Origin of the sequence: Wolbachia endosymbiont (group A) of Cydia splendana, assembly GCF_947179475.1 — a bacterium.
Taxonomy (GTDB): Bacteria; Pseudomonadota; Alphaproteobacteria; order Rickettsiales; family Anaplasmataceae; genus Wolbachia; species Wolbachia pipientis.
In genome coordinates, this window is record NZ_CAMXBP010000002.1 from 230,687 (window position 1) to 288,357 (window position 57,671).

Annotated in this window: 57 protein-coding genes, 4 tRNA genes and 1 pseudogene (2 of these 62 running past the window's edge); 26 read left to right on the plus strand and 36 right to left on the minus strand. The window is 34.8% G+C overall.

All coding sequences use genetic code 11. The features are described from left to right. Positions 1–207, plus strand: partial view of a hypothetical protein gene (locus OM961_RS06890; RefSeq protein ID WP_264339697.1) — the final stretch only. It extends 1,086 nt beyond the left edge of the window; only the last 207 of its 1,293 coding nucleotides appear in the window; its start codon lies off the left edge, out of view; it ends in the stop codon at positions 205–207. On the opposite strand, the gene OM961_RS06895 is transcribed toward OM961_RS06890, so the two are convergent. The 5 genes from OM961_RS06895 to ispH all read right to left on the minus strand — a co-directional run bounded on the left by OM961_RS06895 (position 194) and on the right by ispH (position 5,645). After that, positions 194–1,519: an IS4 family transposase gene (locus OM961_RS06895; RefSeq protein ID WP_264339118.1), complete on the minus strand. Its 1,326-nt coding sequence runs from the start codon at positions 1,517–1,519 to the stop codon at positions 194–196. The two genes, OM961_RS06890 and OM961_RS06895, sit on opposite strands and share 14 nt — an antisense overlap. Before the next feature lie 201 nt (positions 1,520–1,720). Next, positions 1,721–2,620 (minus strand): DMT family transporter, encoded by a 900-nt coding sequence (locus tag OM961_RS06900; protein WP_141457073.1) that lies wholly within the window; start codon positions 2,618–2,620, stop codon positions 1,721–1,723. A gap of 304 nt (positions 2,621–2,924) precedes the next feature. Next, positions 2,925–3,122 carry a hypothetical protein gene (locus OM961_RS06905; protein WP_155968442.1) on the minus strand — a complete coding sequence of 66 codons (198 nt, stop codon included), beginning with the start codon at positions 3,120–3,122 and terminating at the stop codon, positions 2,925–2,927. A 699-nt stretch (positions 3,123–3,821) separates the two neighbouring features. Beyond that, positions 3,822–4,079, minus strand: a complete 258-nt coding sequence (locus OM961_RS07465; protein ID WP_065095159.1) for a hypothetical protein — start codon at positions 4,077–4,079, stop codon at positions 3,822–3,824. 636 nt (positions 4,080–4,715) lie between these two features. Next, entirely contained in the window at positions 4,716–5,645 is a 930-nt protein-coding gene (gene ispH, locus OM961_RS06915; protein ID WP_264339733.1) for a 4-hydroxy-3-methylbut-2-enyl diphosphate reductase, read from the minus strand. A 20-nt stretch (positions 5,646–5,665) separates the two neighbouring features. Here ispH and OM961_RS06920 point away from each other — a divergent pair, with 20 nt between their 5' ends. Then, a complete protein-coding gene (locus OM961_RS06920) occupies positions 5,666–7,213 on the plus strand; it encodes a peptidoglycan D,D-transpeptidase FtsI family protein (RefSeq protein ID WP_264339698.1) in 1,548 nt (515 codons plus the stop codon). 2 nt (positions 7,214–7,215) lie between these two features. On the opposite strand, the gene OM961_RS06925 is transcribed toward OM961_RS06920, so the two are convergent. Both OM961_RS06925 and elbB read right to left on the minus strand, forming a co-directional pair. Beyond that, positions 7,216–7,524 (minus strand): hypothetical protein, encoded by a 309-nt coding sequence (locus OM961_RS06925; protein WP_010081942.1) that lies wholly within the window; start codon positions 7,522–7,524, stop codon positions 7,216–7,218. A gap of 174 nt (positions 7,525–7,698) precedes the next feature. Next, the gene (gene elbB / locus OM961_RS06930) at positions 7,699–8,406 is read right to left on the minus strand and encodes an isoprenoid biosynthesis glyoxalase ElbB (RefSeq protein ID WP_039963711.1); all 708 of its coding nucleotides are present in this window, start codon (positions 8,404–8,406) and stop codon (positions 7,699–7,701) included. A 136-nt stretch (positions 8,407–8,542) separates the two neighbouring features. Here elbB and OM961_RS06935 point away from each other — a divergent pair, with 136 nt between their 5' ends. Further along, on the plus strand, positions 8,543–9,577 hold the full coding sequence (locus OM961_RS06935; protein ID WP_264339699.1) for a hypothetical protein: 1,035 nt from the start codon (positions 8,543–8,545) through the stop codon (positions 9,575–9,577). Between the two features lie 36 nt (positions 9,578–9,613). Here OM961_RS06935 and OM961_RS06940 read toward each other — a convergent pair whose 3' ends face one another. From OM961_RS06940 to OM961_RS06970, 7 genes are all read right to left on the minus strand, one after another. Further along, a complete protein-coding gene (locus OM961_RS06940) occupies positions 9,614–10,165 on the minus strand; it encodes a 5-formyltetrahydrofolate cyclo-ligase (protein WP_264339700.1) in 552 nt (183 codons plus the stop codon). Then, a complete protein-coding gene (locus OM961_RS06945) occupies positions 10,149–10,769 on the minus strand; it encodes a ferredoxin reductase domain-containing protein (RefSeq protein WP_182309699.1) in 621 nt (206 codons plus the stop codon). Before OM961_RS06945 ends, OM961_RS06940 begins: the two co-directional genes overlap by 17 nt. Positions 10,770–10,866: 97 nt before the next feature. After that, positions 10,867–12,012, minus strand: a complete 1,146-nt coding sequence (locus OM961_RS06950) for a SurA N-terminal domain-containing protein (RefSeq protein ID WP_264339701.1) — start codon at positions 12,010–12,012, stop codon at positions 10,867–10,869. A 184-nt stretch (positions 12,013–12,196) separates the two neighbouring features. After that, positions 12,197–12,287 (minus strand) — tRNA-Ser (locus tag OM961_RS06955). Positions 12,288–12,686: 399 nt separating this feature from the next. Next, the gene (ppa, locus tag OM961_RS06960; protein ID WP_151807542.1) at positions 12,687–13,193 is read right to left on the minus strand and encodes an inorganic diphosphatase; all 507 of its coding nucleotides are present in this window, start codon (positions 13,191–13,193) and stop codon (positions 12,687–12,689) included. 69 nt (positions 13,194–13,262) lie between these two features. After that, on the minus strand, positions 13,263–14,477 hold the full coding sequence (locus OM961_RS06965) for a WD1261 family protein (protein ID WP_264339702.1): 1,215 nt from the start codon (positions 14,475–14,477) through the stop codon (positions 13,263–13,265). Positions 14,478–14,930: 453 nt separating this feature from the next. After that, entirely contained in the window at positions 14,931–16,397 is a 1,467-nt protein-coding gene (locus OM961_RS06970) for an IS4 family transposase (protein ID WP_264339584.1), read from the minus strand. Positions 16,398–16,595: 198 nt separating this feature from the next. Between OM961_RS06970 and OM961_RS06975 the strand changes: the two are divergent. After that, positions 16,596–17,609 (plus strand): annotated as a pseudogene (locus OM961_RS06975) (phage terminase large subunit); the annotation flags it as partial. Positions 17,610–17,621: 12 nt separating this feature from the next. Here OM961_RS06975 and OM961_RS06980 read toward each other — a convergent pair. Further along, positions 17,622–18,947: an IS4 family transposase gene (locus OM961_RS06980; RefSeq protein ID WP_264339118.1), complete on the minus strand. Its 1,326-nt coding sequence runs from the start codon at positions 18,945–18,947 to the stop codon at positions 17,622–17,624. 87 nt (positions 18,948–19,034) lie between these two features. Between OM961_RS06980 and OM961_RS06985 the strand changes: the two genes are divergently transcribed. The 4 genes from OM961_RS06985 (at position 19,035) to OM961_RS07000 (ending at position 20,977) form a co-directional block, all read left to right on the plus strand. Next, on the plus strand, positions 19,035–19,709 hold the full coding sequence (locus OM961_RS06985) for a hypothetical protein (protein WP_264339704.1): 675 nt from the start codon (positions 19,035–19,037) through the stop codon (positions 19,707–19,709). Positions 19,710–19,759: 50 nt separating this feature from the next. After that, on the plus strand, positions 19,760–20,122 hold the full coding sequence (locus OM961_RS06990; protein WP_264339705.1) for a hypothetical protein: 363 nt from the start codon (positions 19,760–19,762) through the stop codon (positions 20,120–20,122). 68 nt (positions 20,123–20,190) lie between these two features. Then, positions 20,191–20,262: transfer RNA gene (locus OM961_RS06995), tRNA-Glu, on the plus strand. Between the two features lie 28 nt (positions 20,263–20,290). Next, complete coding sequence (locus OM961_RS07000) at positions 20,291–20,977, plus strand: 16S rRNA (uracil(1498)-N(3))-methyltransferase (protein WP_264339706.1); 687 nt, start codon at positions 20,291–20,293, stop codon at positions 20,975–20,977. 90 nt (positions 20,978–21,067) lie between these two features. On the opposite strand, the gene OM961_RS07005 is transcribed toward OM961_RS07000, so the two are convergent. After that, a complete protein-coding gene (locus OM961_RS07005; RefSeq protein WP_264339146.1) occupies positions 21,068–22,393 on the minus strand; it encodes an IS4 family transposase in 1,326 nt (441 codons plus the stop codon). Between the two features lie 233 nt (positions 22,394–22,626). Between OM961_RS07005 and OM961_RS07010 the strand changes: the two genes are divergently transcribed. From OM961_RS07010 to sucD, 4 genes are all read left to right on the plus strand, one after another. After that, positions 22,627–22,700 (plus strand) — tRNA-Pro (locus OM961_RS07010). A gap of 199 nt (positions 22,701–22,899) precedes the next feature. Next, the gene (rpsU, locus tag OM961_RS07015) at positions 22,900–23,100 is read left to right on the plus strand and encodes a 30S ribosomal protein S21 (protein WP_006279819.1); all 201 of its coding nucleotides are present in this window, start codon (positions 22,900–22,902) and stop codon (positions 23,098–23,100) included. A 37-nt stretch (positions 23,101–23,137) separates the two neighbouring features. Next, positions 23,138–24,289, plus strand: a complete 1,152-nt coding sequence (gene sucC, locus OM961_RS07020; RefSeq protein ID WP_264339707.1) for an ADP-forming succinate--CoA ligase subunit beta — start codon at positions 23,138–23,140, stop codon at positions 24,287–24,289. A 3-nt stretch (positions 24,290–24,292) separates the two neighbouring features. Next, positions 24,293–25,168 (plus strand): succinate--CoA ligase subunit alpha, encoded by an 876-nt coding sequence (gene sucD / locus OM961_RS07025; RefSeq protein WP_264339708.1) that lies wholly within the window; start codon positions 24,293–24,295, stop codon positions 25,166–25,168. Between the two features lie 8 nt (positions 25,169–25,176). Here the strand turns inward: sucD and dapF are convergent, their stop codons facing one another. After that, positions 25,177–25,965, minus strand: coding sequence for a diaminopimelate epimerase (gene dapF, locus OM961_RS07030; protein ID WP_264339734.1), 789 nt, complete (start codon positions 25,963–25,965; stop codon positions 25,177–25,179). After that, positions 25,946–26,533, minus strand: a complete 588-nt coding sequence (locus OM961_RS07035) for a nitroreductase family protein (RefSeq protein WP_151807513.1) — start codon at positions 26,531–26,533, stop codon at positions 25,946–25,948. Before OM961_RS07035 ends, dapF begins: the two co-directional genes overlap by 20 nt. A gap of 85 nt (positions 26,534–26,618) precedes the next feature. Here OM961_RS07035 and OM961_RS07040 point away from each other — a divergent pair, with 85 nt between their 5' ends. The 6 genes from OM961_RS07040 (at position 26,619) to petA (ending at position 32,169) form a co-directional block, all read left to right on the plus strand. Continuing rightward, positions 26,619–27,146 carry a biotin transporter BioY gene (locus tag OM961_RS07040; protein ID WP_264339709.1) on the plus strand — a complete coding sequence of 176 codons (528 nt, stop codon included), beginning with the start codon at positions 26,619–26,621 and terminating at the stop codon, positions 27,144–27,146. Then, positions 27,143–27,532, plus strand: coding sequence for a DUF1284 domain-containing protein (locus tag OM961_RS07045; protein ID WP_319606716.1), 390 nt, complete (start codon positions 27,143–27,145; stop codon positions 27,530–27,532). Before OM961_RS07040 ends, OM961_RS07045 begins: the two co-directional genes overlap by 4 nt. 160 nt (positions 27,533–27,692) lie before the next feature. Continuing rightward, positions 27,693–28,568, plus strand: coding sequence for a tetratricopeptide repeat protein (locus OM961_RS07050; RefSeq protein ID WP_264339711.1), 876 nt, complete (start codon positions 27,693–27,695; stop codon positions 28,566–28,568). Between the two features lie 81 nt (positions 28,569–28,649). Next, positions 28,650–28,722: transfer RNA gene (locus OM961_RS07055), tRNA-Val, on the plus strand. A gap of 52 nt (positions 28,723–28,774) precedes the next feature. Continuing rightward, positions 28,775–31,483 (plus strand): DNA topoisomerase (ATP-hydrolyzing) subunit A, encoded by a 2,709-nt coding sequence (gyrA, locus tag OM961_RS07060; RefSeq protein ID WP_264339712.1) that lies wholly within the window; start codon positions 28,775–28,777, stop codon positions 31,481–31,483. Between the two features lie 86 nt (positions 31,484–31,569). Continuing rightward, positions 31,570–32,169 carry a ubiquinol-cytochrome c reductase iron-sulfur subunit gene (petA, locus tag OM961_RS07065; RefSeq protein ID WP_182309809.1) on the plus strand — a complete coding sequence of 200 codons (600 nt, stop codon included), beginning with the start codon at positions 31,570–31,572 and terminating at the stop codon, positions 32,167–32,169. 9 nt (positions 32,170–32,178) lie between these two features. On the opposite strand, the gene priA is transcribed toward petA, so the two are convergent. Beyond that, positions 32,179–34,521: a replication restart helicase PriA gene (gene priA, locus OM961_RS07070; RefSeq protein ID WP_264339713.1), complete on the minus strand. Its 2,343-nt coding sequence runs from the start codon at positions 34,519–34,521 to the stop codon at positions 32,179–32,181. A 144-nt stretch (positions 34,522–34,665) separates the two neighbouring features. On the opposite strand from priA, the gene OM961_RS07075 reads away from it, so the two are divergent. Beyond that, entirely contained in the window at positions 34,666–36,450 is a 1,785-nt protein-coding gene (locus OM961_RS07075; protein ID WP_264339714.1) for a hypothetical protein, read from the plus strand. Between the two features lie 72 nt (positions 36,451–36,522). Here the strand turns inward: OM961_RS07075 and thyX are convergent, their stop codons facing one another. From thyX to acpP, 6 genes are all read right to left on the minus strand, one after another. Beyond that, the gene (gene thyX, locus OM961_RS07080) at positions 36,523–37,377 is read right to left on the minus strand and encodes an FAD-dependent thymidylate synthase (RefSeq protein ID WP_264339715.1); all 855 of its coding nucleotides are present in this window, start codon (positions 37,375–37,377) and stop codon (positions 36,523–36,525) included. Positions 37,378–37,386: 9 nt separating this feature from the next. Continuing rightward, positions 37,387–38,664: a UDP-N-acetylglucosamine 1-carboxyvinyltransferase gene (murA, locus tag OM961_RS07085; protein ID WP_006279833.1), complete on the minus strand. Its 1,278-nt coding sequence runs from the start codon at positions 38,662–38,664 to the stop codon at positions 37,387–37,389. A 155-nt stretch (positions 38,665–38,819) separates the two neighbouring features. Continuing rightward, positions 38,820–39,644 carry a CPBP family intramembrane glutamic endopeptidase gene (locus tag OM961_RS07090; RefSeq protein ID WP_338481834.1) on the minus strand — a complete coding sequence of 275 codons (825 nt, stop codon included), beginning with the start codon at positions 39,642–39,644 and terminating at the stop codon, positions 38,820–38,822. 122 nt (positions 39,645–39,766) lie between these two features. After that, complete coding sequence (locus OM961_RS07095; protein ID WP_255322260.1) at positions 39,767–39,892, minus strand: hypothetical protein; 126 nt, start codon at positions 39,890–39,892, stop codon at positions 39,767–39,769. A 3-nt stretch (positions 39,893–39,895) separates the two neighbouring features. After that, a complete protein-coding gene (fabF, locus tag OM961_RS07100) occupies positions 39,896–41,167 on the minus strand; it encodes a beta-ketoacyl-ACP synthase II (RefSeq protein ID WP_010082030.1) in 1,272 nt (423 codons plus the stop codon). Between the two features lie 13 nt (positions 41,168–41,180). Continuing rightward, positions 41,181–41,441, minus strand: coding sequence for an acyl carrier protein (gene acpP, locus OM961_RS07105; protein WP_006279836.1), 261 nt, complete (start codon positions 41,439–41,441; stop codon positions 41,181–41,183). Positions 41,442–41,586: 145 nt separating this feature from the next. Here acpP and OM961_RS07470 point away from each other — a divergent pair, with 145 nt between their 5' ends. Together OM961_RS07470 and OM961_RS07115 are read left to right on the plus strand one after the other, a co-directional pair. Continuing rightward, complete coding sequence (locus tag OM961_RS07470) at positions 41,587–42,594, plus strand: polyprenyl synthetase family protein (RefSeq protein ID WP_264339716.1); 1,008 nt, start codon at positions 41,587–41,589, stop codon at positions 42,592–42,594. Continuing rightward, complete coding sequence (locus tag OM961_RS07115) at positions 42,587–43,528, plus strand: FKBP-type peptidyl-prolyl cis-trans isomerase (protein ID WP_010963087.1); 942 nt, start codon at positions 42,587–42,589, stop codon at positions 43,526–43,528. The genes OM961_RS07470 and OM961_RS07115 overlap by 8 nt, the downstream gene beginning before the upstream one ends. 68 nt (positions 43,529–43,596) lie before the next feature. Here OM961_RS07115 and hslU read toward each other — a convergent pair whose 3' ends face one another. Together hslU and hslV are read right to left on the minus strand one after the other, a co-directional pair. Further along, positions 43,597–45,087: an ATP-dependent protease ATPase subunit HslU gene (hslU, locus tag OM961_RS07120; RefSeq protein WP_264339718.1), complete on the minus strand. Its 1,491-nt coding sequence runs from the start codon at positions 45,085–45,087 to the stop codon at positions 43,597–43,599. Between the two features lies 1 nt (position 45,088). Beyond that, complete coding sequence (hslV, locus tag OM961_RS07125) at positions 45,089–45,643, minus strand: ATP-dependent protease subunit HslV (RefSeq protein ID WP_182309841.1); 555 nt, start codon at positions 45,641–45,643, stop codon at positions 45,089–45,091. A gap of 115 nt (positions 45,644–45,758) precedes the next feature. Between hslV and gshA the strand changes: the two genes are divergently transcribed. Continuing rightward, positions 45,759–46,919 carry a glutamate--cysteine ligase gene (gene gshA / locus OM961_RS07130; protein WP_264339719.1) on the plus strand — a complete coding sequence of 387 codons (1,161 nt, stop codon included), beginning with the start codon at positions 45,759–45,761 and terminating at the stop codon, positions 46,917–46,919. A 3-nt stretch (positions 46,920–46,922) separates the two neighbouring features. On the opposite strand, the gene OM961_RS07135 is transcribed toward gshA, so the two are convergent. The 3 genes from OM961_RS07135 to OM961_RS07145 form a co-directional block, all read right to left on the minus strand. Further along, positions 46,923–47,720, minus strand: a complete 798-nt coding sequence (locus OM961_RS07135) for a hypothetical protein (RefSeq protein WP_264339720.1) — start codon at positions 47,718–47,720, stop codon at positions 46,923–46,925. Positions 47,721–47,790: 70 nt separating this feature from the next. Continuing rightward, on the minus strand, positions 47,791–48,738 hold the full coding sequence (hemH, locus tag OM961_RS07140; RefSeq protein ID WP_007548918.1) for a ferrochelatase: 948 nt from the start codon (positions 48,736–48,738) through the stop codon (positions 47,791–47,793). Next, complete coding sequence (locus tag OM961_RS07145) at positions 48,739–49,536, minus strand: hypothetical protein (RefSeq protein ID WP_264339722.1); 798 nt, start codon at positions 49,534–49,536, stop codon at positions 48,739–48,741. 113 nt (positions 49,537–49,649) lie between these two features. On the opposite strand from OM961_RS07145, the gene ndk reads away from it, so the two are divergent. Next, complete coding sequence (gene ndk / locus OM961_RS07150; RefSeq protein ID WP_182309846.1) at positions 49,650–50,069, plus strand: nucleoside-diphosphate kinase; 420 nt, start codon at positions 49,650–49,652, stop codon at positions 50,067–50,069. Positions 50,070–50,668: 599 nt separating this feature from the next. Here ndk and OM961_RS07155 read toward each other — a convergent pair. Then, positions 50,669–50,779, minus strand: coding sequence for a WPE palindromic element domain-containing protein (locus tag OM961_RS07155; RefSeq protein WP_080717651.1), 111 nt, complete (start codon positions 50,777–50,779; stop codon positions 50,669–50,671). 391 nt (positions 50,780–51,170) lie between these two features. Between OM961_RS07155 and recR the strand changes: the two genes are divergently transcribed. Together recR and OM961_RS07165 are read left to right on the plus strand one after the other, a co-directional pair. Next, positions 51,171–51,770 (plus strand): recombination mediator RecR, encoded by a 600-nt coding sequence (gene recR / locus OM961_RS07160; protein WP_425383625.1) that lies wholly within the window; start codon positions 51,171–51,173, stop codon positions 51,768–51,770. A gap of 3 nt (positions 51,771–51,773) precedes the next feature. Continuing rightward, positions 51,774–52,994, plus strand: coding sequence for a KAP family P-loop NTPase fold protein (locus OM961_RS07165; RefSeq protein WP_155969219.1), 1,221 nt, complete (start codon positions 51,774–51,776; stop codon positions 52,992–52,994). Positions 52,995–53,039: 45 nt separating this feature from the next. Here OM961_RS07165 and OM961_RS07170 read toward each other — a convergent pair whose 3' ends face one another. From OM961_RS07170 to OM961_RS07180, 3 genes are all read right to left on the minus strand, one after another. Further along, entirely contained in the window at positions 53,040–53,633 is a 594-nt protein-coding gene (locus OM961_RS07170; protein WP_264339725.1) for a hypothetical protein, read from the minus strand. Next, positions 53,525–53,863 carry a hypothetical protein gene (locus OM961_RS07175; RefSeq protein WP_264339726.1) on the minus strand — a complete coding sequence of 113 codons (339 nt, stop codon included), beginning with the start codon at positions 53,861–53,863 and terminating at the stop codon, positions 53,525–53,527. The genes OM961_RS07170 and OM961_RS07175 overlap by 109 nt, the downstream gene beginning before the upstream one ends. Before the next feature lie 69 nt (positions 53,864–53,932). Beyond that, on the minus strand, positions 53,933–55,297 hold the full coding sequence (locus OM961_RS07180; RefSeq protein WP_264339735.1) for a pyruvate dehydrogenase complex dihydrolipoamide acetyltransferase: 1,365 nt from the start codon (positions 55,295–55,297) through the stop codon (positions 53,933–53,935). Between the two features lie 73 nt (positions 55,298–55,370). Between OM961_RS07180 and OM961_RS07185 the strand changes: the two genes are divergently transcribed. Further along, on the plus strand, positions 55,371–55,859 hold the full coding sequence (locus OM961_RS07185; protein WP_006280060.1) for an SH3 domain-containing protein: 489 nt from the start codon (positions 55,371–55,373) through the stop codon (positions 55,857–55,859). On the opposite strand, the gene OM961_RS07190 is transcribed toward OM961_RS07185, so the two are convergent. Together OM961_RS07190 and OM961_RS07195 are read right to left on the minus strand one after the other, a co-directional pair. Next, positions 55,856–56,341: a WBM0748 family T4SS-associated protein gene (locus OM961_RS07190; protein WP_264339727.1), complete on the minus strand. Its 486-nt coding sequence runs from the start codon at positions 56,339–56,341 to the stop codon at positions 55,856–55,858. The genes OM961_RS07185 and OM961_RS07190 overlap by 4 nt on opposite strands. 120 nt (positions 56,342–56,461) lie before the next feature. Next, positions 56,462–57,671: the 3' portion of a hypothetical protein gene (locus OM961_RS07195; protein ID WP_264339728.1), read on the minus strand. 1,607 nt of this gene lie beyond the right edge of the window; only the last 1,210 of its 2,817 coding nucleotides appear in the window; its start codon lies beyond the right edge, outside the window — the gene reads right to left on this strand; its stop codon occupies positions 56,462–56,464.

Below are 57,671 nucleotides of genomic sequence, written 5' to 3' on the forward strand. Positions count from 1 at the left end.
GTTAGCAATTATCCTCAATTTGGAGAGTTGTATAGCGATTATCAACAAATTAGGGATATTCATTCTTTAGAGAAAATAAGTGATTATATAAAGTTGGCATTATCAGCTAATCCTAAAGAAAGGGAAGGACAGTTAATTATTACAAGGGTTTTACAGGTTATTGGTGAATATTTAAAAAACCATACGCGTCAAGTTAAGAGATTGTGAGCAAATTTAGAGAGGTTAAAGTGGATACTCTAGCCCTTCTACGTTTGTCTTTTAATGAAAATCGCGACCAAGTTATAGTGAGTTTTTTAAGAAATGCTTTTAAACTATTAATTTTGGTTAATACTAAAAATAACTCTCTAACCCGCCTTTTTAGCTCAATAAATGCCTTTGTTAAGCTAAGTTCTGTATTCTTTTTCACTTCTGTGCAACCAACTATGCCGTGAAATATAAGAATTGCGCACAATTTAGCATATAGTTCACATAATACTCTGCATGGCTTTCCTTTTAGCTTATCAAGCCTGATATGGCTTTTATACAATTTAAATAATAACTCAATTTGCCACCTTACTCTGTAAATCGTTAATACTTGCTCAGCACTAATTTTATTTTCTGGAACATTAGTTATAAATATTGACCAGTTCAACAATTTTTGATTTCTTTTAGAGGATGTATATCCCTGCGATCTTGCTAATCTATTAGCTTTCCTTCTTCTGGCCATAGACTGTTCTTCAGTTAGTTTCTGACATATAATTCTTACTCTAATTTTTGCTTCTTTTCCTAACAATACCTCGTTTTCTAAAAATAACTTATCCTCTAAACATTCTAATAACTCCATTTTTTGATTTGTTTCTACATCATATATGTTGGTATCGGATTTATAACGACTTATGAAATAAGCTCCTATTTCATTGATTTGTTTAAAAGAACTTGGCACAAAATAACCGAGATCAGATATTAGCAAATCATTGCTTAATATATTACTTAAATGTTTCCTATATCCCTGGTCTGATCTTACCCCCTCCGTTAAATTAAGTTGGTCTATTATCTGATTCATGTAGTCGAAAACTAATTGTAACTTTATTCCAGACTTAGTATTGCTTTCATAGCCACTGTAGCTAGTACCATAACCTTTATACATCTCTTCCATACTGTTAGGTAGAGTAATATAGCTACTGTCCAATAATTTAACACTATTAAATTGCTGTAAGATTTTGCAATCAACTTGCAAGATATTTTTAAAGAGAATCACAGATTCATTATACATCCTTTTCATAAATTCCACTGCTTCTTCAGTAAATCTAAAATCCAAACCTTGTTTTGTTATATCTATCGAGTCCTCGTTTAGTAATTGACACATTGTTTCTACGCTACAATTATCAACTCCTATATTACCCAAGACCATGGCTTTTACGAATGATGAACCTTTTAGCTTTCTCTTTCTTTTTATAAACCTTGTTGTAATTGAGATTTTCTCTGCTTTTTCATTAAAAAATTCTTTGAGCTTTTTTGATAAGCAAGTTATTTTATTCATTGGTTCTCTCACTAAAAGTATATCTGGGAGAACTTATACCTTATTATTCTATCTCTTTCATACCTTTATTTCCTTAACTTGACGCGTATGGCTCAGATAACATTGTACCAGATACTAATCCTACATACCCTACTCCTATAATAGTTATGTGCATTTTATTATCACCTTAAAAATATAGCTTAGCATCTAAAATAAATACCATTAACAATTATAAACTTTTGTTGTTACATTATTTTTCTTAATTGCCTTACCTTCCGAATAAGCTATAAATAAGGTTGATGGTATTAATATCAAAGTACCATATAAAGCACTTTTATCAGGTAATTCATTAAATATAACGTATGTTACTATTGCAGAAATTATTAGCTCTATGTATCTATACGGTGCAAGTGCAGTAGCATCAGTAAGAGCAAAAGCTTTTAACATGAAGAACAGAATTAGGTTTGAACTTATTCCTAAAATCAGCAGTAATACTAACTCCAACAAGGAAGGCATATGCCAATAAAATAACAAAGGTGGAGTAGAAAAAATAGTTGTCGTTAGAGCTGAATAAAATAACATACTTATTACTGACTCTTTTATTACAAGTTTCTTATTAAGTATATCCAATATAGCAAAGATCAATGCAGATACAATAAAAATAAGAATTTTAGGATTAAAATCCTCACTATAAGCTTTAGTAGTAATAGCAATACCAATAAAACCAATGACAGCTACTACCCATCTTTGCCAAATTATATTTTCTTCCAGAAAAGGAATTGCAAGAAGTATAACAAATAATGGTATAGAAAAACTTATAATCGTTGCAGTTACTATGGGGAAAACAGTCAACCCGTAAGTCCATAAGGTCATTCCACAAAACAACAACCCACCCCTGGTTATTTGAGTAGATATTTGACTTGTTTTAAAAGTTTCTATTCCATAGTAAAACATAAAAGGTACAAGGGTAATAGTGGTAAACAGAAAGCGGAAAAAAATTATTTCAAAACTCTGAAGATGTAAACTTAGATATTTTGATATAGTATCATTAGCTACACTACTAAGTAAGCTAAGTATAAACCAGATAACCCCAAACAAATAAGCTCTCAATCTGTAATCCATAAAGCTTCTGATTTAATAGATACGATGTACTCATATAATTTTACTACAAAACTAATAATATAAAAGTTTTCTGATGTACGTCCCCAGAATGTGATCGTAAGGGTCCATTATAAATAATTCGGGAAATTTCGTCTCTGTAGACATATTAAGAGCTATGTAACGAACGTTTGTATTTGTGAGTAATAGTAAGGCTCAAGGTAAGGAAAATGCTAGTGAGGTAAAGTAGAATAACGTTGATTTGATAATTTAAGCTCATTCCCTCTTGCTACATCTCTCTTTAAATATCTCCTCTTTTGCAGCAGGTCTATAGAATTATACAGAGTATTTTATCTTCCAATACAGGCAATCTTGACGTTCTTCCATGGCATTTCTTCTGTTCTTGAACTTTTTCCCACTCTGGGCGCACTTTTTCTACAACCTTTTCGAATTCTTCTATTTTCAAACCTGTTACATCTCGAAAATTTCTCGGATGTTCTTTTAGATTATGGTAGTTTAAGCTCATCTTCCCTCTCTATTCTCTTGCTATACCTCCCTATTTTATAACCATTCCTACTCTTTTGCAGCAGGTTTAAAGAAATACTAAAGGCAAAAGATACGCTTGCGTAGTTCGAAAGCTTTCTATAGGATAAGTCTCACCTGATTTACAAATAGAATTGTTATGTTAGATGTTTGCTATTTATTCTTAAGCTCATTTTAACAGCATTTTGCTTTTTTTAGTATGTAGGGGTTTTCTAGGAATTATCCTATTGAATTCTATGATATTATTTTTTGTAACATTGTTATACATATCATGAAACTGAAGCTATTTATTTATCTTCGCAATCTCTGCAGTGGATTAATGACAAAAAAACTTAATGTATTTGGCGTAAATCATGCTTAATTTTTTGCACTATGTGCACCTCATGTCTTTATCAAATTTCTAGCTACACAAGCTGAAATACGCTATTTAAAACATCAAAAAACGCCAACTTAAAAAATGGATAGTGAATAATTAGCTACCCTAGGGTTTCTTTGCCTTTTTTTCTGTTTAGTAAATTTCTTAACGTTTATAATTTAGATTAGTTGCGGCTTAAAAGCGGCTGAGTCACGGTTATTAAGCGTTTAGAATAAAAAAACGCCATACTTGAAAGTATAATGTAAGTAACTAGCCAACCATCGGGCTTTTTTTGCCTTTTTTTTCGCTTGGTAAATTTTTTAATACTTAGATTAGTTGCAATTTAAGAGACCAGAAATGGTCAGTGCTTGGCACTGGAATAACGTCCTCCTTTGTTATCCCAGTGCCCAGACACTGGGATCCAGGAAACTTAATTGCAAGTAATGCATTGGATTTGGTGAGTATGGGTTTTATGTTATAGAATGAAACACTTTTGGTGAATTTGTAAAGAAAACTGGATCCCAGTGTTTGGGCACTGGGATGACACCATTCTTTTTCCTGGATTCCAGACTGGAATGACACCATTTGTTGTGTTTAACAAAGTTCGTACTTGGCTTCATATTAGCCGTAAATATTTAAGAAATTTACCAAACGAAAAAAAAGGCAAAAGAAGCCCTGGGGTTATTATCCGCTTTAAAATATTGGCGTTTTTTATGTTTTAAACGCTTGACAAGCGAGATTCAGCCGCTTTTAATTGCAACTAACCTACGCTGCAAATGTTTAAGAAATTTACTAAGCAGAAAAAAAGACAAAGAATCCCCGAGTTAGCTAGTCTTTTACTATCTCTGTCGAGTATTGGCATTTTTTGATGTCTTGTAACGCTTTATAAGCGCGTTCAGCTTATTTAGATAAAAATCTAGATGTAGATGAAGTTTTGTAAAGACATACAGTATCTATATACTGCAAAAAATTGAACATAAGACGCCGATACATTAAGTAATCCTTACCTTTTAATCTGCAGATTGGCGAAAGCAAATACAATAGCTTCAGTTTCATGATAAGAGGGCTGGCGGAGTTTGTCAAGCAAGTTTTTTCGTTTCTATTCCCAATAAAAGTTTGTTATATTGTTATGCAAGAAGTCTAATGAATCGCGGTATGACGTCTTAGCTATAGATGCTGGTTTGTGTGATTTCAAGAGAAGTTTAGTAGATAAGTTGTGTTTTAAACCAGATTCGGTATTTTAAACTGAACATTTTCAGTAATACCACCTGGCATAACTGAAATTTTTACACTCAGGTTTACTTTTAGGTAGTCTATTAATTCATCAACTAATATGTCAGGAGCGGAAGCACCTGCAGTGATCCCTATCTTTTCTACGCCCTGAAACCAGCTTTTATTCACACAGCTGTAATTATCAATCAAGTAGGCTCTTTTTCCTCTAGCAGTGCACAGATCTAATAAGCGGTTTGAATTTGAGCTATTTTTACTTCCTACAACTAATACCATGTCTACAATTTCAGCTAGCTTTTTAACAGCATTTTGTCTATTTTGCGTTGCATAGCATATGTCCTTTAAATCTGGACCTGTTATGCCTGGAAACCTTAATTTCAAGGCAGCAATAATGTCACGGGTATCGTCGATGCTTAACGTAGTTTGTGTAACATAAGACAAATTATCTGGATCTTTAACCTTTAAATCATATACATCCTGCAAAGTTTGCACTAAAGTGATAGGATTGTTTACTCTTCCCCTAATTCCCTTAACTTCTGGGTGGTTTTCATGCCCAATGAGAATTAATTCTTTACCACTGTTTTCATACCTTTTTGCTTCTTTATGCACTTTGCTAACTAAAGGACATGTTGCATCAATCACTTGAATACCCTTTCTTTTTGCCTCATCTTCTATATTTTTTGATACTCCGTGCGCGCTGAAGATCAGTATTCCTTCATTATCTTCAATTTCCTCGATACTGCTTACAAAAACCACTCCTTGTTTCTTAAAGTCCTCTACTATATATTTATTGTGAACAATTTCGTGTAGCACATAAACTTGGCGCTCGTTTTTGTATTTTTCTAAAGTAATAGCTAATATGTCCACAGCTCTTTTTACCCCGGCACAAAAACCTCGTGGTTCAGCTAAGATGATTTCCATTTTTGTCAAATCAAGTAAATATGCAAGCATTACTTAAAAATAAGCTCCGCTCACTGTGTTTTATAGTACCATTATTTATATTTTATATAATAATTATTTTTCGCATATTCTCTTTAACATTTGATCAACCTACTACTTCAGAAAATTTTAGAAAAGATAATATAGTACATAAACAACCTGATATTTTAGATAGAAATGGAGTGGTAATAGCAACAAATGTGCCCACAACATCACTATATATAGATGCAACCAAAGTAAAGAATCCGGAAAGTATAGCAGCACAACTGTGTTCTACTTTGCATGACCTCGAATACAAGAACTTATATAGAGTACTTACTTCAGAAAAGAAATTTGCTTGGATAAAGCGGCACTTGACTCCAAAAGAATTACTAGCGATCAAAAACGCTGGTGTACCAGGAGTAAATTTTTATGACGACATAAAGCGTATATATCCTCACAGTAATTTATTTTCACACGTGCTTGGTTACACTGACATAGATGGCAATGGTATTGCAGGAGTTGAGGCGTATATAAGTAAAAACAATGAGCAAGAAAAGCCCATAATACTATCCTTAGATACACGAGTGCAAAGCATAGTGCATGAAGAGCTAACTAAAGCTGTAAGCAGATATCAGGCACTTGGCGGAGTAGGAATTGTTTTAAATGTGAGAAATAGTGAAGTCATCTCGATGGTCAGCCTACCTGATTTTAATCCCAACTTACAGAATAAGGCAGAAGACATACAAAAGTTTAATCGTGCCAGTCTTGGGGTATATGAGATGGGGTCGGTATTAAAATACTTTACAATAGCCGCAGCGCTTGATGCGAACGCTACAAAAACTAGCGATTTATATGACGTATCAACACCAATCACCATTGGAAAGTATAAAATTCATGATTTTCATAAATCTAAAATTCCAAAAATTACTGTGCAAGATATATTTGTAAAATCATCCAACATTGGTGCAGCAAAAATTGCAGTCAAACTAGGTATTGAAAAACAGGTAGAATACTTTAAAGCTATGAAGCTATTTTCTCCTTTGAAAATAGAAATACCAGAAAAATCCACACCGATAATCCCGGATAAATGGAGTGAAAACACTTTAATAACAGCATCTTATGGTTATGGCATAGCTGTAACTCCTATACATCTTGCACAAACTGCAGCAGCATTAATCAATAATGGGATATTTCATAACGCAACCTTGATGTTGAATAAAAGAAGTATAGGAGAGCAAATTATCTCAAGAAGAACTTCCAGGGAAATGAGAAAATTATTACGTGCAGCAGTAACAGATGGCACTGGCAGAAAAGCAAAAATAAAGGCATATTCAATAGGAGGAAAAACTGGATCGGCGGAAAAAGTTGTAGATGGTAAATATAGCAAAGATGCAAACATAGCATCATTTATAGGAGTGCTAACTATGCTTGACCCAAGGTACATAGTGCTAATTGCTATTGATGAGCCTCAAGGGATGCACCATACCGGGGGAATAATTGCTGCGCCTATAGTAAAGAACATTATAAATAGAATAGCGCCTATACTAAATGTTACACCTGAGATGTAAAATTATGATTGCTTTACTACAACTTCAAATTTATCATCACCAAAATCCTTATTAATATACCAAGAACCATCATCTTTAGTTACAAATTCAAGACCTTTAAGGTCTTTTTTTATTGTCTTTCCATTTTGACCATCAATAGCGATATTAATATCGAATGTAATAATGTCTAGATTTATCATAGCTTCTTTCCCGCTGCACGAATTTAGACTGAACTTGCCTAACATGACATCATTAAAACTCACTTCCCCTGTATAGACATCACACTGACCGTCCACACAACACGTAGTTTCAATATAGAAAAGATCTGACATACAAAATACCTTAAAAAAAAGAACTAAACATATATGGCCACTACACCACACCGCTAACAAGTAGTAAAGCGTCGATAAACCTAAGTTACTTTAGCTACGTAGCCATAATACAGCTAGAAATGTAAAATTCAACAGTTAATGTGTGATTAATAGAGAAGTCTTATTTAGTACACCTTATAGGAATGGCTGTTTAGTTTTTTTGTTAATCTTTTTTACCATGCTGTCAATCATATGCTTTATCCCTTGATATACAGAGTATGTACTTTCGTCGCTACGCATATAAGCAGAACAGGAAAATACATTATGTTCTTCGTCTTCTATTGATAACTCTGTATCGCATTTTATGTGCTCGCCGCCAAGCCTTTCTATCAACTGTTCTCTGTCATCTCCTATAGTTACCTTAACCTTACTTTCTTCTTTACCTATCTTGCTACTTAAAATTGAAACAATGATGGCTGGAGATATGCATATCGCTCCTATTGGCTTTTTTGTAACAAAAAATTCTGAAACTAATCTTTCAAATTCAGGCATTACTGTCACCATGTCTTTACTTTCAGCTAAGTCAGATAAATTTTTCGCAACCCCGTATCCACCAGGTACAACTAGCATGTCAAAATTTTCAGCTTTGGCTTCTTTTAAGTCATATATTTCGCCTCTTGCGATTCTTGCTGCTTCCACAAGTACATTCCTTTTTTCTTTTGTTGCCTCTTTTGTTCTATGATTCATAACTTGTGTGATATTGATATCAGGTGCAAAGCATTTAACATCCACTTCCTGCTGATCAAGCACAAGCAAACTTAAAACCGCTTCTCTTACCTCTACACCGTCAAGGTGACCACACCCTGATAAGACCACAGCAGCTTTTAATTTTTTTTCACCCATAAAGTACCTTGATTTCATATAATCTAGATATTTTAATACAAATTCTATATTTGGAAAGGGGTATGTTATATCAATTATAATATAATTAATGATTAGTATGTATAATTAGGCATATTTATAATCAACGAAGCTGAATATGGAATCTAGCAATAGTATGTTTTTTGACACTGACTATCCAGAACTAAGAAAAGCTATTTCAGATATAATAGAAAGTATTGCACAATCCTCACAAGAGGGGAAAAAAGAGTTATTTACAACCCTATCAGAACAAGTTAAAGGGATGAACCTCAAAGATTTAGGTTTAGCAATTAATGACCAAGGCTTGCAAAAGGAGGTAAATAAAGAATTATTTATAAAACTCATTGAAGAAGCACTTAAAGATTTAACTTCTGAAAATGTTGACTCAAAAATAATAGAAGAGGCGTTAAAATCTGTTAACCAACAAGCAATAAGTAATGTTATAAATAATAATAAAGGTCCACTGGACAATCTAGTCAATTATTTTAAATCAGCATCTGCAAATAAAAAAATTGGAATAGCTTCTGCCGTAATGGTATTAGGAGCAGCATTTTCTCCACTTATTGTGCTTGCTACATTAATAGCGCTTGTGGCTATTGGAGCACGTTATGTAGGAATAGGTAGAGTAAAGGCAGGGGAAAAAATAAAAGAAGGTGCGATTGATGCAGGAAAAGCAGTGAAAAGTTTATCTAAAAATTTAGGGGATAAATTGCCTGAGGTTGGGCCAAAAAAAGATAACTTTAGTAAATTATACAACAGTTTGGCTCAAGAGATTATAGGCTATAATATGTCCGAAGAAGGTGAAAAAATAAAAAACGCCCAGAGTAAAGCAAAGGTCATAGGCATGCTTCAAAATGAAGGGCAGCGATCTGCTATACAAGAGTTAGTAAAGAATGGAACTATTCAAAATTTTTCAGAAGATGACATGAAAAAGCTTAGAGAAAAAGGTACTAGTACTTATGAAAGTGATAAGGAAGCACTTGAGGAACTTATGGAGAAATTTCAATCTAAAATTATGGCCATTGGTGAGGGTAAAATAGAGGAGGTAGAAAAAATGGTTAATGATAAAGTTAACCAAATGAAGTCACCAGTTCCTCAATTAGATAGTCCAAGTTCTGAACAAGCGAGTACAGGAGAAACCAAAACCCTCTGATGGCTTGGAGAGGGAGGGAATGGGAAAGGTAGAGATCTATTCTTTTTTATCCACTTTTTTGAGCAACCCACTTCCACATCTAACACACATCTCAGTGATTATAATATCCAATTTTTGATCATGTTGTTCTACAGGTAGATTTTTACAATATTGTTTCTCATAGGCTACACCTATAAATATTTTTCCAAGCGGCCGTAATTTTTTCATCATTGTGTCATACCAACCACCGCCAAAACCTAATCTATTAAAATGATCATCAAAAGCAATAACAGGAGTAATGATTACGTCAGGAATTACGTCTTCATTTGTTTTGTTCCATTCCTCAAATTTTAGTAACTTATTTTTATTAGGAATTGCTACTTTATAATCTAAATCGAGTAAACTATGCATCAAAGGCACAACATCTATTTCCCCGTCCATTGGAATGTAAGCCGCAATTGTTTTGCCTTTAACGTAGCTTAAGTTCTGATTAAAGGGATTAATAAGGGAATTTGCTGCATAACTGGAATAACTTTCATCAATATCTTTTCTTATAGCTTTATATTGCTCTCTTATTTCCTTTTTGTGCTGTTTAATATCTTTGAACATGATCTATCCATTTCGCAGTAAGTTTTTCTTGTAAACTATTTTGCTTCAAACGCTCACTTAAAAAGTCAAAGTCAATAAACTCCATATCCTGGTCTTGATTACTGCAACTATAAACAAAACTTCTTTCTCCTGTTTTCGCATTTATATGTTGCTGCACACACTGAGCGCAGATTTCTTTCATCATACACTGCATAGGAGAATTAACTGATGATATTGCTATGTGGCCTGATTTTAGATATGGCTTTAAAATTGTTTTTCTAGCTTCATTCACAGCTTTCATCATTTTGTCAGAACCAATAGTGATAATTTTATCTATAACGTTCAAATTAATACCTAATCTTCCTTGTTGATAAGAGACTATTGCATCAACTATATTACCATGAAAGGATTTATCTTGATCTCTGCTTGTTTCTATCAATCCTTCTTCACATGCCCAAACTACTGCATTTGATGCACGCTCTATCAGTGCTCGTTTAAATACATCACTTAACTTCTTATAGCCAGCAAAGTACAAAACCTTGTTATTATTTTCAAGACATGCCTTCCCTATCGAAAATAACACTGCATTTCCAACTCCACCACCAATTAGCATTATATTCTTCATGTACTATTTTAACTGCATTTGTTCAAATTTTTTGAAATTTTATAGAACAAAGTAATTTATATAGTTCTATACACAAAGACAAGGACACTCTCTGACTTCAACTATAACGATAACTGATAGCTGCATTTTTACGCATATCATCTAATAACAAGTTGCTTTGTATCATAATCTTTTGTTGGTACATTTTCTGTTTGATTGCTTCTATACCCGCTACATTACTCTTGATATCACACAACATCATCAACTTTGCAGTGCCATTTTCTCTCAATTCTACTATTTCATTCACACTTGTTTTACTAAATAAAATCTGTAAATCAGGATTTAAATCTCGCATTTTTATTTCAAATTCTTTTGCGTTTGGCAGCTTAAAATTATCTGCCAATTTATCAAAATTTAAACAACTGACCTTTTGCTCCTTGAGATTATCTAATAAACTTTCTGAACCTTCAACCACAATCTGTTTTAATTTTAAAGTGCTTTCCAGCAGTGCATGATTAAGTTGTACTTTATCTATTACTTTTATAACGGAGTAACCTTCACTGAAACTGAATGGACCTGCTATTTCGCTGGTTTCTAATCCTTCTAAAACGCTCTTGAGTTTTCCTTTTAGCTGACTTAAATTAACTGTTGCTTTACGCATCTTTATTGGAGATTCTGGGTTATTACTGTTGCGTAATTTTTTTACTAAATCTTCAGCTATACCATAAACGTCCTTGTCTTTTTGATCAGGAATTATAAACTCTTGGAACGTGATAAGATAATCCGGCTTTTCTGTTTGCCTTTTTACATCATCTACTTCTTTATCGCTTATATTAATAAATGGCACAATTCTTACTTCAATAATTTTGCTCCACAGTAACTGACATTTTATTTGTTTTCTTAAAATACCAAGATCTATATTATGCTTCTCTATGTATTGATCAACTTCATTAGCCTTAAGTTTAAAACTTTGGGTTAAAAATAACATAATAGCATTATCTAACTCCTCGTTGCTCAATTTTATATTCAGCCTCTGTGCTTCATTGATAATGATAATTTCGTCTATTAGCTCCCTAAGCACTTGAGGCTTTGCTTCTTTTTGATTAACACTTTGAGTGCCAAACAATGAATTTATAAAGTTGATGCGTTTTTCGATATCTAAATTTGAAATTGGTTCACCATTTACATCTGCAACAATTTCAATCTCGGTTGCAAGCAACCTAAGTGGCAACACTATCAACAGTAAAATTAGTATTTTATACATACAAGTAAAGTTGTTTAGTTAATAACCAATTCTATAATAAATACTGAGTCAATGCTAGCCAACTTTTTAATAGTGATCTCAGTGACAATGGAAATAAAAACCATTGCAACAAAATCAGGTACGCTGGTAAATAGGCTAAAAACATGCTAATATAGCGAATTTAAACCGTGCTAAAAACAGTATACGGAAGGAGAGGGATTCGAACCCTCGATACGACTTTTGGGTCGTATAACGGTTTAGCAAACCGCCGCCTTCAGCCGCTCGGCCACCCTTCCAAATTTAGAACCTAAAGATTATATAATACCAAGACCTCTACCACCTGTCTAATGCTTTTAATTGCAATATTTGTATCTGTTCAGATGCATGGCTAATGCTGAAACAAAAATTCCAGTGCTCCCTTTCTTGTCATCCCAGTGCCCAGACACTGGGATCCAGGATTTTGATTAGCACTAAGTTGGTGAGCATATAAGTGTTATGTTAAAATATAACGTTTTTACGGAAAGTCTGGATCCCAGTGTCACGCACTGGAATGACATCGTTTACTATGTGCCATATTGCAATGTTCGTACAGTTGTGCGCGGTATAGATTCCGCTAACAAGTAGCGGAATGACGAATTTGTTGTTTTTCAAATTGTGGGCAAACCTAAGCCACTTTAGCTATAAATCAATAAAAACTAATTTCTGCTTTTTTCAATGATTTTCTTTGCTTCTTCCACACCAACCCATTCTCCAACTGCTACCGTTTTTCCCTTTTCTAGATCTTTATAATGAGAAAAGAAATGAGTAATTTTATCTAGTAGGCTTTTAGATAAGTCAGAATAGTCCTTTATATTGTCATAATAGCTATCAACACTGGAAACAGGCACAGCTAATATTTTCTCATCTTCTCCTTTTTCATCTTTAGTGAGTAATGCGCCTATTGGACGCACCGATATTAAAACACTAGATGCTAAGGGAAATTGAGTTAGCACCAAAACATCCACAGGATCACCATCACCTGCACAGGTATTTGGTATAAACCCATAATTGCAAGGATAAGTCATTGAGGTAGACAAAAATCTGTCAACTTGTAACAACCCAAGCTCTTTATTAAATTCATACTTTACAGGCTCAGCATTTGCACTTATTTCAATTACCACATTCACCGCATTTGGTCCCGCTGTTATTTTACTTAAATCCATAAATCACCTCTTAACTTAAGAATAAGCATTATACAATATGTGCTTTTAAGTTGCCACATTTATGTAGTTCTAAGCTTGTTTTGCATGGAGCGGTCCTAAATTTTCATTCGTCATCTTATTGACTGTTGAAAGTGGTGATTCCTGTGATAATTGAAATAAAGCATATACTATTACGATAGTAAGCACTGCAGCAATTACTAGATTAGCAAAATTATCCTGTGGTAGGACACCTTTTATTGGATTAAATAATTTTTGCTCCATAAAGAAATAATCAGCAACATATAACCCAACAGATAATACAAACATACCTAAAATAAGTTTACAGACTGTGTTTTTATGGTCTTTTTCTTTTTTCTTGCTGGTGATAGGATTTGGCCTACATTCATTCTCTTCTTGCAGCACTGAGTAGTATATATTATCAGGGCTCGTTATTAATTGTTCAAATTCATCACTATTTTGGTTTTTTAACAGTTGCTCTAGGGTGTTTTTTGTATTTATAGGATATATTAATCCATCCATTTTCAATGCTTTCTCTTGCCGATCCACATTCTCATGGTCGATTGTATATTTATCTCTACTTGATAATCCGATCATGTGTAGTTTGCCAGCTAAGAACATTATATAGCTCTCTATTAACTGATTCTCACATATCTCTAATACTTCTCTTTTTACTGTTTTGTTAGATGACGAAAGTTCTTTATAGTGACCACCCAAAGAAAAGAACAATGCTATATCTTTATCTGCTTTTATGTCATGAATGGAATAATAGCTGCTGATAACGCACTTATTTAATGCAAATTCTCTGTCATATTTGTTTAATGTATTTCCTTCACTTAGTAACTTTCTAAGACCAATGAGTACTTTATTTTCAAAATCTTCTTCTGTTTTAAATATTGGTTCTCTCTTTGGATTTGCTAAGATGTTAAGTAAATCTAATTTTCTTCCATCTACTACTTCATTTATATATTCATTTAACTCAGATCCTTTAATAACTTCATATATTTTATCTATGACATCTTTAGTATTCAGGTTATTGTTTTCACTTAGAATTCGATAAGCTAGAGCATAAATTAAAAACAGCCCTTGTAGACTAAATTTTAAGTTAAAATAGTAATCTAATTGTTCATCTTGCTTCTGTATGAATGCAGACAGACCTATGTGATTCCTGTGATCCATAAAACGATCTAAGTCAGCATGTTGAAAGCTACCTAAAAAAATAAATAACGTCTCTAATAAATTACCCTTACCAACAATTTTTATTAGTTCTTCAATTTCTTTTATCATTGCTGAAACCTATAATGTTCTACTTTATAGTATAAGGGATACATGGCAAAATAGCAATAAATGTTATTAGACTTCTTGCATAACCCAAACTAAGTAGAAAAAGGTATAGCTATACCGCCGCGGCACTAACAAGAGATCCCGCTAACACGCAGCGGGATACTATCTACACCGTCATACCGCGATTCATTCGCGGTATCTCTCAACATAGATCCCGCTAACACCTTACTATTACCCACAAATATAAATGTTTGTTGCATAGCTCTTAATGGCATAACTTTTGCTTGAAATAACTGTTTATATGGTGCAATTTACAGCTTTTAGTTGCTAAAATTATAACTCTTAGTTTAATAATTTTAATCTAATAAGCTTTCAGGTTAATAAAATTAAATTATTTGAGTAAATACAATATTATGTTTTTATTTGTGGGTAATAGTAAGCTTCAAAACCTTACTATTACCCACAAGTATAAAATTCATGAGCAAGTTTCCATCCTTCTGCTAAATCAAAGAGACGTTTCCATCCCTTCCACAAAGCTATAGGGCCTGGTTCTAAGTCATTTTTGCGAGCTAAAAACCCTCCTAACTTGGCCACCCACCTCACAATTTCTCTTATAGGTGGTGGTGTCTCAGGATAGTTTTTTGTCTTAAGCATTTTGGTATATAAAACCTTCCATTCGTCGTCAGTCAGTATGAAAGTGCAAGAAAGATTTGGATTTGTTCTAGCTACTAGTGTGATAAAAAATATTCTCCATGCAATTATACTCATTATTGTAAGAAAGCGGATTAATCTATCTGCTGCTTGGAGCCTACATTCTTCAACTTTAAGACCAGATTTCAAAATTTTATGAAAAACCTCTATTCTCCATCTTAAGCAATACCATTGTATTTTTTCTACTGCTTCTTCAAAATTATTAATATTTATATTTGTCAACAAAATCCAGTTCACAGGCTCTTCGCCAAATGGGGGGTATTTTTCTATAGCATAGACAGCATTTAAACTTAAATTAGGAAGTTTTTGGGTTTTACGTCTAGCGTTATTTTTTGATGCATTCATCACAAAGTTGCTAAACTTTACTTCTAAAACTGTTGTTCTTTGAGGTTTATCATTGCGAGCAGGAATATTCACTTGTATTTCTCCTTGACAAGACATGCGATTCATCAGATCCCACAACCTTTCACCACCTTTTTCAGAATAAGTCGACTTCTTATTTATTGTTCTGTTTTGATTTCCTCTTACTACAAAAAGAGATTGATTAGTGGAAGCAACTTCAAATAAATCATACATATCTGCTTCTCTGTCACAGACGGTAACTACCTTGATATCCTTTAATCCAGGATGATTAGTAGAATATTTAAGTGATTCTATCCACCGTATGCTTTCTTTCTCTTCTATGGGAACAGCAGTATTATGGCTTCTTCTTTTCAACTCTTTTAGGTCTTCAGCTAAGGAGGGTCTAGTACTAATTTTTTGATCCAATAATCCTATAGGCAGTCCTTCTGTTGTAACTGCAAACGTTGTATGCATCACTAATCCATGTGTTTTAAAATTAGTTGTTTTAGATGTTAATCTTGCTGCTATAATCCCTAATCCTTCGGTCTTTTTATGATTTTTATATGAGATATAACTCGTGTCTTGGATAGCTAAGATAGTTGAGTATTCTTTAGCTCTTTCAACAGTTTTAATTATATGACTTTCTAATATCTTTCTCTCAGAAATGGCATCGTTTTGGAAAAATCTATAAGCTGCTTTACTTTGATGCCAATCTTCACAAGCTTGATTTATTGAACGCTCAGGCGATTCAGCAAAACTATTAACTATTTTTAGAAGCCTTTTACTTAATCTTATATCACCAAAATTAACAATTCCAAATTCACTTTCTGCCCATTCGCCAGTTGAAGTATTTATAGTTCTTTTCATCATATATTCCATTTTTAGACCATAGATCCATTTATAATAGAAAGTTGAATTAGTAAAATATCAGCTTTTTTACTATTTATATACTTATGGGTAATAGTAAGTTGTTAGCGGGATCTAGAGATACCGCAACGTCTCACCTATAGCCTTCAGTGCTCCTTTTTTTGTCATCCCAGCGTCACGCGTTGGTTTCAACATTATATCATGAACTTTCTAAAATTCATTGAACTGTGTTTTCAAACGGTAGTGCCGGGGTGTGAGTATAATGATTATCAGTATATAAAAGTCATAGCAGACAGACTTGAAGCGGCAAATGTTGGCAAAATGAGGCGAATAATATTCAATATGCCTCCGCGTTCAATGAAGTCCCTGTGCGCTAGTGTTGCGTGGCCCGCATGGATACTGGGAAATCAGCCAACTGCAAGAATAATAGTTGCAAGCTACTCTCGGCTGCTTAGCGAAAAGCACTCGCTCGATACAAGATGCATAATGCAGTCTAGTTGGTATAGAGAGCTGTTTCCAGAGGTAGGACTATCCAAAGATCAGAATACCAAATACAAATTTCAAACAGTGCAGAGAGGATACAGAATTGCAACGTCCGTTGGAGGGACGTTAACAGGTGAAGGTGGTGATTTCATCATCGTGGATGATCCACTGAGTCCCGCCCAAGCTTTGAGTGAAACGTTTAGAAAGCGTGCTACAAATTGGTTTGACCAGACTTTAGTAGCCAGGCTCAACAATAGAAAAAAAGGAGTAATTGTTCTTGTGATGCATAGGCTACATCAAGAAGATTTAACCGGGCACCTTCTCTCCAAACCGAAAAACATATGGAACCATACTTGTTTACCGATGATATCTGAAAATAAGGAGATTATCTATTCAATCAAAAAGCCAGCGCCTCCTTTTCTTGTTCCTGTCACCCGAGTAACTACAAATGAGTACAAAAGCTGGATTACAGCATCAAGTGCTAGAATGACACCACCCGTAATATTATACTCAAGAGAAGAAGGTCAGTTGCTATATCCCCTCGATGGAGGAAAAGAAGAAGTTGAGATGATAAAGGTTGAACTTGGAAGTTACGCTTTTGCTGCACAATATCAACAAAACCCTCTGCCACTTTCAAGTGGTATAATTAAACGAGAGTGGCTGAAGCGCTATAGAAATTTTTCTGATAGTCTCTCATATGTCACTCAGAGCTGGGACACTGCAGTTTCAACCATACGCGTCAAGTTAAGAGATTGTGAGCAAATTTAGAGAGGTTAAAGTGGATACTCTAGCCCTTCTACGTTTGTCTTTTAATGAAAATCGCGACCAAGTTATAGTGAGTTTTTTAAGAAATGCTTTTAAACTATTAATTTTGGTTAATACTAAAAATAACTCTCTAACCCGCCTTTTTAGCTCAATAAATGCCTTTGTTAAGCTAAGTTCTGTATTCTTTTTCACTTCTGTGCAACCAACTATGCCGTGAAATATAAGAATTGCGCACAATTTAGCATATAGTTCACATAATACTCTGCATGGCTTTCCTTTTAGCTTATCAAGCCTGATATGGCTTTTATACAATTTAAATAATAACTCAATTTGCCACCTTACTCTGTAAATCGTTAATACTTGCTCAGCACTAATTTTATTTTCTGGAACATTAGTTATAAATATTGACCAGTTCAACAATTTTTGATTTCTTTTAGAGGATGTATATCCCTGCGATCTTGCTAATCTATTAGCTTTCCTTCTTCTGGCCATAGACTGTTCTTCAGTTAGTTTCTGACATATAATTCTTACTCTAATTTTTGCTTCTTTTCCTAACAATACCTCGTTTTCTAAAAATAACTTATCCTCTAAACATTCTAATAACTCCATTTTTTGATTTGTTTCTACATCATATATGTTGGTATCGGATTTATAACGACTTATGAAATAAGCTCCTATTTCATTGATTTGTTTAAAAGAACTTGGCACAAAATAACCGAGATCAGATATTAGCAAATCATTGCTTAATATATTACTTAAATGTTTCCTATATCCCTGGTCTGATCTTACCCCCTCCGTTAAATTAAGTTGGTCTATTATCTGATTCATGTAGTCGAAAACTAATTGTAACTTTATTCCAGACTTAGTATTGCTTTCATAGCCACTGTAGCTAGTACCATAACCTTTATACATCTCTTCCATACTGTTAGGTAGAGTAATATAGCTACTGTCCAATAATTTAACACTATTAAATTGCTGTAAGATTTTGCAATCAACTTGCAAGATATTTTTAAAGAGAATCACAGATTCATTATACATCCTTTTCATAAATTCCACTGCTTCTTCAGTAAATCTAAAATCCAAACCTTGTTTTGTTATATCTATCGAGTCCTCGTTTAGTAATTGACACATTGTTTCTACGCTACAATTATCAACTCCTATATTACCCAAGACCATGGCTTTTACGAATGATGAACCTTTTAGCTTTCTCTTTCTTTTTATAAACCTTGTTGTAATTGAGATTTTCTCTGCTTTTTCATTAAAAAATTCTTTGAGCTTTTTTGATAAGCAAGTTATTTTATTCATTGGTTCTCTCACTAAAAGTATATCTGGGAGAACTTATACCTTATTATTCTATCTCTTTCATACCTTTATTTCCTTAACTTGACGCGTATGCTCAAGAATACAGGATCATTTGATATAAATAATAATCAAGCTTTAAATCAGGCTTTAGGACATGCTACAGATCACAAAATAATGGAATTGCTGATTAATCGTGGAGCTGATATCCACTCAATAGATGAGAATGGAAAGAATGTTATAATTCGTGTTATTGAGAGTTTAGCAGAATCAAAAAATCTAAAATTGGATAGTGAGAAAAACTTACCAGCAGAGATAATTCTTCACCCCACAGTTTCCTTTTTACTAGGAAAAGGCGCAGAGTATTATTCTACAGATGATTTGAATGTTGAAGCTATACAACAAAAACCTCCTAGAACCTCTGAATATGAGCCAATAACTATGTACGCTGAGGTGAACAACAATGTAATACCACCTCAAAAACCTTCTAGAACTTTTGAGTATAAGCCAAAGAGCACTAATTATGATGCTTTGCCTTCAAAAGAGCCAATTTACGCTGAGGTGTATGATGCTAAGGTTAGTAACTCATTAGGGGAGAATGGTTATTTGAGTGTATCAGAAGAATCTATTTATGCTGAAATATATGATTCACATAAAAAATCCACTGAAAATTTATCATTGGAAGATAGTGGTTATTTGAGTATATCAGAAGAACCTATTTATTGCACTATAGATGATCTTTCAGAACAAAAAAGCCTACTAGCCTAAAACAGAAAGAGCCAGAACAGTCGTCAGAACCTATTTATGCTAGGGTAGATTTGTCCAAGAAAAGAGCAGAAAGAAAAGCAAAAGACATAAAAGCTAATTCTGGAACTTGCCATGGGTTAGTGCAAGATAAAGTGAATGATTGGCAAGTGAAGCTAAATGAGCTAAGTGCTAATAAGTCGATAAGTCAGCAACAGACTAATGATCAAAAAATTAAGACCAAGGCTAGCTTTAGTGTAGAAGAAATAAGGCAGAAATATGAGCGTAGAGATTCTGGCTACGATTCTGGCTATGATTCCGATACAAAAGTTGAACAACAATTAGAATTAGCTCCTAAATCTGAGATAGGTTCAGTGAGTATTGAGCATGGAGTAATAGGAGGCTGTCGATATAAGATTACTGATATATCCCTCTAACTATGTGATTCAAAATAATTGAATTGACTTTATATATGTAATCGATATAACCTAGTTAGATTCAAGTTGACTCTTTCGTCTAGTGGTTAGGACACCACCCTTTCACGGTGGTAACACGGGTTCAAATCCCGTAAGAGTCACTCAAGTAGAATATAATTAAAGTTTTGAATGGGAAAAATTAGGCTCTATGTTGAAGAAGCTTTATCACAAGGCGTGAGTTTAGCACTTAATCCACAACAAAGTCACTATATTTGCAATGTAATGCGGCTTAAGAAGTATGATAATCTCTCTCTTTTTAATGGAAAAGATGGAGAATGGTTAGGAGAAGTAGTTAATATATCGCGTAAATTGACAGAAGTTACACCCAAAGAATGCACTAAACAACAGCAATATGAGGAAAATTTATACCTGTATTGTGCCATGGTAAAAAGTGCTGCTTTGAACAACATAGTAAGACAGGCAACTGAAATGGGAGTAATCTGCATTCAATTTATTTCAACGGAACGTACAGTGGTAAAAAATATTAACCTAAGTAGAGCAAAATTACAAGCAATCGAAGCAGCGGAACAATCCGGTAGGATAAGTATACCAGAGATTTTGCCTCCTATTAACTTTTGCGAATTACCTGATTCCAAGAGTAAAAATTTTGTTTTATGTGATGAAACAGGTAAAGCTGATAAAGTGCTGAAAGGTAAGAAAAATGTTGCTATTATTGTTGGCCCTGAAGGTGGTTTTTCATCTTATGAACTTGATCTTGCCGATAAGTTTTGTCAAAAATTGAGTCTAGGAAAAAGAATTTTAAGAGTCGATACCGCTGTGGTTGCTGCACTAACTTTCACCAATTGGTGTAGCTAGATTTTTAAATATGGCTAAGATAAAGAAATCTGGTTCAGTGTTGCGCGCACAAAAACTCTGTAGACTCTCTACGAAGCCATACGCGTCAAGTTAAGAGATTGTGAGCAAATTTAGAGAGGTTAAAGTGGATACTCTAGCCCTTCTACGTTTGTCTTTTAATGAAAATCGCGACCAAGTTATAGTGAGTTTTTTAAGAAATGCTTTTAAACTATTAATTTTGGTTAATACTAAAAATAACTCTCTAACCCGCCTTTTTAGCTCAATAAATGCCTTTGTTAAGCTAAGTTCTGTATTCTTTTTCACTTCTGTGCAACCAACTATGCCGTGAAATATAAGAATTGCGCACAATTTAGCATATAGTTCACATAATACTCTGCATGGCTTTCCTTTTAGCTTATCAAGCCTGATATGGCTTTTATACAATTTAAATAATAACTCAATTTGCCACCTTACTCTGTAAATCGTTAATACTTGCTCAGCACTAATTTTATTTTCTGAAACATTAGTTATAAATATTGACCAGTTCAACAATTTTTGATTTCTTTTAGAGGATGTATATCCCTGCGATCTTGCTAATCTATTAGCTTTCCTTCTTCTGGCCATAGACTGTTCTTCAGTTAGTTTCTGACATATAATTCTTACTCTAATTTTTGCTTCTTTTCCTAACAATACCTCGTTTTCTAAAAATAACTTATCCTCTAAACATTCTAATAACTCCATTTTTTGATTTGTTTCTACATCATATATGTTGGTATCGGATTTATAACGACTTATGAAATAAGCTCCTATTTCATTGATTTGTTTAAAAGAACTTGGCACAAAATAACCGAGATCAGATATTAGCAAATCATTGCTTAATATATTACTTAAATGTTTCCTATATCCCTGGTCTGATCTTACCCCCTCCGTTAAATTAAGTTGGTCTATTATCTGATTCATGTAGTCGAAAACTAATTGTAACTTTATTCCAGACTTAGTATTGCTTTCATAGCCACTGTAGCTAGTACCATAACCTTTATACATCTCTTCCATACTGTTAGGTAGAGTAATATAGCTACTGTCCAATAATTTAACACTATTAAATTGCTGTAAGATTTTGCAATCAACTTGCAAGATATTTTTAAAGAGAATCACAGATTCATTATACATCCTTTTCATAAATTCCACTGCTTCTTCAGTAAATCTAAAATCCAAACCTTGTTTTGTTATATCTATCGAGTCCTCGTTTAGTAATTGACACATTGTTTCTACGCTACAATTATCAACTCCTATATTACCCAAGACCATGGCTTTTACGAATGATGAACCTTTTAGCTTTCTCTTTCTTTTTATAAACCTTGTTGTAATTGAGATTTTCTCTGCTTTTTCATTAAAAAATTCTTTGAGCTTTTTTGATAAGCAAGTTATTTTATTCATTGGTTCTCTCACTAAAAGTATATCTGGGAGAACTTATACCTTATTATTCTATCTCTTTCATACCTTTATTTCCTTAACTTGACGCGTATGCTCTACGAAGCAGTCTGTTGTTAAAGAGTAGCTAATAAAAAACATATTCTAAGATAATATTAAATCTCGTATTATATTTTTTCTAAAGTAAACAAATGAATCTTGCATTTTGCCTGAGTTATTGATACTCTGAGTAAAGAAGTCGGGGCGTAGCGCAGCCTGGTAGCGCATTTGGTTTGGGACCAAAGGGTCGGGAGTTCAAATCTCTCCGCCCCGATGTTAGTATAATTGTAAGAACGCTGTAACATAAGAGCAATCTCCATCAGTAAGCAAGTAGCGGACACTGGAATGACATCATTTGTCATGTAAATTACGGCATATTACATTTTAACGCTCAAGTTTATAAAATAATTGACAATGTTAATTTTCTAATTTATAAATAGATTTTGAAATGATTACCGAAGGAGGTATAGAGTTTGATAGAAGTATCAGTCCATTATGGTGATGTAGACAGAGCTCTTCCAGTATTGAAAAAAACAATTCAAAAGGAAGGAAGAGGGTTGAAAATGAAAAAACAATATCATGAAAAAAAATCAGAAAAAAGAGCTAAAAAGAAAGCTGAAGCTAAAAAAAAGAGGTACCAACAAGAGTGCAGAAGGCAGCGTTATGGTTGGTAGTTTATACTCAAGTTAATAGTTTATCATTGGTTATTTTATGAATATTCACGAATATCAAGCGAAAGAAGTTTTACATAAATTTAATGTCCCAGTGCCAAAAGGTTTTGTTGCTACATCTGCGGAAGAAGTAAAGACTCAAGTAAGTCAATTAAAATCTGACGTGTTTGTAGTTAAAGCTCAAATTCATGCAGGTGGTAGGGGTAAAGCCGGTGGCGTAAAGCTAGCAAAGTCAGCTGAAGAAGCTCAACAGTTTGTAAAGGACATGATTGGTATGACTTTAGTTACTCATCAAACAGGGCCAAGCGGGCAGCAAGTAAGAAAAGTATACGTTGAAGAAGGCTCAAGCATTAAGAAAGAGTATTATTTAAGCCTGGTAATCGACCCGAAGCTCAGTAGGCCAATATTCATATTTTCCTCAGAAGGTGGAATGGACATTGAAGAAGTGGCGAAAAATTCTCCCGCAAAAATTGTGAAATTTGATATTGATTCTGCTACAAGCTTTGATAGCAGCAAGTTGAGCAGCAGTTTTAATTTGAGTTCAGAACAAATAGAAAAAATAACAAATGTTGCAAAAAATATATATGATGCGTTTATTGCAACTGATGCGAGCCAAATTGAAATTAATCCACTGGTTGAAACAAATTCTGGAGATTTTATTGCGCTCGATGCGAAAATTAATTTCGATGATAATGCTTTATATCGTCAACCAGAAATTATGGAACTTCGTGATTATGATGAAGAAGTGAAAGAAGAGATAGAGGCTTCAAAGTATGGGCTCAGTTACATCAAAATGGATGGCAGTATTGGTTGCATGGTAAATGGTGCAGGTCTTGCTATGGCAACAATGGATATAATAAAATACTACGGAGCAGAGCCTGCTAACTTTTTGGATGTTGGTGGTGGAGCGAGTAAAGAAACTGTAACTGAAGCATTTAAAATTATATTGTCTGATAGCAACGTAAAAGGAATTCTGGTTAACATATTTGGTGGTATAATGCGTTGCGATATTATTGCAAGTGGAATTGTTGCTGCTGCAAAAGAAATGAGCATTAAAGTTCCTCTAGTGGTTAGATTATCAGGTACTAATTTTGAAGAAGGAAAAAAAATTTTAGAAGAGTCGGGATTAAATATTATTGCTGCAGATGAACTGGGTGATGCTGCACAAAAGATAGTAAAAGAGGTAAAATAAAGCATGTCCGTTTTAGTAAATAAAGATACAAGATTAATATGCCAGGGTTTTACTGGTGCACAAGGTACGTTTCATTCAGAGCAAGCTATTGACTACGGGACGAAAATGGTTGGCGGTGTAACTCCTGGAAAGGGTGGGAGCACTCACCTTAATTTACCGGTTTTTAATACTGTAGCAGAAGCCAAAGAAAAAACCGGTGCAAATGCTACAGTTATATATGTACCTGCTAAATTTGCTGCTGCTGCAATACTTGAAGCAATAGATGCAAAAATAGAATTGATAATTTGTATTACAGAGGGCATTCCTATACTTGATATGGTGAAAGTTAAGCGTGCGCTTATCGGCTCAAAAAGTCGATTGATTGGTCCTAACTGCCCGGGAATTATTACACCTGAAGAATGCAAAATAGGAATTATGCCTGGTCATATCCATAAGCGTGGACACATAGGAATTATGTCTCGCTCTGGAACTTTAACTTACGAAGCAGTAGCACAAACAACCGCTGTTGGTCTTGGTCAATCCACATGTATCGGAATTGGGGGAGATCCAGTTCATGGTATGACATTTGTCGACTGTATGGAGCTCTTTTTAAAAGATAACGATACTCATGGTATTGTAGTTATTGGTGAAATAGGTGGAAACGAAGAAGAAGATGTATCACATTTTGTGAAAACAGAAAAAACTAAAAAGCCAATCGTTGGTTTTGTAGCAGGCCAAACGGCACCTCCAGGAAGACGTATGGGACACGCTGGAGCAATCATCTCTTCCAGCGGTGGAAGTGCTGGTGCAAAACTAGAAGTTATGCGAAGTGCTGGAATTGCAATTGCAGAGACTCCTGCGGTGATTGGTAAAAAAGTTTTGGAAGTAATGCATCACTAGAATTAGGGTTACAAAAATCCTATATCACCGGTCATGAATACGTTATTTGCCCATTCGATTAATAACTTACCTCCTGGTAAATCTACTGAAGTCTGTTGGGCAGTCAGATATCCACGTAGTGTGGATGCAACAAGTGCCGCACAGGCTGCACTACCGCATGATGCAGTAATGCCTGTACCTCTTTCCCAAACTCTTAAAGTTATTTCTCCAGACTTTTCAACTTGTGCAATACTAATATTAATTTTCTGAGGAAATAATACGTAATTTTCCAGCTTTGGTCCTAAACTTTGCAATGGTATTTCATTTACGTTATCAACAAAAAAAACTATGTGAGGATTACCAATATTTACTGCAACGGGCTCTTTTAGCATTTCAAGCTCTATAGGTAAGTAAAGAGTGTCACACTCAGTAGATAAGGGAATTTCATGCCATTTTAGCAAAGGTTTACCCATGTTAACCTTTATGGATTTATCACCCACTTTAAAACACTCTAAAATGCGTTTGTTTACCAGCTCAATAGTGATATACTCAGTACCTTTTTCTGACATTAGCAAATATCCAACGCAACGTGCTGCATTTCCGCACATTTCAGCTTTGCTACCATCAGCATTATAGATATGCATAAAGCAATCGGCTAAACTGGAGTTTGTTATCACTATGACTTGATCGCAACCGTTTTGGTTAGCAATTTTTTTATAGTTCCAATTTAAATCATTTGCTGAACGTGAGTCTATGATAACGAAGTTGTTACCAGTTCCGTGCATTTTGATAAAATTTTCAGGACCTTGGCCACTCATCATAAAAAAACATTTCTTCTATTGGTCTCCTTTTTTTCTTACTTGTTTCAGCGCCCTCTTCTTCGTAACCAACCGCTATCACTGACATTACGTTAAAGTCATTGGGTATATTGAACTCTTTCACTATTTTATCTCTATCAAATCCACCCATTTGATGGGCCATTAAGTTCATAACTGCAGCTTGTAACATAAGTCCATAATTTGCTGCACCAGTATCATGATTAGCCCAAAGATTTTCTCCTTTACCTTGTTTACGGAAGTTTTTAGCACTTAAAGATATGATTAACACTTGTGCATCTTTTGCCCATTTTTGATTAGATTCATCAAGGCAATTTAGCAGCTTTTCCCATGCGCTTTGATTGTTCTGTTTGTTGCATATTACGTATCTCCAGGGTTCATCACCAAAACATGAGGGAGTCAGCCTTACAGCTTCCATTAAAATATCCATGTCTTCCTGAGATATTGCTCTTGTAGGATCGTATGAACGTCCGCTGTGTCTTGCTTTCATCAACGATAATAGATCTTGTTTACTCATCATTTTTAATTTAATAGTGCATAAATAATTCATTGTAGCACAATATAAGCAAAATTTAAATTGCAAAACCTCTCATACACATATATTACATTTAATAAGTTATTTTTATTGGGAAGGTATGTTTATAACACAATCTAGCAGCAGATCAACACTGGCTGAAATATTGTCTTGCATTTTACTTTTATTCTTGATGGCTCAAATAAGCATACCATTGCAGACTGTGCCTATCACATTGCAAACTTTAGGAGTAATGCTTATTGGGCTTAAATTTAACCGCAGAACAGCATTTTATTCTGTGCTTACATATCTATCACTTGGTGCAGCAGGATTGCCTGTTCTTGCGAATTTTTCTGGTGGTTATCACATTTTTCTCGGACCAACAGGTGGATATTTAATTGGCTGTTTAGCTGCCGTTATGGTAATGAGCAAAGTAAATGAATTACTGAACTCTAAGTATAAATCATTTGTGTGTAATTCTTTAAGTTGTCTGGCTGGTACAGTTATAATCTTTATTTGTGGTGTTAGTTGGCTTGCTGTTTACTTGGGTCTGAGACAAGCAATAATGGTGGGTGTTTTGCCATTTATCCTTCCTGGTTTTATAAAAATTTTTCTACTTGTAGCAGCTTTGCAATATTTGAAAAAATGATAAAATTCCGCCCTCATCATTTCATGTGCACCCTCGCGTTTCGGGGATATGGGTATTCTCAGGGTTTTGTAGAAAATTATAAAAAGATAGCAAGCAAAGTAATTAGTACTCAAATCGAAGTAGTTGGTAACCTTGATAGTATCTGTAGTGCTTGTCCAAATCAGACTAAACAAGGTAAATGCACCACACAAGCTAAAGTTTTAGAGCTAGATAGAAGGCATATGGAAATTTTAGGAGTAAAAATTGGCGAGACTTTAACTTGGAATGAGGCAGTAAAAAAGATTAGAGAGAAAATGTCTTTAGAGAAATTCGAGTACGCATGTGAGGGGTGCAATTGGCAGCCATATGGAATATGTAAAAATGCCCTTTTAAATCTACAAAGGTAGTTGACAAAATGTTAAGATAAATCGAAGCATTTTTGTGGAAATGAAGCGAAATATAGAAGACAAAAGATAAGTGCGTTCTACACAGCATATTCGTCCCGCTAATTAATAATATCTTTATTATTGTATGAGATAGGTAATTTAGCATTTATGAATTTGTAATGTGTTGCGCATAGCTAAAAGAAATAAGGTTTACTGGTTACACGCTGCAGCCAATGCCACAACACTAGGACCTATGTTTATCTGCATGTTAATTTGCGTTGTGATTTTATGGAGGTCTTCTGTTACCTATGCTAGTGAAAATTTGGAGATACAGAAGGCCTTTGATAGTGTTGTCAAGCATATAAAAGCTGATAAAAAATATAAAGATCTTGATGTTATTGAGAGAAAAAGTGACAAATTTAATATCAAAATTTCGCAGAATTCTGGCAAGAGTTTTGACATATACTCTACTTTAAAAAAAGCAAAAGATTCCTTTGAGTTAGGAGATAATGAAACAGCTATTTCTCTCCTTAATCAGATTACCGCAAAGTTTCCTTATCATAAAAATGCTTTGATTGGACTAGGGAATATTTATTACGCTAATAAAGAATACAAAAAAGCTGTAGAGATTTACACAAGACTGTTAAAAGAACACCCTAGTAACCCTTACATATTAAAAAATTTTCTGACGATAATCTCACAATATGATCCTGATCTGGCGTTGAGTGAAATGTTAAAATTGTATGATATACATAAAAATTATGCTCCTTTATTAGCAAATTTAGGTCTGATCTATATGAAAAAGGAGGATTATGTAAAAGGTAAAGAGTATATGATAACTGCTATTTCCCTCGATGAAAACAATATTTTTTATACTTATAATTTAGCTGTTATTCTAGATAAACTTTCAGATTTTCAAAATGCTACAATATTCTACTTAAAGTTGTTAAACATGGCTACAACTTCGAAAGATGTGAGTGAAAAAATACCTTTATACAAAGTGACAGCAAGACTAAAATTTATAAAACTTCACAGCACGCACCCAAAGATTTCATAAAAGCTTATAGCTTACCTAAAGCTAATTTATCGCTATTTTTGTTTACAATAATAATATTGAGCTATAGAATTAGATCTAAAGGGGCAATTAGCTCAGCTGGTAGAGCATCTCGTTTACACCGAGGAGGTCGGCAGTTCAAGTCTGTCATTGCCCATTTGCTTAACTGAATGTTAGTATTATTAATTACTTCAATTAAAGTATAGAAAATGCAGGATAATATAGTACCAATCTCAATAGTAAAAGAGCTGGAAGATTCTTATCTTTCCTACGCAATGAGCGTTATCATAAGCAGGGCTATACCTGACGTGCGGGATGGATTTAAACCTGTTCATAGGCGTATATTATATGCAATGTCGAGAGCTGGATTCGATGCCGGTAAGCCATATAAAAAAGCGGCTCGTATAGTTGGGGACGTAATGGGGAAATATCACCCACATGGTGATGCAGCTATTTACGATTCCTTGGTTAGGATGGCTCAAGATTTCTCTCTTCTTTTACCGCTTATTGATGGGCAAGGTAACTTTGGTTCGATAGATGGAGATCCACCAGCTTCAATGCGATACACAGAAGCAAGACTTCAAAAAGTGTCACACTTTTTACTGAATGATATTGATGAAGATACAGTTAATTTTAGGCCAAACTACGATGGAAATGAAACAGAACCAGTTGTGCTGCCTGCAGAGTTTCCGAATCTATTGGTAAACGGTGCAAGTGGTGTTGCAGTTGGTATGGCAACCAATATTCCTTCTCATAATCTTGGAGAAATAATAGATGCTTGTATATTATATGTAGATAATTCTGAAGTTACTTTGGATGAGTTACTTGAAGTGATGCCAGGGCCGGATTTCCCAACTGGGGGAACGATTCTTGGAAGGTCTGGAATAAAATCAGCATTTGCAACTGGTCGTGGATCAATTGTTGTGCAAGGCAAGACTCACATAGAAGACCTGCCACAAGATAGGCAAGCAATAGTGATTGATGAAATACCTTACCAGGTAAATAAAGTAAAATTAATTGAGAAGATAGGTGAGCTTGTAAAAGAAAAAAGAATTGATGGCATAACAGAAATTAGGGATGAGTCCGATAAGTCTGGTATTAGAGTAGTAATTGACCTCAGAAGAAATGCTGAAGCAAGTTTTATACTTAATCAAATATTGGGACTAACTCCACTAAGAAGTAGTTTTAGTGTTAACACTTTAGTACTCAATAACAACAGACCTGCTTTGATGTCGTTAAAAGAAATCATAGCTGCTTTTGTTGACTTTAGAAAAGAAGTGTTAATCAGGAGAACAGAATTTCGTCTAAGAAAAACGAGAGAAAAAGCTCATATATATATAGGGCTCTACATTGCGGTCCTCAGCATAGATGAAGTGATAAAAATCATCCGCGGTGCAAAAGATCCTGCGGAAGCAAGTAGAGAACTTTTAAATAAAGAATGGAAAACTTCGAATGAAATCAACACTATCATCGAGTTGATTTCAGATAGCGCAAGCTTTTTGAAAGATGGAGTGTATAGATTAACTGAGCTACAAATTAAAGCTATCCTTGATATGAAACTGCAGCGTTTAACAGGCCTTGAAAAAGACAAATTAGAAGCTGAGCTAAGTTCAATGATCAACCTGATAAAAGAATATATCGCTTTTCTTGGCTCAGAAGAGAAGTTGATGAAGGAAATAAAAAACAATCTACAAGAAATAAAGAACAGATTTGCTGTGCCGCGAAAAACTTCAATAGAGGAATCAGATACGGACATTGAAGCTGAAGATCTAATTCCACAAGAGGATATGGTGATAACCGTAACTATGAATGGTTATATCAAGCGTGTGAAGCTTTCTCACTACAGAACTCAGCGTCGTGGTGGAAAAGGAAAGCTAGGACAAGGATTAAAAGAAGAGGATGTAATCACAAAATTATTTGCTGGGAATACCCACACTAGCCTCTTATTCTTTTCTAATATTGGTCGAGTTTATAGATTAAAAGTTTATAAGTTGCCTCTTGCAGAACCAACTGCACGTGGAAGAGCACTTGTTAACATATTTCCGCTTAGCGATGGTGAAACTATAACTAATATCATGCCATTGCCAAGTGAAAATGACGAAAATCAAAACATAGTTTTTGCTACTGCTCATGGAAACATAAGGCGTAACTCTTTAGCGGACTTTCACTATATTCCAAGCAATGGAAAAATAGCAATAAAGCTCGATGAAGGAGACAAATTAATATCGGTTAAAGTATGCAATGCAATTGATCATGTTTTTCTTTCAACAAGATTCGGCAAAAGTATCAGATTTGTTGTAAGTGATGTGCGTCAATTTAAAAGTCGCAATTCAGATGGCGTAAGAGGTATCAAACTTGCAAAGAGTGACAGCGTGATATCCATGACCATATTAAATGGGATAGGTGTAGCAACAGAAACAAAAGAACTTTACTTAAAAGTTCCACTTGCAAAAAGACTGGGAACTGCAATTAATAACTCCATTGATTCTAAATTGGAAAAGACTTTAAATGATTTAGGAATAGATAACGAATTATTCTTAAAACTTGCAGTGAATGAGGAGTTTATATTAACTATTACTGAAAATGGCTTTGGTAAAAGAACTTCTGCGTATGAGTATAGAATAACTAACAGGGGTGGTGTTGGTATCACCAATATTCTTACTACTAGCAGAAATGGTAATGTTATTGCTAGTTTTCCAGTTGAGCAGGGTGATAATATAATGCTTATTACAGATAAAGGAAAGTTAATTCGTATTTCAGTAAATGATATCAGGATTGCAGGACGTAGCACTCAGGGAGTAACTCTATTTAAAACAGAAAGTAGAGAAAAGGTGGTGTCAGTAGCGAAAATTGAAGATCCTGATTCCACTGAAGATAGTATTTCTGAAGTTGAAAACTCTATCTCTTCTCAACTGTAGTACAGGTTAAACAAAAAGCGCAAGTTTTTGTTGATTAATACGCAGTATTTAAATTAAAATATATACTTATGGCTAAGTAAAGATCAATGGACAAAAATTTAACTAAAAATAAAAAACCACTGGCAGACAAAGAGGATAAAAAAACACCTCCTGTTAAAGATCTTACTAAAAATAAGAGTAGGAGAGATTTTATAACATTAACTACATGCGCTATGGCAGGTATAGGAGCTGCAAGTGGACTTTGGCCACTGGTTAAATCTATGAATCCTTCTGCTGAAGTTCTAGCAACTTCCACAGTGGAAGTGAATTTGTCTGGAATTCAGGAAGGACATGGAGTAAAAGTAAAGTGGCAAGGTAAACCAGTATTCATTCGTAGACGCACAAAGCAAGAAATTGAGGCTGCAAGAGCTGTGAATGTGAAGAGCTTGAGGGATCCTCAATTAGATGAGCAGAGAGTATACGAAGGAAAAGACGAATGGTTAATCATGATCGGAATATGTACACATCTTGGGTGTGTACCGGTTGACCACGCTACAAGAGATGGTAATGGTTGGTTCTGTCCTTGCCACGGTTCATATTATGATACATCAGGCCGAGTGATTGGGGGTCCTGCACCAAAAAATATGGTTGTACCTGATTATTTTTTTCCCAGTGAGAATGTTGTGGTAATTGGCAAGAAGGCTTAACGGAACTCGTTAAAAAAAACTCACAGGATCAACATCTATTATCACTGCAATACTCGAATTCAAGTTACAATTTTTAATCCAATATTTCAGCTTTTTTTGTATAGATAAACTGTGTTTATTGTGTATTTTTAATAATACCCTATACCGATACTTATTATTTAAAAAATTTATCGCTGCTGGTGATGGGCCAAGAATTTCAAATTCCTTTTTGTCTACACCTACATTTTTTTCCTGGATACAAGTAGTTAAGCTACTTGGATGACAAAGAAGAGATTTTACTATTTCATTCGCTGCTTTTTGTGTTGCAATCTGATTCTTACCACAAATGATAAGCGCTATTAATCTGCTAAATGGTGGCATTTTGGCTTCACGTCTTGACTTAAGTTCAATTTCATAAAATGAGTCCCTTTTTTGATGCAGCAATGCTTTTATTATTGAACTTTCAGGGTTATTGGTTTGCACTATTACCATTCCTTTTTCATTAAACCTTCCTGACCTGCCTGCAACTTGGTGCAATAATTGATACGTCTTTTCCGCTGCTCTCAAATCAGAATTTTCGAGGCTCAAATCTGCATTCATTACTCCAACCAAAGTTAATTTGGGAAAATTGTGCCCTTTAGCAATTATTTGTGTGCCGATTATAATGTTCACCTCTTCTTTCAACACTAAGTCAATTACGTTACTAACCGACTTTTGATCGCTGCTTATCATCGCAGTTTTTGCGTTTGGTATTAATTTCACCATTTCTTCAAGTAACTTTTCAATTCCTATGCCGTAGAGGGACAACGGCTGTTCACTTTGGCAATTAGAGCATTTTTCTGGAAGTTTCAATTGATAAGAGCAGTGGTGGCACAAAAGAGCATTTTTTTTCTTGTGATATGTAAGCCAAACAGCACAATTTAAGCAGGAAATTTTATATCCACACTTTTTACAAACTGCCAGTTGTGCATACCCTCTGCGGTTTAGAAAAAGCATAACCTGCTGTTTTTTCTCTATGGTTTGTTTGATGCTTTCAAAAAGCTCAGAGGAGATCCATTGCTTGTTGTTCCTCATATCTACTACTTTAATGAGTGGCAATTCTGCACCACCAAATCGTTTAGTTAGCTTTACATGATTGTAATTCCCGTTTTTAACATGATGAATCGTTTCAAGCAGTGGAGTAGCTGATGATAAAATAATCGGAATATTTTCAAATTTGGCTAAGATTATCGCCATATCTCGAGCATTATATATAATTCCCTGTTCTTGTTTAAAAGATGAGTCGTGCTCTTCATCAACGATAATCAATTTTAGGTTTTTATAAGGCAAAAAAAGCGCTGACCGTGCACCAATAATTATCTGCGCATTTCCATTTGCTATATTGAGCCAATTATTCCGGCGAGTTTTTGGAGTGAGCCCTGAGTGCCATTCAACTAAGTTTTTTGATATCTGACCGCGAACACGATTTACCAATTGTGAAGTTAAAACAATTTCAGGTAGGAGGATTAAAATTTGTGTATTACCTTCTCCTGATGTCATTTCAACATATTCTGGTGTCATACTAGTACGTGGCAAAGACGGTATGCTAAATGTTACAGTGGGTTTTGCCTTGAGTATAAAGGTGTCATTCCAGTGCTTGACACTGGAATCCAGGAATTTTGATTGTAAATTAGGTATTGGTTTTAAGTTAAAATAAACATTTGTAATGAGGTTATATGAAAAACTGGATCCCAGTGTCAGGCTACTCGGATGACACCCTCTTGGTAGACCCAAATCACAATGTTCGTACAGTTGTGTCTCTGGGCACTGGGATGGTAAAGTCTGAGCAGCATTTGGAACGGCAGTGTAATTCTTAATCAATTGTGCAATCACAGAGAGATAAACTTCCGTTTTTCCAGATCCTGTCTCACCGTCAAGCAAAGTCACTGAATACTCGTTCAAATTGCTGATTATTTTATCACTAGCTATCTGCTGTTCAGGGCTTAATTGGCAACTTATTTCACTTGTTTCCTGCTTTTGTTCAACACAAACCAATTTATCTATGTGATTTACTTTTAACACTCCTCCCATTATCACTTTGGCAAGCATACCAATAGGTATTAAATTGTATTGTGCAACCCACTCTGCAAATGCAATCAATTTTGGTCTAATATTTGGTAAATCGATTTTTTGCTCAATAAATTTTAATTCTCGGTTACTTTTATCACTGTATTTCCAAACTATTCCGATTAAGCGTTTTTTGCCAAATGGCACCACTACGTAATCTCCAAGTAAAATCTCAGTATTTTCCTCAATTGCATATGAAAATAACTGATCAATTGGAAGTGATAGTAATACGTCAACTGTTTTTGCCATAGTGATTGAGTTTAACATTGTTTTAAAGAGCTTGTAACTTTATTAAGCTTGGCAATATAGATGAATCGGTACAGAGAAAATCTTAACGTTTAACACATTTTTCATAGTACAGACCGTATGATTGATAAATAAAATGATTTATAGAATTTGTGGAGGCTACCAATGGTCAACGACAAGATTACTTTGAATTTTGAAATAGAAAAAGGCGAACCTATAGATCGATACTACTTTTCTGCACATATAAAGCTTACAGATGAAAGCAAAAATCTTTTGCGCGAGAAGCTTGGCAGTACAATTCAATTCGATAATCTAGATGATCACTTCAATCTTAACCATGAGAATTTTTATATCTACTACAACAAATATAGTGAGCACAATGGTAGAAGTGAGCTACACGTTAGGGATGATAACGGTAAATATTTAACCTCCAATCTTCCACTTAATTACTATGGATTCTCAATGGAACTATCACCTGACGGAGCGTCAATTGCAGATTATGGTTTTTATCCTCTGTATGCAATCTATAACCCAAATCACTATGATAAAGCAAAGGAAAAAGTATTTGATGATCACGGTGAATTGTCACCAACTGCATCAAATGTGTTAGATAATTTTTTAAGCAACACAAATAGCTTAACCACACAAGATATATTACAAAATGTATTCTCACAACTGCAGAAGAAAGCTGATGAAGAAGCAGAAAGATTGGCAAGAGAGAGAGAAGCAGAAAGACAAAGGGAGGAAGAGTTAAATGAAAAGAACGAGGAGTTAAAAGAACTTGTAGAAAAGGATGAGATTAAAATATTCAAAGTGGTAAAAGGTAATGATTTAGGTAATGGGCATTCAGCAGTAGTTTTACAACTTGATGGGGAAGAAGGTGACAAGATACCTCTCGACTCTAGTAAATACTACATAGCAGAGTATAGACACCACCCAGAATGGGAAGGCGATGAATATTTAAATTTTGTTAGCCCTGATAGTGATATGCTGGTTAATTATGAAAACTTATTTTTTGTGCTCAATCAAAGCTCCTACTCAGACTTTGAAAGTGGGTTTTATTCAGAAAACAGAACCGATCCCCATAATTATGCTAAATATTCAAAGGAACCATATTTGAGTGGTGACCAGCTATCTGAAAAATTATCTAATGAATTGGAGGAAGATAGCAATCAGATAGGTACTGAATTTACAATTGATGATGAGCAAGTAGACGAAGAAGTTGTGGTAGAGAGTGAAGCCAAGTCTGGGGAGAAAGGAACGGTTGGTGAGGATAACGCAAAAAATACTATACAGGAAGAAGAATCTAACTATATAGATCAAATGCAAGCGGATGATAGCAGCAGTTATAAACCAGCTTTGCAAAGCAATCGTGATGATTATGCTGATACGAAAAAAGCTCTGCAGGAAAAATTGCATGGAGATGAAATACACAAGCAAAGTAATGAGAAAGCTCAAAAAGATATAGAAGTAAAAAAAGTAACTGTGGAAACTGACAGTAGCAGTAATAAGACTGAAAAACAAACAAAACCAACAGAAGATGAACAAGAAACTGTTATGGCAAGTGTGATAGAAAATATGGATAAAAATTCTGATATTGAAGCAGAAACTTCTAACAGTGTTGCAAATTCACAACATCCCTTAAAAATAAAGACAGGAAGTCCTCTTGAAGTGGGAAAGTATAAGGTGGAGCTGCAAGTGACATATGATGATGTAAAGAATTTTTATGATACCGTACGTGGTAAATATCATGCTGGCGATGGATATAACTACGAACAAGTAATGGTTTTATATAATGAAATTGTTAGGCCCGCTCACAATCATCATTACGAGCTGTTTACTCTTGATGAAGCACATGTTGCTAATGATCACCTGTTTATCAAGGGTCAGGATTTTGGAACTCTAAATGATTTTAATGAGATGTTCTATAAAAGTGATGAGTTAATGTGATGTAAAAAGCAAGATTCAATCTGGTGAACGAGAGTTAACTGACAGAGGAGATTGACACGTATGCCTTTATCTTTAAGATTGTTTATCAAGTATAGACATCAGCTCGCCCCATTCTCTTTTACCAATATTACTTTCTTCTCTAGTAACGTTTTCCCCTTTAATTAATTTGCGAATTATTTCTAGACCAGTTCTTGAAATACAGGCTGATTCTAGGCAATATTCAACAAAGGCATTGTAGGCCAGTGGAACCCATTTTTTTATTATATCCAGCATAACTTCTGCATAAACTCTGATTTCATATTGGGCATGCTTATCAGCTCTAAGCTTCAAAAAATGAAGGAGATTATGCAGATCTATTTTCCAATAAAATTGCGTGTAGTAATTAAGCATTAGGTTAGTTCTGGCAATTTCTCTTGCAAGCCCCTGCTCAATAAATTTTTCATAATGAGAATATACTAAATTAGAGTCATTTGTTAGAGAATCTATTATTTCCTTTGAGGTATCTGGATCAAAAGCTTCCCCGCTACCTTGTTTATTATTGTCAGATTGTTTTGCAACTTGTTCTGGTTTAGGTGTATAAAATTCATTATCAAGTATTGAATACCTTGCTGAATATTCATTCACATTTGCAGTTCTATGCCTTGTCCATTGCCTTGCAACAAAAATTGGAAGTTTCACGTGAAACTTAATTTCACACATTTCAAATGGAGTTGTATGATGATGTCTCATTAAATACTTTATAAGTGCTTCATCCTGACTTATCTGTTTTGTTCCCTTGCCATAAGAAACACGAGCAGCTTGAACTATAGCGCTATCAGAGCCCATATAATCCACTACTCGAATAAATCCATGGTCTAATACCTTATGTTCTTCATATAAGATTGCATCTATTTCTTTTACTATAGTTCGTTTGGTTGCTTCATTCATAAAATATCCTCAAGACGAAATGGAGATATCAGCTCCACATGAATTGAGTTTTTCATGCATTGCTTCATATCCTCTCCATAAATGATGTGAATTGTTTATTATAGTTTCTCCACCGGCTACCAAAGAAGCAAGCACCAAAGCTGCTGTTGATCTTAAGTCAGTAGCATATAGATTAGCTCCAGATAAGCTTTTTATTCCACTTATAGTAGCTTTGCTTTTCTCGATGCTGATATTAGCACCTAACTTTCTCAATTCATCTGCATGTGTAAATCTGTTTTCAAAAATGTTCTCTTCAATTACTGATATCCCATCAGCGATGCACATTGCAGACATCAGTTGTGGTTGCATATCACTGGGAAAATTGGGATATGGATCTGTCGCAACGTTAGCAGACTTAATAGAGCCATTTTTTCTGGAAATAACAATGCCTCCATCATACAGTTCAACCATAGCTCCTATAGTCTCCAACTCATTTGTAATACACCTTATATCAGATAGATTTATTCCTTCCAACTCCAACTTACCACCGGTTATTATAGCAGCTAGTGCATAGGTGCCTGCTTCTATGCGATCTGGTATTATTTTATGAACACATCCATTTAGTGCTTCAACTCCTGTTATTATGACCTTTGTATTATCAATTTCAATATCAGCACCCATTTTCTTCAGAAAATCTATTAAATCAAGAACTTCCGGCTCAGTTGCAGCATTGTTTATTGTTGTCACTCCTTCTGCAAATGTTGCTGCCATTATTACATTTTCTGTTGCGCCAACACTTATTTTCTCAAATGTGATTTCTTTTCCTTGTAGCTTTCCTTTCACTGTTGCAATTATATTATAGCCGTCAATTTCAATTTTAGCTCCCATTTCTTCTAATGCTTTAATATGCATATCAACGGGACGCTTTCCAATGTTGCATCCACCAGGAAATGCTGTTCTCGCTTTGCCAAATCTGCTAAGCATTGGACCCAATATTAGAAAAGAAGTTCTTAGCTTACTTGCGGTTTTATATGGCATCACGTGATTGTTGATATTGCTGCAGTCAATTTTCAAAGTATGGTTCGCTTTATAATTTTTATTGTGCATAAAGTTCACTTCTGCTCCAAGACTTTCAAGCAACTTAGACATTAGATGCACATCAATTAAATCAGGTACATTATGCAAAATTACCGGGGAGCTACTTAATAGACTTGCTGCCATTATTGGTAAAACAGCATTTTTTGAGCCATTAATCTTGATTTTTCCGACCAAAGGTTTGTAGTTATTTCTTATTAATATCTTGTGCATTTAATTAGATATAAAGTATAATTCATTAGTTTATTGAAGTCTTACTAAGTATAATAGATTGACCGTAAAAGGCAAAATTTGCTTTTTCTTCCTCATCATCCCAGTGTCATGCTACCTGCATGACACCTGATGCGAATTGCCCCCGAAATTTTATACTATGAATTACTCAAATGACGCTCTCGAGCTTTATCAAACCAAATAACACCAATTGCAACAATGAAATAACCAGCTGCTCCTAATGTAAGGCGAATTACTGCATCGAAAGTTGACAGAGGAGGAGACGGCATTAGAATGCTCAAAACACTATACACAAGATTATTTGTTGCATGAGCAATAGTTACTGGCCAAATCGAGTTGTCTTTTTCAAACAACCAGGTAAACATTATAGACATTGCACAAATATAAAGGGTATAAGCACAAATAGTCGGGAATGTAAAGCCATCCTTCCACAAAGCTGAGCCAGCAACCACATAAGTTGGTATGTGCCATACTGACCAAATAATACCGACAATAATTGCTCTGATATAAAAATTTGATATTTTGCTTTTAAGATTTTTCAAAAGATAGCCACGCCAACCGATCTCTTCACCAAGAGACATAATGATCCACATCACAAAGGTTGATAATAAAACAAATAACATCACTAATGGACTCAAAACTGCACTCAAATCCTTTACACGGTCTAACGTAAAAGACTCTCGGAAAAATGAAAAACCGCAGTAAATTGACAAAAGACCATTGGAAATTAGCATACTTACCAGAATAAGTATAAACCCTAATAGACAGTTTTTTGGCGAACTAAGTTTAAAAAGATCCCTTACCTTCTGTTTATTATAAATGGTTAGCAAAATTGCAACTGAAGCCGGAACAAATGTTGTTAATAATGTTATGTCTTTGAAAGGTAAGCACCAAGCTATAATGCACGTCAAAAAATATGTAATTACAAAAAATAATGTACAATTAATAGTGGTTAAATTAATGCATACGCCCATCAATTCCTTTTCTGCATTATTGATCTTTATTCATAAATTGTCAATAAAATACTTCTTCAGGGATGAATAGAATATTTTTTCTTTTTGAATTGCTATTGATAGTTTAATTTTTATATGTATTCCCTTTCACAACCGTTTGTCATCCCAGTGTCACGTGCTGGGATGACAGTAGGAGAGCTGCTTGCATGACAAGAGGAGGGTACTGGAATGACAAGAGGAAGACACTGGGGTGACATCAACTAAACTTGTCCAAATATGAGCGATGCATTAGTGCCACCAAAACCAAACGAATTAGAAAGTGCATATTGAATTTTATGCTCCTGAGCTTTAAACGGTACAAAATTTAAATCACATCCTTCTGAAGGCTTGTGTAAATTTAAGGTTGGCGGAATAATTCCATTATTTAACGCAAGAATACTGAATATTGCTTCAACGCTCCCTGCAGCACCAAGTAAATGTCCTATAGAAGATTTAGTTGAAGAAACAGGTATTTTATAAACGTAGTCACCGAATAACTGTTTCATTGCTATTACTTCAATTTTATCTCCAAGTGGCGTTGAAGTTCCATGTGCATTGATATACCCTACTTGATTGGGATTAATTTGTGCGCTCTTTAAAGCAAGCTGCATTGCCTTAAATGCGCCTCTTCCTTCTGGATGTGGTGCTGTAATGTGGTGCGCATCTCCTGTGAGTCCGTACCCAACCAGTTCAGCATGTATTTTTGCCCCCCTTTTTTTCGCATGTTCGTATTCCTCCAGCACCAATATACCTGCTCCTTCACCCATAACAAAACCATCGCGTTCTTCATCCCATGGCCTTGAAGCTTCTTCCGGTTTATCGTTAAATTTAGTTGATAACGCCTTCATAGATGCAAAACCTGCAATTCCAACTCTACACAGTGCACTTTCTGCTCCACCTGCAATCATAACATCCGCTTCACCAAGTTTTATAGTTCTTGCTGAGTTTATGATTGCATGCGCACCTGTTGCACATGCGGTTACTGCTGAATCGTTTGGACCTGTAAATTCGTATTTAATAGAAATATGGCCAGATATCAAATTTATTAGACTTGCAGGGACAAAAAATGGACTGACACGTCTGGGCCCTTTTTCCTGCATGGTAATAACATTTTCCTGAATTGACGGAAGACCACCTATACCAGAGCCAATAGTCACACCAACACGTTCCCGATTGATATTTTGGCTTTCCAAAATTAATGAATCATCTACTGCCTGAATAGCTGCTGCAATACCGTAATGGATAAAACGATCTGTCCTTTTTGAGTCTTTCTCAGAAATATAATCTAGTGGATTGAAATGGTGCTCAATGTTGTCTGATTGCAACGGCACCTGCCCTGCAATTTTGCAAGCAAGATCAGAAGAGTCAAATCTATCCGTATTGATTGCTTTTATGCCAGACTCACTTTTTATTAGCCTTGACCAAGTGTTGTCAACATCTGCCGCTAGTGGAGTGATTAAACCAACACCAGTGACTACTACTCTTCTGCTCATTTAACACTAACTATTAGCCTTTTTTATTATTAATGTACTCAACTATTTGCTCCATAGTTTCCATTTTTTGTGCGTCTTCATCTGGAATTTCTATTCCAAACTCTTCTTCTGCTGCCATGATGATTTCAACTGCATCTAAGCTGTCTGTACCATGCTCCGAAAGCTTTGAAGAGCTGTTGAATTTCTCTACATCCTTACTAATATGCTCTAGTATAATCTTTTTCACTTTTTCTTCTATGTCTTCTCTAGTGCTCTTTGCTAGTTCGCTATTCACATTTCTTACCAAAAAAATAACCTATTCTTTGATGTTATAAAAAATTTTTATGTTTGCAATATCTTTTATAACTGGTAAACTACAGTAAAGTTTTCTACTGCCCTAGCTGGCTAGCGTTACGTGCTAAACAATTAACAATTCAAAAATGCTAGACGAAACAACAAAAAATTTGCTTATTGTAGAAGTAAATAAACTCTTACCCGAAAATAGCGAGAATAAGCTTATATCAGCTATGCGTTATATACTCCTTGCTCCTGCAAAACATATACGCTCCTTTTTAGTCGTAGCTTCATCGCGAGTGTTTAACGCGGAAGCTAAAAAAGTAATATCAGTTGCTGCAGCAATTGAATTTGTTCATGCTTACTCTCTAATTCACGATGATTTACCGTGCATGGACAACAGTGATACTCGCAGAAGCCAGCTAAGCTGCCATAAAAAATTTGATGAAGCAACAGCAGTGCTTGCCGGAGATGCACTACTTACTCTGGCTTTTGAGGTATTATCTTCGTTAAATGAGAAACGCTGTGAGATCATAAAAGTTCTTTCTCAGGCAATAGGAATTAGGGGAATGGTGGGAGGACAGGCTTTAGATATTAACAGTGAGCATATAGATTTTAGCCCCCAACCCTCTGTCATTCAAGTAGCTGACACTGGGATCCAGAAGGCTTTGCCTACAAGCATTTCGTGCAAAAAGCCATGCGATAGTGGAGCTGAACATGGAATGGATTCCAGTGTCAGCTACTTGCATGACACCCTTTCTACCTTAAAACTACAACATTCGTACGGCTGTATGTATGACGCTGGAATGACGTCGGGCCAAGCTGATAAAATAAAAGAAATTCATTTGATGAAAACCGCAAAACTATTTGCAGCTTCATGTGAAATAGGTGCTATAATCGGGGGTGCTACAGACAAGCAACGTAAAGCGTTATATAACTATGGAATAAATCTAGGGCTTATCTTTCAAGCTAAGGATGATATTGAAGACTACGAACAAGATAAAACAAATAATCTTATGTCTGTGCTTGGTAAAAGTGAAGTAGAGGACTATATAGACGGCCTCTTTAAACAAGGCTTGGATAATTTGAGTGCGCTTTCAGGGGATACTAATTATTTATATGATTTATTGAATCAAGTAAAGAAAGATGGTTAGAAAAATTATATTACAAATGCTTATTTCCGTAGTAATGATTCTCACTTTAACTTCTGCTTTTGTGTTTACTATTGTCTATATAAACAAAGGTAAACCGGAAAAAAAGGACAAGCTTTATGAGATAAATGCCACGCATGGTGGTTTGATACAGACGATAGCACATTACCTAGTGAAGCCAATACTTGAATCAGCACTTGACCGCTATATTGAAAAGCATGGGCTGACAGAATATTTAGAAGAAATAACGCAGCAAAAGGAAGAAGATTCAATAAATTTTTATGAAATTACTGAAGGCAGTGGCAGCAAGGCTTTTTGTGGCCTGGAAGTCCTATTGCAAATATATAAAATTTCTAATAATAACTCAGCAACACTCCCTAGCAAAGTTTCTGATGTTACTTTGAAAATAGGTCAAGATGACCTAAAAGAAGTGAGTTTAGGGGTAATAGGTATGAAAGAAGGCGGAGAGCGTGTAGTTACTATTGCCAATGAGAACAAAATGAATTTTAATTCTTATTACGTCAAACTGATCGAAGTAAAGGATAAATATCCCGACTCAGTAAATAATCTGATGGTTTTTAATGACTTAATTAACAAGACTGGAAAACAAGTAAGGTGCGGTGATGAGATATCGGTTAAATATAGCGTAAAGGAGCATAATGGGGAATATATAGTCAAAGATCAAACAGTGCAATTTAGGGTTGGCGATAAAAAAATACCACTTGCTATAGAGCTTGGAGTTGTGGGAATGAGAGCTGGTAATAAAAGAACTATTCTTTCTCCGCCTGACCTTTTGACTATTACTGACGATATGTTAATAAAAGACATAGATTATGATGAAGAAAATATCTCAATAATTGACTTAAGCTTAGATGTTAAGCAAGAGGTCGCAGCACACCATTCTACTGTTGAAAAACAGCCTAAAGAATATAGCTGAAATTTTAGGTCTACTGGCTAATCTTCTGAACACTCTCTATACTACTTAAAGTAGGCTTTTCGTTTTTCCTAAAGTATAAACTTAGATAAATCAAGCTGCTTCGAAATTGACTCAAGTTTATCTTTTACATACTTGCTGTCTATAATGAATTTTTCGCTATTTTTCTCAGAAGCAATGAAACTTATTTCATCTAAAAGCTTCTCCATGACAGTGTGAAGCCTTCTTGCGCCTATATTTTCCACTTGCCTATTAACTGTAAACGCTATTTCAGCTATGGTTTTTATACCATCATCAGTGAACTCAAGTGTCACATTTTCTGTTTTCATTAAAGCTATGTACTGCTTTAACAAACTAGATTCTGGTTCCTTTAATATTCTTATTAAATCCTCTTGAGTAAGTGCCTTAAGTTCTACCCTGATCGGTAATCTGCCCTGCAATTCCGGTAAGAGGTCAGATGGTTTAGACTGATGAAAAGCACCAGATGCAATAAATAATATATAGTCTGTTTTTACATGGCCATACTTAGTTGTAACAGTTGTTCCTTCAAGTAATGGTAACAGATCGCGTTGCACTCCTTCTCTGTTTACTTCACCTTTTACTTCTGTACGCGCTGCAATTTTGTCTATTTCATCCAAAAATACTATACCGTCATTACTAACAAGATCAATGGCTTCTTTGATTATCTTATCTTCATCCATTAGCCTTTCACTTTCTTCATTAATTAATATTTCACGCGCTTCTTTTACCTTCACCGTAATAGTTTTTGTTTTTTTGCTCCCGTTAAACATCTTGCCCATTATTTCTGTTACATTCATCACACCAACTTGCCCACCTGGCATGCCTGGTATATCGAAAGTAGGTAACATACTCTTGCTCTCTCTGACGTTAATAGAAACTTCTCCGTCCTCAAACTCTTTATTCCTCAACCTTTCTCTAAAAATTTTTTTACTCTCTTCGGTTGCATTTTCGCCTACCATAGAGTTTACTATTGTTTTCTCAGCTAAAATTAAAGCCTTTTTAGCTAAGGCTTTACGGGCTTTCTCTTTAACTAAAACTATTGCTGCATCAACTAAATCGCGTATTATCGAATCAACGTCACGTCCAACGTACCCTATTTCAGTAAACTTCGTTGCCTCAATTTTTATGAACGGTGCACCGGCAAGTTTTGCTAAGCGACGAGCTATTTCAGTTTTACCAACCCCTGTATGACCGATCATCAATATATTCTTAGGTATGATTTCATCACGCAATGGAAATGGAACCTGATTGCGACGCCAACGATTTCTGAGCGCAATAGCAACAGCACGCTTTGCATCATCCTGTCCGATTATGAATCTGTCCAATTCTTTAACTATCTTCTGTGGTGGCAGGTCATCTAACAAAACTTGAGTGCTGTCATTAACTTGAACATCGCTGTCATTTGAATCAAAACCACTCTTAGTATCTTTATAGAGGTTATCTTTTTCATCGTAGGTGTCACTACTACAAGACCGCCCTTCTGAAAGGGTTATAGGCTGATTGGAAAAATTGGTGCACAAAGTTTTTTGTTCAGAAGACATATCACTCCTCTATTTTTTCAATAATTATATTATGATTTGTATAAACACATATATCAGCAGCTATCTTCATAGCCTTTTTCGCAATTTCCTCTATTGATATTCCTTTAATGTCAATTAAAGCTCTTGCTGCAGATAGAGCAAAATTTCCCCCAGAGCCAATAGCTGCAATTCCATCTTCAGGTTCAAGAACATCACCTGTTCCCGTAATTACTAATGAAATAGATTTATCTGCAACAATCATCATAGCCTCTAATTTTCTTAGATATTTATCCATTCTCCAGTCTTTTGCAAGTTCAACACATGCCCTCATTAATTGCCCTGGGTGCTTGTCAAGTTTAGATTCTAGTCTTTCAAAGAGAGTAAATGCATCGGCTGTTGCTCCAGCAAAACCGGCAATTACAGAATCACCAGAAAGACGCCTAACTTTTTTTGCTCCGGATTTTATAACAGTGTGGCCCAGTGAAACTTGTCCGTCACCTATTACCACTACGCTTTCACCCTTTCTAATTGATAATATAGTAGTGCCATACATTTTACTGTTGTCGTGTTGAATCATTTTTCTATCACTTTAAATAAGAATCTCATTATACTTTAATCTTTAGTCAAATTTGCTAAATATGTTTAATTATAGCTTATAATATAATACCTTCCTTATAACATTTAAAGTGTAGATGCAAAACATAATTCACCCAGATTTGGAAAAAAGTATAAATAATTGGTTCGGAGCAAAATTTAACGGCCTTACATTGCCATTTTATAGCTCTATAGATCTTAGAAACTCTGGCTATAAAATCGTTCCAGTAGACGCTAATTTATTTCCTGCGGGGTTCAATAACTTAAGTGAAGAATCAAGAACGATGGCAGCAAGATTGATAAAAAGCTATTTTAAAAGACATCAATACAAAAAGGTTCTTATAATACCGGAAAATTATACACGCAATAAAATGTATATAGAAAACGTATTTGTTATAGAGAAAATACTACAACTCGCAGGTTTTGAGACTAGAATTGGCCTTTTATATAATGAAGTATACAATTTAATAGAACAGTATGAAACTGTTGTGAAAGAAAACTCTCTGCTAAAGACAACTTCAGGATTTGTGCCTGATGTTATTATACTGAACCGTGATATGACGAGCCACATTCCAGACACGCTGAAAGACGTAAAGCAAGATATAGTACCAAGCCCACTATACGGTTGGCATAGCAGGCAGAAATTTAAGTATTTTGAAATCTATCAAGAATTAGCATCTGAGTTTTGTGGCAAATTTAAAATAGACCCATGGCTAATTTCTGTGCTTACAGAGAGCTGTGATGGAGTTGATTTTGATGATGATTTGTCACTAGGAGCAGTAGCAACTAAAGTTGACCAAATATTATCTCTAGTGCAAAAAAAATATGAGGAATATGAAATAAAAACACAACCTTACGTTTTTATCAAAGCAAGCAATGGCACATATGGGATGGGCATTATAACAGCAACAAGTGGAGAGGAAATATTAAACCTCAATAAAAAAAAGCGTCATAAAATGAAAAAGATAAAAGAAGGAATAGCAATCAATAGCGTTATTATACAAGAAGGTGTACCAACCATTGACATGTTTAAAAGCAGTTCTGCAGAACCGCTAATATACTATATAGGAGATACTCCAACATGTTACTTATACCGATGTAATAGCAGAAAAGATGTATATTCTAGCTTGAATGCCACTGACTGTGAGTTTCATGATGTTAGCCAGGTTGTAGAAGGTAAAATTCTATCACTTTGGAGTATTGTTAGCAAATTAGCAGTACTAGCGTTGGCAGTAGAAATAAAATCTTTTCATCCCTAATTCTTATACCTCTACAGTGCTGTCATTAGAATGACCGTTTATATTATGAACATCATCAAGTTCAGTGGAAGGATCATCATTGACAGGTTGTTGAAACAATTTGTCAAGCTGAACTGCAAGAAATACTGCACTATATATTATGCTGACTGTTACGCTTAAGTTGAAATTATAGATTATACCATTACCTAAGTTTATTGGTATAGTTGGAGTCTCTATCCTTCTTAATATGAAGTTTAATAAACCTAACGACAAAGTTAATGTGCTAATAATAAGGTCCTTCTTACACTCAGCAGACTTTTCAGGATCCTTATTATCCAGATATTCCTTGCATGTATAATAATAGCTTATAGGTTCTGAAATGAACAAAAATAGGGTCGTTGAGGTTAAGTTAATATAACTTATTATGTCTGTATTGCTTCCAGTGCAAAAATGGATGATTTTCAACATCATTAGCGCTTCTATGGTGCTGCTTGCAAGATTAGCCGATTTACCCACAATTTTTGCCAGCTCTTTTTTACTCTCAGGGTTTCTGTAATCCTTAATTAGATCCTGTAGAGTAAATGCAGAATGGGCAATGTATAGAATAGATGTCGGAAACTTTACTAGTCGAGCAACATTCCGTATAAGAAAGATATTGGATCTATTATTGTCAATGAACTCGCAGCAAAATTGCAGTGAAATCTTACACAATAGGGCTGTTAAACCTGTTGTGATGCAGATTACCTTCCTGAAATCATGATCATAAATATCATGCACCCTTTGTGCGAGTATGTTAGATTTCTTTTTTAGCTTGTTTGGCATGAAATAGTTAATAACTTCCTGTTATTCTATCACATAAAATCCTAAAAGAAAAGCCCTATGAATCAGGACTTTAAGGGAGATTTATGCACAAATCGGCCAGGCATTTTATAAACAAGGGATCGGTACTGAGAGTTGGCACACGAAAGTAATATCCATCCTTGATAATTGCTTTATATTCTATATCAAGTTCAACTAGAGTTTCTGAATGCTCAGAAACAAAAGATATAGGTGATAGAACTACAGGTACACCATCAGCTTTTGCGCGTAATAGCTCACTTTCAGTGCTTGGCTCTAGCCATTTTACAGGACCAATCTTACTCTGATAACATATTGACCAATCTAAGTTATTGATAGCTAACTTTTCTACTATTAACTCTACGCTTCTTTCTACCTGTGAAGCGTAAGGGTCGCCCTTTTTAATGATACTAAGAGGTAAGCTATGGGCTGAAAATAGGACTCTTGGTTTACCGATTTTTCTAGCCAATTTATAGTACTTAGCTATCAGATTAGTGTGAGCTTCAATAAAATCTTGGTTATCATAATAACGGTGAATCATTTTTGTATTGCATTTTAGGCCATACCGTTTAGCATTTTTTTGCCAATTCTCGATGGATGACAGAGTTGTGGTAGTTGAATATTGTGGATACAGTGGCAGCAGAATTACTTCGTCAGGATCAAACTGTTTTACACTTTCAATAACTTCGTCAGCAAATGGACGCCAATAGCGCATGCAGATGAATACCTTGTGTACATGGTTTCTATTTTCGTTTAATTTTAGTTCTAAAGCATTAGCTTGCATTTTTGTATTCTCTAGAATTGGCGATTTACCTCCAATTTCCTCGTATATTTTTCGTGCAGTATTTTCTCGTTTCGCAGATATAAACTTTGCTAAAAGAAACCGAAAGGGATTCGGTAGATTGATTATTCTCCTGTCATAAAAAAGGTTGAATAAAAAAGGACGGACCGCATTTAGTGAATCAGGCCCGCCAAGATTAAATAAGATAACTGCCTTTTTCACCTACGCACTACTACAACAAGTTACTTCTGGGGTGCCTATAAAATTAGCTACACACTCATCAAATTTAGTTATAGGCACTAAATTTCTTACACTGGCATACAATAAGTGGCCTGATCTCTTCAGGTTACTTTTGGTGGATGTGAAGTTCCAATCGAAAAATGTATCGACAAAAAGACTTGGTACCGTTTCAAGAAGTTCAACAGCAGCTAAAGATAGCATTATACAACTTTGCAGGACATTCAGAAGAACCTTGAGGGGAAAAAGTAAAACTTTAACGAAAAGAGAGGTGCTACTTGTTTCATCCAGTAGTCGCCCTGAGTTAGGCGAATTATACTCGGTGTGTTTTCTATTTTGATCAAAGATAGGAAATTTTATAGTATCTTTCTTAAATTCCGCGTCTATTTCTTTTCTACTATGGTTAGTGATTTTTTCCATTAACTTCTCACGCAGATGAAAAGTTCTGACAATAAAACATGTGGCAATCATTAAGGAAGCACATAAAAGTGCGCATTGCATGAGGCTCATACTGCCTAGCATAGCTGGCAGTGCAAAACAAACAAGCGGTGCTATGATTGTCATTTCAAGAAATGGAATAGTGTTTCTTTTCATTGCAAAAGCAGCACCTTTTTTTAATTCTGTATTATGATGTAAGCTATATTCCAAAAAGCTTAAAAAGGCCAAATTAAAAGTTAAAAATCCTTTTGTTCCACAAAAAAGTGATGACTTAAAGTTACTTACTAATTTTTTAGTAGTAGATTCAGCTTGTTTAGTAGTGTTATTTTTACAACATTCACCCATACAATACCTCCTTGATGATTTGTCCTTAATTATAGATAAAAAATCACTTCTATGAAATTAAAATTTGTAATAAAATAAATCTATAAATGTACTATTCTATATAAGGAAATAATATGGCAATTGAGAAGACACTTTCAATCTTAAAACCTGATGCAGTAAAAAATAATATTACAGGCAATATAAATTCCTACATCGAACAATCTGGGCTGAAAATCACAGCACAAAAAATGATGTTACTAACAAAAAAACAAGCAGAGCTGTTTTATGAAATTCATAAAGATAGGCCTTTTTTTGGGGAATTAGTAGAGTTTATGACCTCTGGTTCTGTGGTAGTTCAAGTTTTAGTTGGTGAAAATGCAGTAAGTAAATACAGACAAATCATGGGAGCTACCAATCCAAAGCAGGCAGATAAAGGCACAATCAGGGGTGATTTTGCTGATGATATTAGTGAAAATAGAGTCCACGGCTCGGATAGTCTAGAAAATGCTCGTAAGGAGATAGCTTTCTTTTTTGCTGAATGTGAGTTGGTGTAGTTAACTCAGATTGGCGTCATCCAAGTAGCTGACAACATAGAAACGAAAAAACTTGCTTGACACCCTCCGCCAGCCCCCTTATCATGAAACTGAAGCTATTGTATTTGCTTTCGCCAATCTGCAGATTAAAAGGTAAGGATTACTTAATGTATCGGCGTCTTATGTTCAATTTTTTGCAGTATATAGATACTGTATGTCTTTACAAAACTTCATCTACATCTAGGTTTTTATCTAAATAAGCTGAACGCGCTTATAAAGCGTTACAAGACATCAAAAAATGCCAATACTCGACAGAGATAGTAAAAGACTAGCTAACTCGGGGATTCTTTGTCTTTTTTTCTGCTTAGTAAATTTCTTAAACATTTGCAGCGTAAGTTAGTTGCAATTAAAAGCGGCTGAATCTCGCTTGTCAAGCGTTTAAAACATAAAAAACGCCAATATTTTAAAGCGGATAATAACCCCAGGGCTTCTTTTGCCTTTTTTTTCATTTGGTAAATTTCTTAATATTTATAGCTAAAGTAATTTAAAAGTCCGTGAAGGGTGTCATGCCAGTGCTTGACACTGGCATCCAGTTTTCCATATAATCTCATCAAAAATGTTTATTTTCTAGCTACTTTTATACTTATCAACCCAGTATGCTTACTTACAATTAAAATTTCTGGATCCCAGTGTCTGGGCACTGGGATGACAGCTAGCCTGACAACCGTCATCCCGCTACGTGTTAGCGGCTAAGAGATACCGCGAATGAATCGCGGTATGACGGTTCGCGGCAGTATGACGTAGAGCTCACGTTAGCTATACTTTTATGCTTACAAACTTAATAAAATTCCTGGATCCCAGTGTCTGGGCACTGGGATGACAAAAAAGGAGGCACTAGGATGACAAAGGAGAGCTACTCGGATGATACCTTTTTCTACTTAGTTTGGGTTATGCAAGAAGTCTATTATAATCAGGCTTTAAGTGTGCGGAAGTAATTTTTTGCGTTAGAGTAAAAAATTTTTTCTATAGCTAATCAAAGTGGATCAAGAGAAACTTACCACTTTCTTTACAAAGGGTTTGATGTTACCATTTGACTACCTATTCTGAATTTATTGGATGAACATTAACATAAAAAATCTAGTTCATGCTTTCTCTAAATTGCCAAGTTTAGGGCCATCATCATCACGCAGGTTAGTTATACATTTACTCCAAAACAAAGAAAAAGTTATGCTACCACTTGCATCTTTGATTAAAGAGCTAGCAGATCTTATAATAGAGTGTGAAGTTTGCGGAAATCTAGATACTAAGTCACCTTGTTCTATTTGTACTAACCCAAAACGTGACACTAAGTTACTGTGTGTAGTAGAAGAATTAGGTGATCTATGGGCGTTTGAAAAAGGAAATATATATTCAGGTTTATACCATGTTTTGGGTGGCAGATTGTCTGCAATAAATGGCATAGGTCCAAAAGAACTCAACCTTGACACTATTCTGAAAAAAGTGACAGAGTCTAAAATTGAAGAGATAATTATCGCAATTAATCCGACATTAGAGGGCCAAGTTACTGCACAATATATAATTGAATTGCTAAAAAATTTGGATGTGAAAATATCACGCCTTGCTTGCGGCATACCAATGGGCGGAGAAATTGACTACCTTGATGAAGGAACGCTGAGGATAGCACTTACTTCAAGACAAGAATATGAGTTAAATATAAAATAAGACATGTGCTTAAAAAAACTTATATCGCTAATAACATTCAAAAAGAAAAAAATAGTGCCACCACTTAAAGTGGTGGCTTGGGAAAATGACCGCCTAAACTATAAGCAATTTTCAGGTAAATTCAACACTATAATTAAAACAATTGATCAGTCTTTTACAATAATATCTTTAGAAGGATATGATGGATGGGGCAAGACGTTTTTTTTGAAAGAATGGGTAAAAGAGTTAAAACAGCAAAATGAAATTGTAGCTTATTATAGTGCATGGGATATCAATGCATTGGACCAACCACTTCCTTCTTTTTTAAATTTTCTATTTGAAGATTTATTTGCATCGTATGAAGTAAAAAGAAGCGTTATACAACAGTTCAAGAACATAAACCAAGAGCTATTTTCTCTAAACACACTAGGAAAGCTGATCAGTAAATCTCCACTTGCTATGCTTTCAGTATTTCTTGATGCTGCAAAAGAGGCTGATAAAAAAGACATAGGTTTTGTCTTGAGTGAATTAAGTCTTCTCCAAAGAAGAAAAGAGAGTACTAGAGATTTCAAAATACAGTTAGCGGATGTGGTTAATAAAATCAGAAAAGACAAAAACATTTATATAATGGTGGATAATCTTGATGTGTGCCGTCCTAAATTCGTTGTCGATTTTTTGGAATCTATAAAGTATATGCTTGATGTGGAGGGGCTGGTTTTCATTATTTCTGTAAGTAAAGATAAGAGTAATGTACAAAGAGCAATCAGCACAATACTTGGACCAAATTTTGACCTAAAATCTTTTACTGATCTCTCTTTACATTTGCCAAAACAACCGATAGAAAAATTTACAAAAGAACTATTTGAAAATATTAAATTACCGAAAAAGTCAAAAAATTTGATTGTAGATAGTTTTATATTTTATGCAGAAAGCCTATCACTATCGTTAAAAACAATAGAATACTGCGTAAAAAAAATAAAGCTGTGTCTTCTGAATCACACAAGAGAAGAATTACCTGATCCGAATTTGTTTGCATTTTTGGTAATACTGCAATCAATAAATATTGATATATATGAGGAACTAGATTCCTCATGTCAAAGATCCTTGGAAAAAATTGAAAATGAATATAAATCTTTAGTTCTAAATGGTCAAGAAGAATGGGAAAAACTTAAAACCTCTCTAGAAACTGCTTTTGCAGAGAGGGAGTCAAAAATTAACAAAGCTATAAAGGATATACTATTTTGAAAAGATACCCTACCTTCACATATACAAAGATAGGGTAACATTTGATTAACGCCCTTTTACTATGTCATTACCTTGTTCAAACTTTCTGATTAATTCGCTTACATTGACATTAGATAATTTTTTACCTGCAGATTTGTCATTATGTGAAGCATCAGGTTTACGAAGGTCTTCCTTACTGTTACTCCTAGTAATATTACATCTAACAATGTTTGAATTATTAGACTTATCGCTTACATCTGAAATATTGCTTTTTTCACTACATGAAGACGAATTACTCGACATATTGCCTAAGCTAAAGAGCTTTTTACCTTGATAGATTGGATTCCAATCAAGTGGATTATAAGTTTTTTTGCTAGTCTCAACCTTTTGGTTATTTTGCTGTTTAGGAGAAAAACCAAGTTTTTCTCTTTCTTTCTTGCTTAGCGTTTTGAGAAATTTTACGGTTTCTAATTCATCAGTTGCTTGTACTTTATGTAAATCAAAGCTTTTTTGATGGTTATCCTGCTTAACATTTTCCATCATTTTATCTTTTATTGTTCTATCCTCATCATCAGAAGTGCTGCTACTAATATCACTGATACCACTATCCCCTGAATTGCGGCGTTGTTTGTTAGGAGTGCTATGAATGTTGTCTTCCATGAGTTTTTGCATTGTTGGGCAAATGTTCTTCCAAGATTGCTACTCACTGTTTTATTACTATCATTTGCTTGAGAATGAGGTACATTTCGCTCAAAAATTGCTTTTATTCCAGCAAATTTAGCTTGGGAAGATTTCGGAGGAACAGGTGGGGCAACCATGCCTTTTGAGTTAATCTTTCCTTCATTTTGAGGAAAAATTTTTGGATTATTTTTTTCTACTGTAGTATTCATTTTTTTACCTCTAAACCTATTAACTAATAAAAGTATAAACTTAGAGGTATTAATTTTGTAATAACAATGCTAATAGATTACCGCAGTTTCAATAAGCATCACCAGAGGATTCTCTATATAATGCTTAAAGGCATTTAAAAACTTTGCTCCGAGTGCCCCATCAACTGCTCTATGGTCAACAGAGAGCGTTACTGTCATTATTTCTGCTATTTCTATTTTCTCATTCATAACAATTGGTTGTTTTTTAGATGCACCAACTGCCATAATGCAAGATTGCGGCGGATTGATTATAGCACTGAAGGCTTTTATACCAAACATCCCTAAGTTGGAGATAGTAAACCCTCCTCCTTGAAACTCTTCAGGTTTCAATTTTCCAGATCTTGCTCTGCTTACTAAATCTTTCACTTCTTTTGATATAGATAAAATACCCTTTTTATCAGCATTTTTTACTATAGGAGTAATTAGCCCATCTTCAAGTGCCACAGCGATTGAAATATCTATATTTGAATATCTCAGTATTTTATTATCTATCCACGAAGAATTTATATCAGGAAATTTTTTCATGCTGAAAGCTGCAGCTTTTATGATTAGATCATTAATTGTTACTTTATTGTTTTCATCTGCTGAGTTAATCTCGTTTTTTAACGATATTAACTTATCAACCTGGCAGTCTACAGTTAAATAAAAATGTGGAACATTCTGTTTTGATTCAGTCAGGCGCTGTGCTATCACTTGGCGCATGTTGCTTACTTCAACTATGGTATCTTTCTCAGGACTTTCAGTATGTATACCACTGCCTAAAAACTCCAACACATCAGCCTTAATTATGCGACCATATGGTCCTGTACCTTTTAATTGCTGCACATTAACCCCTTCATTTTGAGCTATTTTCTTAGCTAATGGGCTTATTTTTGTTCTACCTTCTGCATAACCCTCTGTCATCTGAGTAGCTGACACTGGGATCCATTCTTCTTTTCTAGATCCCAGTGTCAAGCACTGGGATGACATTGAGGGGTTGGATTCCAGCGTCACGCGCTGGAATGACACCGAAGAATGACTTATTGGCTTTCCGTTTAAATCTTGGTGTTCTGATTTTTGATTATTAACAGCACTTTTTGTCACTTCCTTTTTAACTGCACTATTGATGGAAGTTGAAGTATAGTTGTTAAGTGCACTTTCATCTTCTCCTTCTTCCAGCATTAAAGCTATTGGTTGATTTACAGGCACGCCACTTGTTCCTTCTGTTACTAAAATTTTTGCTAAAACTCCTTCATCTATAGATTCAAACTCCATTATGGCTTTATCAGTCTCTATCTCAGCAATTACGTCGCCTACCTCAACTTTGTCTTGTTCTTTTTTATGCCACTTTACAATTTTTCCTCCAGCTTTGCTCATTGTTGGTGAAAGAGCAGGCATTAATATTTCTATAGGCATTGATTTTGCATTTAAAGATCTATTCAATTTTTAATTTACTCTTTATCTTATGTCAACCTAATCGTGAATTATGATGAATAAGTCTGTTACACTATCCCTCACGTTATCCCAGTGCGTGACACTGGGATCTTGGTTCAGTACTATTATCCTATTGTTTTTATTATTTAGCCATAGCTTGTTTGCTAACAACTTTGTTTCAACCAAATCAAATAAGATCAACATGAGAACGGGGCCAGGGTTTCACTATCCTGTAAAATGGATATACACTTGCAAAAATCTGCCCCTGAAAGTGATAGAAGAGTTTGAGAGTTGGAAAAAGGTCTGCGATATAGATGAAGACTGCGGATGGATAAAAGGCAATCTTCTTAGTGATAAGCGCTACGCGATTGTAAAAGAAGATACTTATGGATATCAAAAACAGAGTGTAGACAGCAAGATTACTATGAAAATAGACAAGTTTGTTGTGATGAAGATAGAAAAATGCAACGAAGAATGGTGCTTTCTTTCCACCCCAAAACGCAAAGCATGGGTACAAAAAAAACATATATATGGGGTTGATTAGGTTGACAAAAGATCTGAATTAACACTAGTTTCTGGGCCTTCTGTAGCATGCTCTTCAGATGAAGCAGAGGTTTCTTGAGGCTCTGGAGACTGTACAGGGCTATCACAGAAACTCCTTAACATCTCCTCAGCGGATGAATCTAAAATTTGTACAATAGACTTTTCACTTTGTTCTCTTAGCGATTGATCCACTCTAGAAATCAACTCAGAAAACTCGCTACCTGATTTTTCAGCTTCACTTTTTATTTTACTTTCTATGCTTGCAATATTACCTTGGTCAATTTCTTCTTTTGTTATGTTGAATGACTTTGCAACATCTTGATATCCAATCTTGCAATTTCCACAACCAATTATGCAAAAAGTAATAGAATCAGATATTTCGCTTGCAGCCCAATTATGTATAGTGTAAGCCAAATAATTGTCATGGTATTTAATGCTAAATTGTTGTTCTATTAACTCAGAAATTTTATTCTTTAGAGACATAAAGCACCCTCCTACATTCGTTATACCTTTTTGTTAAGATACAGCAATTACACCATTTACTACATGCTTTACTTTAATTAATTATTAAAACAAGAGCATCATTTCCAGAGCTATATCTTTTTACCTTGATAATTCTTTTTTGACTTCCTCTTTAATTATCCCACTTATATTCACGTTAAGATCCCCTACCCAAAAATCAGTCATAGTTTCAAGATCGTATAGATCCTCTATTACTTTTTTAATAGCAGCATTTATTTCTTCTTCGTCAAATTCCTTTATAATAGGTCTAATCTTCACATACCCTGGAGAGCCTTTACCATAAATTCCTTTGCTTTTATTAATGCAGCCACCTGCACCAGATCTACTGCTTCTCAAACCACTTCCACACTCTACTGTTTCATACTTGATTTCACCATTTTCTATATATGCTATTTGATTGTCTTGTGTAGACTTCAGTTTATCTGCCTTTACAATTTTCTCCTCTAGCTTTAAATCTTGCTTATGAATTACTGTTTCCTCATAACCCTTACCACCGTATGTTCTATACTCACCTCCACCTGCAACAGTAATTAGTTGCTGGCAATGTTGCTTCTGCGAATTGCACATTTCTATGAAAACAGGTCCCCCGTCCTTATCTGAGAGGTTACTTTCCTGGTTACCCCCTCCCTCTGTGACTTGCACCTTAATTATAGGATAATTAGGATCGATTTTCAGTTTAGCTTTAATATAATCTCCTGGCATCCCTACTCTGCTTTCAGTAGAATGGCATTTTTGATTGTCACAGCCACTACCTTGTATATGACCTGCTTCACCACTTCCCCACGCTTCTATTTTAATACGATCAAATTTTATTGATAAGTCATCTGTATAAACATCTTTATTTTTATGATCATAGGATTTTTCATTATTTTTTTCAAGATCTGGTTTCTTATTTTTCAGCTGTTCCTTGATTATCTCTTTTAATTTTTCTTTTAATTTCTTTTTGAGACCTTCTAAATCGAACCTACACAATTTATCAGCGTAAAAGACCTCCGTTCTGTTTGCTTTTATTGGTGCTTCTGGTTGCGTGACAACGCCATTTGTATTTTGTGAAATCTTTGTATAAAAAGGTTGAGTGTTTTTTTTGTCTACATATCGTGTTGAACGGCTGCATGTTCCAGTAAAGCAGATACAACCATCATCACCTTGATTACATTTTTCTCTATGCTCTACATCCGTCAATTTGTACACTACTTTCAGTCCTTTACTAGATTTAAATGTATCGTCTATCTCATCATTTCTTTTTACACAGTAACTGCATTTCCCCTTTTCCTGTTTATTGTTGTCAGGG

Bases quoted from the DNA above. Each gene is read 5' to 3' on its own strand.
- OM961_RS06895 (WP_264339118.1), bottom strand. From the start codon at position 1,519: ATGAATAAAATAACTTGCTTATCAAAAAAGCTCAAAGAATTTTTTAAT.
- OM961_RS06900 (WP_141457073.1), bottom strand. From the start codon at position 2,620: ATGGATTACAGATTGAGAGCTTATTTGTTTGGGGTTATCTGGTTTATA.
- OM961_RS06905 (WP_155968442.1), bottom strand. From the start codon at position 3,122: ATGAGCTTAAACTACCATAATCTAAAAGAACATCCGAGAAATTTTCGA.
- OM961_RS07465 (WP_065095159.1), bottom strand. From the start codon at position 4,079: ATGGTGTCATTCCAGTCTGGAATCCAGGAAAAAGAATGGTGTCATCCC.
- ispH (WP_264339733.1), bottom strand. From the start codon at position 5,645: ATGGAAATCATCTTAGCTGAACCACGAGGTTTTTGTGCCGGGGTAAAA.
- OM961_RS06920 (WP_264339698.1), top strand. From the start codon at position 5,666: ATGCAAGCATTACTTAAAAATAAGCTCCGCTCACTGTGTTTTATAGTA.
- OM961_RS06925 (WP_010081942.1), bottom strand. From the start codon at position 7,524: ATGTCAGATCTTTTCTATATTGAAACTACGTGTTGTGTGGACGGTCAG.
- elbB (WP_039963711.1), bottom strand. From the start codon at position 8,406: ATGGGTGAAAAAAAATTAAAAGCTGCTGTGGTCTTATCAGGGTGTGGT.
- OM961_RS06935 (WP_264339699.1), top strand. From the start codon at position 8,543: ATGGAATCTAGCAATAGTATGTTTTTTGACACTGACTATCCAGAACTA.
- OM961_RS06940 (WP_264339700.1), bottom strand. From the start codon at position 10,165: ATGTTCAAAGATATTAAACAGCACAAAAAGGAAATAAGAGAGCAATAT.
- OM961_RS06945 (WP_182309699.1), bottom strand. From the start codon at position 10,769: ATGAAGAATATAATGCTAATTGGTGGTGGAGTTGGAAATGCAGTGTTA.
- OM961_RS06950 (WP_264339701.1), bottom strand. From the start codon at position 12,012: ATGTATAAAATACTAATTTTACTGTTGATAGTGTTGCCACTTAGGTTG.
- ppa (WP_151807542.1), bottom strand. From the start codon at position 13,193: ATGGATTTAAGTAAAATAACAGCGGGACCAAATGCGGTGAATGTGGTA.
- OM961_RS06965 (WP_264339702.1), bottom strand. From the start codon at position 14,477: ATGATAAAAGAAATTGAAGAACTAATAAAAATTGTTGGTAAGGGTAAT.
- OM961_RS06970 (WP_264339584.1), bottom strand. From the start codon at position 16,397: ATGATGAAAAGAACTATAAATACTTCAACTGGCGAATGGGCAGAAAGT.
- OM961_RS06980 (WP_264339118.1), bottom strand. From the start codon at position 18,947: ATGAATAAAATAACTTGCTTATCAAAAAAGCTCAAAGAATTTTTTAAT.
- OM961_RS06985 (WP_264339704.1), top strand. From the start codon at position 19,035: ATGCTCAAGAATACAGGATCATTTGATATAAATAATAATCAAGCTTTA.
- OM961_RS07000 (WP_264339706.1), top strand. From the start codon at position 20,291: ATGGGAAAAATTAGGCTCTATGTTGAAGAAGCTTTATCACAAGGCGTG.
- OM961_RS07005 (WP_264339146.1), bottom strand. From the start codon at position 22,393: ATGAATAAAATAACTTGCTTATCAAAAAAGCTCAAAGAATTTTTTAAT.
- sucC (WP_264339707.1), top strand. From the start codon at position 23,138: ATGAATATTCACGAATATCAAGCGAAAGAAGTTTTACATAAATTTAAT.
- sucD (WP_264339708.1), top strand. From the start codon at position 24,293: ATGTCCGTTTTAGTAAATAAAGATACAAGATTAATATGCCAGGGTTTT.
- dapF (WP_264339734.1), bottom strand. From the start codon at position 25,965: ATGAGTGGCCAAGGTCCTGAAAATTTTATCAAAATGCACGGAACTGGT.
- OM961_RS07035 (WP_151807513.1), bottom strand. From the start codon at position 26,533: ATGAATTATTTATGCACTATTAAATTAAAAATGATGAGTAAACAAGAT.
- OM961_RS07040 (WP_264339709.1), top strand. From the start codon at position 26,619: ATGTTTATAACACAATCTAGCAGCAGATCAACACTGGCTGAAATATTG.
- OM961_RS07045 (WP_319606716.1), top strand. From the start codon at position 27,143: ATGATAAAATTCCGCCCTCATCATTTCATGTGCACCCTCGCGTTTCGG.
- gyrA (WP_264339712.1), top strand. From the start codon at position 28,775: ATGCAGGATAATATAGTACCAATCTCAATAGTAAAAGAGCTGGAAGAT.
- petA (WP_182309809.1), top strand. From the start codon at position 31,570: ATGGACAAAAATTTAACTAAAAATAAAAAACCACTGGCAGACAAAGAG.
- priA (WP_264339713.1), bottom strand. From the start codon at position 34,521: ATGTTAAACTCAATCACTATGGCAAAAACAGTTGACGTATTACTATCA.
- OM961_RS07075 (WP_264339714.1), top strand. From the start codon at position 34,666: ATGGTCAACGACAAGATTACTTTGAATTTTGAAATAGAAAAAGGCGAA.
- thyX (WP_264339715.1), bottom strand. From the start codon at position 37,377: ATGAATGAAGCAACCAAACGAACTATAGTAAAAGAAATAGATGCAATC.
- murA (WP_006279833.1), bottom strand. From the start codon at position 38,664: ATGCACAAGATATTAATAAGAAATAACTACAAACCTTTGGTCGGAAAA.
- OM961_RS07095 (WP_255322260.1), bottom strand. From the start codon at position 39,892: ATGTCACCCCAGTGTCTTCCTCTTGTCATTCCAGTACCCTCCTCTTGT.
- fabF (WP_010082030.1), bottom strand. From the start codon at position 41,167: ATGAGCAGAAGAGTAGTAGTCACTGGTGTTGGTTTAATCACTCCACTA.
- OM961_RS07470 (WP_264339716.1), top strand. From the start codon at position 41,587: ATGCTAGACGAAACAACAAAAAATTTGCTTATTGTAGAAGTAAATAAA.
- OM961_RS07115 (WP_010963087.1), top strand. From the start codon at position 42,587: ATGGTTAGAAAAATTATATTACAAATGCTTATTTCCGTAGTAATGATT.
- hslU (WP_264339718.1), bottom strand. From the start codon at position 45,087: ATGTCTTCTGAACAAAAAACTTTGTGCACCAATTTTTCCAATCAGCCT.
- hslV (WP_182309841.1), bottom strand. From the start codon at position 45,643: ATGATTCAACACGACAACAGTAAAATGTATGGCACTACTATATTATCA.
- gshA (WP_264339719.1), top strand. From the start codon at position 45,759: ATGCAAAACATAATTCACCCAGATTTGGAAAAAAGTATAAATAATTGG.
- OM961_RS07135 (WP_264339720.1), bottom strand. From the start codon at position 47,720: ATGCCAAACAAGCTAAAAAAGAAATCTAACATACTCGCACAAAGGGTG.
- OM961_RS07145 (WP_264339722.1), bottom strand. From the start codon at position 49,536: ATGGGTGAATGTTGTAAAAATAACACTACTAAACAAGCTGAATCTACT.
- ndk (WP_182309846.1), top strand. From the start codon at position 49,650: ATGGCAATTGAGAAGACACTTTCAATCTTAAAACCTGATGCAGTAAAA.
- OM961_RS07155 (WP_080717651.1), bottom strand. From the start codon at position 50,779: ATGACGGTTGTCAGGCTAGCTGTCATCCCAGTGCCCAGACACTGGGAT.
- OM961_RS07165 (WP_155969219.1), top strand. From the start codon at position 51,774: ATGTGCTTAAAAAAACTTATATCGCTAATAACATTCAAAAAGAAAAAA.
- OM961_RS07170 (WP_264339725.1), bottom strand. From the start codon at position 53,633: ATGGAAGACAACATTCATAGCACTCCTAACAAACAACGCCGCAATTCA.
- OM961_RS07175 (WP_264339726.1), bottom strand. From the start codon at position 53,863: ATGAATACTACAGTAGAAAAAAATAATCCAAAAATTTTTCCTCAAAAT.
- OM961_RS07180 (WP_264339735.1), bottom strand. From the start codon at position 55,297: ATGCCTATAGAAATATTAATGCCTGCTCTTTCACCAACAATGAGCAAA.
- OM961_RS07185 (WP_006280060.1), top strand. From the start codon at position 55,371: ATGAATAAGTCTGTTACACTATCCCTCACGTTATCCCAGTGCGTGACA.
- OM961_RS07190 (WP_264339727.1), bottom strand. From the start codon at position 56,341: ATGTCTCTAAAGAATAAAATTTCTGAGTTAATAGAACAACAATTTAGC.